The organism is Massilia suwonensis (assembly GCF_042655665.1).
In the GTDB taxonomy this organism is placed as follows: Bacteria; Pseudomonadota; Gammaproteobacteria; order Burkholderiales; family Burkholderiaceae_D; genus Telluria; species Telluria suwonensis.
The window spans coordinates 170,711-225,908 of record NZ_JBHSMR010000001.1; the positions used below are offsets into that span (position 1 = coordinate 170,711).

Annotated in this window: 58 protein-coding genes (2 of these 58 cut by a window edge); 41 read left to right on the forward strand and 17 right to left on the reverse strand. The window is 64.9% G+C overall.

Features of this window, described 5'->3' with window-relative positions; all coding sequences use genetic code 11:
* Both dusA and ACFPQ5_RS00795 read right to left on the reverse strand, forming a co-directional pair.
* Positions 1 to 314 carry the beginning of a tRNA dihydrouridine(20/20a) synthase DusA gene (gene dusA, locus ACFPQ5_RS00790; protein WP_379750936.1) on the reverse strand. The gene continues 694 nt to the left of window position 1, outside the view, so only the first 314 of its 1,008 coding nucleotides appear in the window; it begins with the start codon at positions 312 to 314; the stop codon falls past the left edge of the window.
* A 60-nt stretch (positions 315 to 374) separates the two neighbouring features.
* Entirely contained in the window at positions 375 to 1,289 is a 915-nt protein-coding gene (locus ACFPQ5_RS00795; RefSeq protein WP_379750939.1) for an NAD-dependent epimerase/dehydratase family protein, read from the reverse strand.
* 194 nt (positions 1,290 to 1,483) lie between these two features.
* On the opposite strand from ACFPQ5_RS00795, the gene ACFPQ5_RS00800 reads away from it, so the two are divergent.
* The 9 genes from ACFPQ5_RS00800 to ACFPQ5_RS00840 all read left to right on the forward strand — a co-directional run bounded on the left by ACFPQ5_RS00800 (position 1,484) and on the right by ACFPQ5_RS00840 (position 9,659).
* Positions 1,484 to 2,680 carry a hypothetical protein gene (locus tag ACFPQ5_RS00800; protein WP_379750941.1) on the forward strand — a complete coding sequence of 399 codons (1,197 nt, stop codon included), beginning with the start codon at positions 1,484 to 1,486 and terminating at the stop codon, positions 2,678 to 2,680.
* Positions 2,681 to 2,805: 125 nt separating this feature from the next.
* A complete protein-coding gene (locus tag ACFPQ5_RS00805) occupies positions 2,806 to 3,546 on the forward strand; it encodes a class I SAM-dependent methyltransferase (protein ID WP_379750943.1) in 741 nt (246 codons plus the stop codon).
* Positions 3,547 to 3,580: 34 nt separating this feature from the next.
* On the forward strand, positions 3,581 to 4,255 hold the full coding sequence (locus tag ACFPQ5_RS00810) for an acetyltransferase (RefSeq protein ID WP_379750945.1): 675 nt from the start codon (positions 3,581 to 3,583) through the stop codon (positions 4,253 to 4,255).
* Positions 4,252 to 5,175 carry a glycoside hydrolase family protein gene (locus ACFPQ5_RS00815; RefSeq protein WP_379750947.1) on the forward strand — a complete coding sequence of 308 codons (924 nt, stop codon included), beginning with the start codon at positions 4,252 to 4,254 and terminating at the stop codon, positions 5,173 to 5,175. The genes ACFPQ5_RS00810 and ACFPQ5_RS00815 overlap by 4 nt, the downstream gene beginning before the upstream one ends.
* Entirely contained in the window at positions 5,172 to 6,146 is a 975-nt protein-coding gene (locus ACFPQ5_RS00820; RefSeq protein WP_379750949.1) for a GNAT family N-acetyltransferase, read from the forward strand. The genes ACFPQ5_RS00815 and ACFPQ5_RS00820 overlap by 4 nt, the downstream gene beginning before the upstream one ends.
* Positions 6,133 to 6,552: a sugar 3,4-ketoisomerase gene (locus tag ACFPQ5_RS00825; protein ID WP_379750951.1), complete on the forward strand. Its 420-nt coding sequence runs from the start codon at positions 6,133 to 6,135 to the stop codon at positions 6,550 to 6,552. Before ACFPQ5_RS00820 ends, ACFPQ5_RS00825 begins: the two co-directional genes overlap by 14 nt.
* A gap of 1 nt (position 6,553) precedes the next feature.
* Positions 6,554 to 7,648, forward strand: coding sequence for a DegT/DnrJ/EryC1/StrS family aminotransferase (locus tag ACFPQ5_RS00830; RefSeq protein ID WP_379750953.1), 1,095 nt, complete (start codon positions 6,554 to 6,556; stop codon positions 7,646 to 7,648).
* Between the two features lie 39 nt (positions 7,649 to 7,687).
* Positions 7,688 to 8,515 (forward strand): phytanoyl-CoA dioxygenase family protein, encoded by an 828-nt coding sequence (locus ACFPQ5_RS00835; RefSeq protein WP_379750954.1) that lies wholly within the window; start codon positions 7,688 to 7,690, stop codon positions 8,513 to 8,515.
* Positions 8,481 to 9,659 (forward strand): FkbM family methyltransferase, encoded by a 1,179-nt coding sequence (locus ACFPQ5_RS00840; protein ID WP_379750956.1) that lies wholly within the window; start codon positions 8,481 to 8,483, stop codon positions 9,657 to 9,659. The genes ACFPQ5_RS00835 and ACFPQ5_RS00840 overlap by 35 nt, the downstream gene beginning before the upstream one ends.
* A gap of 116 nt (positions 9,660 to 9,775) precedes the next feature.
* On the opposite strand, the gene ACFPQ5_RS00845 is transcribed toward ACFPQ5_RS00840, so the two are convergent.
* Entirely contained in the window at positions 9,776 to 12,013 is a 2,238-nt protein-coding gene (locus ACFPQ5_RS00845) for a tetratricopeptide repeat protein (protein ID WP_379750958.1), read from the reverse strand.
* A 274-nt stretch (positions 12,014 to 12,287) separates the two neighbouring features.
* Between ACFPQ5_RS00845 and ACFPQ5_RS00850 the strand changes: the two genes are divergently transcribed.
* From ACFPQ5_RS00850 to ACFPQ5_RS00860, 3 genes are all read left to right on the forward strand, one after another.
* Positions 12,288 to 13,187, forward strand: coding sequence for a flagellin N-terminal helical domain-containing protein (locus ACFPQ5_RS00850; protein WP_379750960.1), 900 nt, complete (start codon positions 12,288 to 12,290; stop codon positions 13,185 to 13,187).
* 212 nt (positions 13,188 to 13,399) lie between these two features.
* On the forward strand, positions 13,400 to 14,299 hold the full coding sequence (locus tag ACFPQ5_RS00855; protein ID WP_379750962.1) for a flagellin N-terminal helical domain-containing protein: 900 nt from the start codon (positions 13,400 to 13,402) through the stop codon (positions 14,297 to 14,299).
* A gap of 87 nt (positions 14,300 to 14,386) precedes the next feature.
* On the forward strand, positions 14,387 to 15,229 hold the full coding sequence (locus ACFPQ5_RS00860) for a hypothetical protein (protein ID WP_379750964.1): 843 nt from the start codon (positions 14,387 to 14,389) through the stop codon (positions 15,227 to 15,229).
* A gap of 166 nt (positions 15,230 to 15,395) precedes the next feature.
* On the opposite strand, the gene ACFPQ5_RS00865 is transcribed toward ACFPQ5_RS00860, so the two are convergent.
* From ACFPQ5_RS00865 to ACFPQ5_RS00895, 7 genes are read right to left on the reverse strand one after another with little or no spacing between them, the layout of a single operon-like run.
* A complete protein-coding gene (locus tag ACFPQ5_RS00865; protein ID WP_379750966.1) occupies positions 15,396 to 17,489 on the reverse strand; it encodes a flagellar biosynthesis protein FlhA in 2,094 nt (697 codons plus the stop codon).
* Positions 17,486 to 18,619 (reverse strand): flagellar type III secretion system protein FlhB, encoded by a 1,134-nt coding sequence (flhB, locus tag ACFPQ5_RS00870; protein WP_379750968.1) that lies wholly within the window; start codon positions 18,617 to 18,619, stop codon positions 17,486 to 17,488. Before flhB ends, ACFPQ5_RS00865 begins: the two co-directional genes overlap by 4 nt.
* Entirely contained in the window at positions 18,612 to 19,388 is a 777-nt protein-coding gene (gene fliR, locus ACFPQ5_RS00875; protein WP_379750970.1) for a flagellar biosynthetic protein FliR, read from the reverse strand. Before fliR ends, flhB begins: the two co-directional genes overlap by 8 nt.
* A 6-nt stretch (positions 19,389 to 19,394) precedes the next feature.
* Entirely contained in the window at positions 19,395 to 19,664 is a 270-nt protein-coding gene (gene fliQ / locus ACFPQ5_RS00880) for a flagellar biosynthesis protein FliQ (protein ID WP_379750972.1), read from the reverse strand.
* Positions 19,665 to 19,675: 11 nt separating this feature from the next.
* Entirely contained in the window at positions 19,676 to 20,446 is a 771-nt protein-coding gene (gene fliP, locus ACFPQ5_RS00885) for a flagellar type III secretion system pore protein FliP (protein ID WP_379750974.1), read from the reverse strand.
* Positions 20,443 to 20,781: a FliM/FliN family flagellar motor switch protein gene (locus ACFPQ5_RS00890; protein WP_210735959.1), complete on the reverse strand. Its 339-nt coding sequence runs from the start codon at positions 20,779 to 20,781 to the stop codon at positions 20,443 to 20,445. The genes fliP and ACFPQ5_RS00890 overlap by 4 nt, the downstream gene beginning before the upstream one ends.
* The gene (locus ACFPQ5_RS00895) at positions 20,782 to 21,582 is read right to left on the reverse strand and encodes a FliM/FliN family flagellar motor switch protein (protein WP_379750977.1); all 801 of its coding nucleotides are present in this window, start codon (positions 21,580 to 21,582) and stop codon (positions 20,782 to 20,784) included.
* 429 nt (positions 21,583 to 22,011) lie between these two features.
* On the opposite strand from ACFPQ5_RS00895, the gene ACFPQ5_RS00900 reads away from it, so the two are divergent.
* The 17 genes from ACFPQ5_RS00900 to flgJ are packed head-to-tail and all read left to right on the forward strand — an operon-like array spanning position 22,012 to position 35,402.
* On the forward strand, positions 22,012 to 22,347 hold the full coding sequence (locus ACFPQ5_RS00900; protein WP_379750979.1) for a flagellar hook-basal body complex protein FliE: 336 nt from the start codon (positions 22,012 to 22,014) through the stop codon (positions 22,345 to 22,347).
* A 29-nt stretch (positions 22,348 to 22,376) separates the two neighbouring features.
* Positions 22,377 to 24,104, forward strand: a complete 1,728-nt coding sequence (gene fliF, locus ACFPQ5_RS00905) for a flagellar basal-body MS-ring/collar protein FliF (protein ID WP_379750981.1) — start codon at positions 22,377 to 22,379, stop codon at positions 24,102 to 24,104.
* Entirely contained in the window at positions 24,085 to 25,104 is a 1,020-nt protein-coding gene (locus ACFPQ5_RS00910; RefSeq protein ID WP_136220183.1) for a FliG C-terminal domain-containing protein, read from the forward strand. The genes fliF and ACFPQ5_RS00910 overlap by 20 nt, the downstream gene beginning before the upstream one ends.
* Complete coding sequence (fliH, locus tag ACFPQ5_RS00915; RefSeq protein WP_379750983.1) at positions 25,101 to 25,787, forward strand: flagellar assembly protein FliH; 687 nt, start codon at positions 25,101 to 25,103, stop codon at positions 25,785 to 25,787. The genes ACFPQ5_RS00910 and fliH overlap by 4 nt, the downstream gene beginning before the upstream one ends.
* Positions 25,784 to 27,100: a flagellar protein export ATPase FliI gene (gene fliI, locus ACFPQ5_RS00920; protein WP_379750985.1), complete on the forward strand. Its 1,317-nt coding sequence runs from the start codon at positions 25,784 to 25,786 to the stop codon at positions 27,098 to 27,100. Before fliH ends, fliI begins: the two co-directional genes overlap by 4 nt.
* Positions 27,101 to 27,110: 10 nt before the next feature.
* A complete protein-coding gene (locus tag ACFPQ5_RS00925) occupies positions 27,111 to 27,545 on the forward strand; it encodes a flagellar FliJ family protein (protein WP_379750987.1) in 435 nt (144 codons plus the stop codon).
* 21 nt (positions 27,546 to 27,566) lie between these two features.
* Complete coding sequence (gene fliD, locus ACFPQ5_RS00930; protein ID WP_379750990.1) at positions 27,567 to 28,919, forward strand: flagellar filament capping protein FliD; 1,353 nt, start codon at positions 27,567 to 27,569, stop codon at positions 28,917 to 28,919.
* Positions 28,920 to 28,929: 10 nt separating this feature from the next.
* A complete protein-coding gene (fliS, locus tag ACFPQ5_RS00935) occupies positions 28,930 to 29,319 on the forward strand; it encodes a flagellar export chaperone FliS (RefSeq protein ID WP_379750992.1) in 390 nt (129 codons plus the stop codon).
* Positions 29,312 to 29,629 (forward strand): hypothetical protein, encoded by a 318-nt coding sequence (locus tag ACFPQ5_RS00940; protein WP_379750994.1) that lies wholly within the window; start codon positions 29,312 to 29,314, stop codon positions 29,627 to 29,629. The genes fliS and ACFPQ5_RS00940 overlap by 8 nt, the downstream gene beginning before the upstream one ends.
* Positions 29,626 to 30,789, forward strand: a complete 1,164-nt coding sequence (locus ACFPQ5_RS00945; protein ID WP_379750996.1) for a flagellar hook-length control protein FliK — start codon at positions 29,626 to 29,628, stop codon at positions 30,787 to 30,789. The genes ACFPQ5_RS00940 and ACFPQ5_RS00945 overlap by 4 nt, the downstream gene beginning before the upstream one ends.
* Positions 30,790 to 30,817: 28 nt before the next feature.
* The gene (locus ACFPQ5_RS00950) at positions 30,818 to 31,294 is read left to right on the forward strand and encodes a flagellar basal body-associated FliL family protein (protein WP_379750998.1); all 477 of its coding nucleotides are present in this window, start codon (positions 30,818 to 30,820) and stop codon (positions 31,292 to 31,294) included.
* 14 nt (positions 31,295 to 31,308) lie between these two features.
* Positions 31,309 to 32,046 carry a FliA/WhiG family RNA polymerase sigma factor gene (locus ACFPQ5_RS00955; RefSeq protein ID WP_379751001.1) on the forward strand — a complete coding sequence of 246 codons (738 nt, stop codon included), beginning with the start codon at positions 31,309 to 31,311 and terminating at the stop codon, positions 32,044 to 32,046.
* A 42-nt stretch (positions 32,047 to 32,088) separates the two neighbouring features.
* A complete protein-coding gene (gene motA, locus ACFPQ5_RS00960; RefSeq protein ID WP_379751003.1) occupies positions 32,089 to 33,000 on the forward strand; it encodes a flagellar motor stator protein MotA in 912 nt (303 codons plus the stop codon).
* A gap of 3 nt (positions 33,001 to 33,003) precedes the next feature.
* Positions 33,004 to 33,957, forward strand: a complete 954-nt coding sequence (locus tag ACFPQ5_RS00965) for a flagellar motor protein MotB (protein WP_379751005.1) — start codon at positions 33,004 to 33,006, stop codon at positions 33,955 to 33,957.
* A 35-nt stretch (positions 33,958 to 33,992) separates the two neighbouring features.
* The gene (gene flgM / locus ACFPQ5_RS00970; protein ID WP_379751007.1) at positions 33,993 to 34,271 is read left to right on the forward strand and encodes a flagellar biosynthesis anti-sigma factor FlgM; all 279 of its coding nucleotides are present in this window, start codon (positions 33,993 to 33,995) and stop codon (positions 34,269 to 34,271) included.
* Positions 34,271 to 34,699, forward strand: a complete 429-nt coding sequence (locus tag ACFPQ5_RS00975; RefSeq protein WP_379751009.1) for a flagellar protein FlgN — start codon at positions 34,271 to 34,273, stop codon at positions 34,697 to 34,699. Before flgM ends, ACFPQ5_RS00975 begins: the two co-directional genes overlap by 1 nt.
* A complete protein-coding gene (gene flgJ, locus ACFPQ5_RS00980) occupies positions 34,686 to 35,402 on the forward strand; it encodes a flagellar assembly peptidoglycan hydrolase FlgJ (protein ID WP_379751011.1) in 717 nt (238 codons plus the stop codon). Before ACFPQ5_RS00975 ends, flgJ begins: the two co-directional genes overlap by 14 nt.
* Before the next feature lie 19 nt (positions 35,403 to 35,421).
* Here the strand turns inward: flgJ and flgA are convergent, their stop codons facing one another.
* Positions 35,422 to 36,132: a flagellar basal body P-ring formation chaperone FlgA gene (gene flgA, locus ACFPQ5_RS00985; RefSeq protein WP_379751013.1), complete on the reverse strand. Its 711-nt coding sequence runs from the start codon at positions 36,130 to 36,132 to the stop codon at positions 35,422 to 35,424.
* 74 nt (positions 36,133 to 36,206) lie between these two features.
* Here flgA and flgB point away from each other — a divergent pair, with 74 nt between their 5' ends.
* The 12 genes from flgB (at position 36,207) to ACFPQ5_RS01045 (ending at position 46,016) form a co-directional block, all read left to right on the forward strand.
* Complete coding sequence (gene flgB / locus ACFPQ5_RS00990) at positions 36,207 to 36,569, forward strand: flagellar basal body rod protein FlgB (protein ID WP_136220199.1); 363 nt, start codon at positions 36,207 to 36,209, stop codon at positions 36,567 to 36,569.
* 17 nt (positions 36,570 to 36,586) lie between these two features.
* Positions 36,587 to 36,991: a flagellar basal body rod protein FlgC gene (gene flgC / locus ACFPQ5_RS00995; protein ID WP_379751015.1), complete on the forward strand. Its 405-nt coding sequence runs from the start codon at positions 36,587 to 36,589 to the stop codon at positions 36,989 to 36,991.
* A 4-nt stretch (positions 36,992 to 36,995) separates the two neighbouring features.
* Complete coding sequence (locus ACFPQ5_RS01000; protein WP_379751017.1) at positions 36,996 to 37,673, forward strand: flagellar hook capping FlgD N-terminal domain-containing protein; 678 nt, start codon at positions 36,996 to 36,998, stop codon at positions 37,671 to 37,673.
* A 16-nt stretch (positions 37,674 to 37,689) separates the two neighbouring features.
* A complete protein-coding gene (locus ACFPQ5_RS01005) occupies positions 37,690 to 38,874 on the forward strand; it encodes a flagellar hook protein FlgE (protein ID WP_379751019.1) in 1,185 nt (394 codons plus the stop codon).
* Between the two features lie 18 nt (positions 38,875 to 38,892).
* Positions 38,893 to 39,627, forward strand: a complete 735-nt coding sequence (locus ACFPQ5_RS01010) for a flagellar basal body rod protein FlgF (RefSeq protein ID WP_379751021.1) — start codon at positions 38,893 to 38,895, stop codon at positions 39,625 to 39,627.
* Between the two features lie 76 nt (positions 39,628 to 39,703).
* Positions 39,704 to 40,489 carry a flagellar basal-body rod protein FlgG gene (flgG, locus tag ACFPQ5_RS01015; protein ID WP_379751023.1) on the forward strand — a complete coding sequence of 262 codons (786 nt, stop codon included), beginning with the start codon at positions 39,704 to 39,706 and terminating at the stop codon, positions 40,487 to 40,489.
* On the forward strand, positions 40,489 to 41,142 hold the full coding sequence (gene flgH, locus ACFPQ5_RS01020) for a flagellar basal body L-ring protein FlgH (RefSeq protein WP_379751025.1): 654 nt from the start codon (positions 40,489 to 40,491) through the stop codon (positions 41,140 to 41,142). The genes flgG and flgH overlap by 1 nt, the downstream gene beginning before the upstream one ends.
* Positions 41,143 to 41,154: 12 nt before the next feature.
* Positions 41,155 to 42,282, forward strand: a complete 1,128-nt coding sequence (locus tag ACFPQ5_RS01025; RefSeq protein ID WP_379751027.1) for a flagellar basal body P-ring protein FlgI — start codon at positions 41,155 to 41,157, stop codon at positions 42,280 to 42,282.
* Positions 42,282 to 42,626 (forward strand): rod-binding protein, encoded by a 345-nt coding sequence (locus ACFPQ5_RS01030; protein WP_379751029.1) that lies wholly within the window; start codon positions 42,282 to 42,284, stop codon positions 42,624 to 42,626. The genes ACFPQ5_RS01025 and ACFPQ5_RS01030 overlap by 1 nt, the downstream gene beginning before the upstream one ends.
* A 60-nt stretch (positions 42,627 to 42,686) precedes the next feature.
* The gene (gene flgK, locus ACFPQ5_RS01035) at positions 42,687 to 44,057 is read left to right on the forward strand and encodes a flagellar hook-associated protein FlgK (protein WP_379751031.1); all 1,371 of its coding nucleotides are present in this window, start codon (positions 42,687 to 42,689) and stop codon (positions 44,055 to 44,057) included.
* A 9-nt stretch (positions 44,058 to 44,066) separates the two neighbouring features.
* Positions 44,067 to 44,978 carry a flagellar hook-associated protein FlgL gene (gene flgL, locus ACFPQ5_RS01040; RefSeq protein WP_379751033.1) on the forward strand — a complete coding sequence of 304 codons (912 nt, stop codon included), beginning with the start codon at positions 44,067 to 44,069 and terminating at the stop codon, positions 44,976 to 44,978.
* A gap of 3 nt (positions 44,979 to 44,981) precedes the next feature.
* On the forward strand, positions 44,982 to 46,016 hold the full coding sequence (locus ACFPQ5_RS01045) for a hypothetical protein (protein ID WP_379751035.1): 1,035 nt from the start codon (positions 44,982 to 44,984) through the stop codon (positions 46,014 to 46,016).
* Positions 46,017 to 46,078: 62 nt separating this feature from the next.
* Here the strand turns inward: ACFPQ5_RS01045 and ACFPQ5_RS01050 are convergent, their stop codons facing one another.
* The 6 genes from ACFPQ5_RS01050 to nusA form a co-directional block, all read right to left on the reverse strand.
* Entirely contained in the window at positions 46,079 to 47,899 is a 1,821-nt protein-coding gene (locus tag ACFPQ5_RS01050) for an ABC transporter ATP-binding protein (protein WP_379751037.1), read from the reverse strand.
* Positions 47,900 to 48,043: 144 nt separating this feature from the next.
* Positions 48,044 to 49,876: a translational GTPase TypA gene (gene typA / locus ACFPQ5_RS01055; RefSeq protein WP_379751039.1), complete on the reverse strand. Its 1,833-nt coding sequence runs from the start codon at positions 49,874 to 49,876 to the stop codon at positions 48,044 to 48,046.
* Between the two features lie 295 nt (positions 49,877 to 50,171).
* The gene (gene truB / locus ACFPQ5_RS01060) at positions 50,172 to 51,089 is read right to left on the reverse strand and encodes a tRNA pseudouridine(55) synthase TruB (RefSeq protein WP_379751041.1); all 918 of its coding nucleotides are present in this window, start codon (positions 51,087 to 51,089) and stop codon (positions 50,172 to 50,174) included.
* The gene (gene rbfA / locus ACFPQ5_RS01065) at positions 51,086 to 51,502 is read right to left on the reverse strand and encodes a 30S ribosome-binding factor RbfA (protein ID WP_379751043.1); all 417 of its coding nucleotides are present in this window, start codon (positions 51,500 to 51,502) and stop codon (positions 51,086 to 51,088) included. Before rbfA ends, truB begins: the two co-directional genes overlap by 4 nt.
* 192 nt (positions 51,503 to 51,694) lie before the next feature.
* Positions 51,695 to 54,520, reverse strand: coding sequence for a translation initiation factor IF-2 (gene infB, locus ACFPQ5_RS01070; RefSeq protein WP_379751045.1), 2,826 nt, complete (start codon positions 54,518 to 54,520; stop codon positions 51,695 to 51,697).
* A 46-nt stretch (positions 54,521 to 54,566) separates the two neighbouring features.
* Positions 54,567 to 55,198 carry the 3' end of a transcription termination factor NusA gene (nusA, locus tag ACFPQ5_RS01075; RefSeq protein WP_379751047.1) on the reverse strand. Its footprint extends 934 nt past the window's final position, so only the last 632 of its 1,566 coding nucleotides appear in the window; its start codon lies off the right edge, out of view; its stop codon occupies positions 54,567 to 54,569.

Genomic DNA, 55,198 nt, shown 5'->3' on the forward strand with positions numbered 1-55,198 from the left:
TCCGAAGGGCAGCCGCAATTCAGGTTGATCTCGTCGTAGCCCCACTCCTGCCCCAGCTTCGCGCTCTTCGCCAGGTCGGCCGGCTCGCTGCCGCCCAGCTGCAGCGCGACCGGGTGCTCGATCTCGTCGTAGCGCAGGTGGCGCTCGACGTCGCCGTAGACGAGCGCGCCGGTGGTCACCATCTCGGTGTAGAGCCAGGTGTGGCGGGTGATCTGGCGGTGGAAGACGCGGCAGTGGCGGTCGGTCCAGTCCATCATCGGGGCGACCGACAGGCGGCGTCCCGGCACCTGCGGGGGAGTCGTTTCGAGAGTCATGTGGGAGAAAATATCGGAGACGGCGAGGATGCCGGCGTCAGGGTCCGATATTGTACACAGCTATGCGCTTGCATGCTGCGCCGGGAATCCGGGCGGCGCGCTGCGGCGCAGTCCTTCGGCCAAGGGCATGCGCGCCCGCCAGCCGGGCGGCGCCTCGACATCCGTCCAGGCCCGCATGGTCTCGCGCGGGCGGTCGGGACGTTCGCCCCAGCCGGCCTCGAGGCGTACGCCGAGCGCGGCTTCGAAGGCGGCGACCAATTCCTTCAGGCGCAGCGGCGCGCCGGAAGACACGCCGTAGTGCAGCTGCACCGGGCCGGCGCCCCGCAGCGCGCGTTCGGCCGCGAGATAGGCGTCGACCACGTCGTCGATGTAGACCATGTCGAGCAGCTGCTCGCCGCCCGACATCGACAGGGCCTGGCCACTTGCCGCCGCCTTGTACAGGGCGCTCATCAGCTTCGGACGCGGATCGCCGGGACCATAGGTGTCGAACAGCGCCAGCGTCGCCGCCGAGAAGCCGAGCGCATTCACGTAATAGGCCAGCAGCGCCTCGAATGCCTGCTTGGTAGCGGCGTACAGGTTCACCGGGTCGTAGGCGCGGTTCTCGAAGTGCTGCCAGGCGGTGCCGGTGTTGACGAGGATGCGCACGCCATTGGCGGCCATCGCTTCCAGCAGCCGGGTCGGGAACAGGATGTTCGCCTCGATCAGCGTTCCGACGTCTTCGGGCTTGTGCTGGGCCAGGAAGACGGCGGCCAGGTGAAACACGGCGTCGGGTGCGGCCGCCTTTACGATGTCGATCAGTTCGCCGTCGTCGAGGCGGTGTACGGTGAGCCGGTCGAGGACGGGTGCGAGGGCATCCAGGCGGGAGTCCGGGCGCAGCAGCACGTGCACGTCCCAGCCCTCTTCCACCAGACGGCGCGCCAGGTGCGAGCCGACGAAGCCGCTGGCGCCGGTGACGAGGGCGCGGCGCTTATGCATGGTGGGAAGCCTTATCGACATGCGAGGAGATGGAAATGGTGGCGGCTGTTTGCACTCGCAGTCTCCTTCCATCTAAAATAGCCACAGCGAAAGTTCGCGGTCGATGCCTTGCGGTACACGCGGATTATACCGGCCTAACCGTTTTCGCAAGTCAACGGCATGCCATCGGTTCCCCCACTTCATCCCGCACAACTATGAGCATCGTAATACTTAACTGGCAAGGGGGGGAGAACGATCCCTTCACCTATTTCAGCGCATGCATGAAGCACGCGTTCGAACGGATGGGCCGCCCGACGCACATCGTCAACATCGACGATTCGATGATGGAGAAGCTCATCGATCTCGACAGCAAGGGCATCGACTTTGTCATCTGCTGGCAGGGCGTGGGCATGCAGCTTGGCGCGACCGACACCGATCCCACGACTGTCTGGGACCAGCTGCAGGTGCCGGTGCTGTGCTATCACGGCGACCATCCATGCCACATGCCGATCAACCACAAGGCCTCGTCGCCATGGGCGCAGCATATCTACGGCACGGGTTCCTTCGCCAGGTTCGCGAATACCTACCTTCCACGCAAGCACAGCGCAACCTACTTCCCGACGCCTAACTGGTTCACCGACGGCGTCAAGGGCCAGTTCGACGGAGACTTTTTCGTCTTCCCCAAGAATCTCGACGATGTCGACGAGACGCTGGGCCTGTGGCGTGCGCAACCGGATCGCTTCGTCACCCGCTTCCTGCTCGAGGCCGCGGACGCAATCATCGGCGAATTCAGGAACGGCAATCGAACCAGTCACCACGACATCGCCGATCGCATGATGAACGAGGAGGTGATGGCGGCACTGCGTGCGGACCTGAACAGTTCGGAAATGTCGGTGCGTTTCCACATCCATACGCAGCTCGACAAGATTCATCGCAATGTCGTCTCCGAGCATGTCGTCAACGATCTCAAGGATGTGCCGCTCAAAATCTACGGACGCGGCTGGGAGCGTTTCCAGCGCAGGGAGAATCCCCATCACGAGTTTCTCCCGTTTGACGCGATGTCGGACAATGCTTTCCAGTTCGCGTCCCAATACGGCATCATCGATGCGGCGCCCATTCACGACGCACTGCACGACCGCACCCTGCGTGCGATGAGCAACGGCTCGGGCTTCCTGATGGGGTCCAACTGGTCGTACGAGACTTTCCTCGGTGGCGACTACGCCGAGCTGTTCTTCGACGGCGCCCCCGGCGCCTTGCGTGAACGCGCCGAGCGTGTCATGCAATCGCCCGAGGCCCATCGGGCGCAGTGCCGCGATTTCGCGCGGCATTATCAGCAGCAGTTCTCGCTCTTCGGTTTCGTCAAGCACCTCGAACAGTTGAGCGACATGGTCAGGGCGCGAGCCAGGGTGTGAGCCGGCGCCGCGAATCGCTGAATTGAGCGTGAATCGAGTGTGTGTTCCCCGCCTGTCCGGTCTGCGCCGGCACATATACTCTTTCATTATTTGAAGCCGGCTCGGACAATTGGAAAGGTGGGACAATGGCTGTTTTCGACGACATCGGCTACGAGGATTTTCGCCGGATGGCAATGGATGAAAGCCTGAGCGCCCATGAGAAGATCGGCTTTCCGGACGCTTACCGGGATGCGCATGAAGCGGCCATCTTCGCCGATATCGCATCGAAGCTGAGCAACCTGTCGCGCCCGGGCCAGAACGTGCTCGACATCGGCCCCGGCTGCGCCGGCCTGCCACGCCTCCTGATCGACGCATGCCAACAACGCGCGCATTCGCTCGTCCTGGTCGACTCGCCCGAAATGCTGGCGCACCTGCCCGATGCATCCGGGGTGATCAAGCTGCCGGGCTTCTATCCGGATTGCGATACTGAACTGCAGCCCTGGCTCGGCCGTTTCGACGCCATCCTGTGCTACAGCGTCTTCCAGTACATCTTCGTCGAAGCCAGTTTCTGGAAATTCCTGGACCTGTCGATCCAGCTGCTTGCACCGGGTGGCCAGATGCTGATCGGGGACATTCCGAATGTCTCCAAGCGCAAGCGCTTCTTCGCAAGCGAAACGGGTATCCGGTTCCATCAGGAGTTCATGCAGACGACCGAGGTGCCCGACGTGGATTTCCTCGCAGTAGAGTCAGGCAAAATCGACGATGCCGTCATCCTCGGCGTGATCATGCGCGCCCGTGCGCAAGGCTGCGACGCCTACTGGCTGCCCCAGGGAGCCGCGCTGCCGATGGCAAACCGGCGTGAAGATGTGCTCATCGTGAAGCCATAGCGTGAACCAAGCGGGATACGTCCGGAAAGCGAGTATGAATAAGAGAAAGCTTGTCATTGTCGGCGACTCGGCATTTGCCGAAATCGCGCGCGAATACTTCGACGTCGATACGGACTACCAGGTGGTCGCATTCGCGGTCGAAGCGGCCTACCTGAAGCAGGAGGCCTTGCATGGCCTGCCTGTGGTGGCCTTCGAACAGTTGACTGCGCTGTATCCGCCGCAGGAGCACGACGTGTTCGTCGCCGTCGTCTATACCCAGCTGAACCGCCTGAGAGCGCGGCTTGCGGGCGCGGCGAAAGACATGGGTTACCGGCTCGCGTCCTATGTCAGCCCACGCGCCTTCGTCTGGCGCAACGTCAAGCTGGGCGAGCACGTGTTCATCTTCGAAGACAATACGGTGCAGCCTTTCGTCGAGATCGGCAACAACGTCGTGCTGTGGAGCGGGAACCATATCGGCCATCACAGCAAACTGCGCGACAATATCTTCGTGTCATCCCATGTCGTGATTTCCGGCTTCTGCGATATCGGCGAGAACGCTTTCCTCGGCGTAAACGCAAGCATTGCCAACAACGTGACGGTCGGCAGGGATAACTGGGTCGGACCCGGCGTCACCCTGATGAAGGATACCGTGCCGGACAGCCTGTTCAAGGCGGAGCACGCCGAGCCTGCAAAAGTGACGGCAACGCGTTTCTTCAGGGTGGACCGATGAAGTGGCTCAAGCATGGCGTCGTGTGGACGCCGTCGGGAACGCGGTGGTGGGCGCGCACCCATGCCACCTGCCCCACCCCGATCCGGCTCGACGAGCGAACGCTGCGGGTGTACGTGCAATGCCGCGACGAGCACAACATCGGGCGCATCGGTTTCGTCGACCTCGATCCGCTCGATCCGCGCAAGGTGATCCGCGAGAGCCGGGAGCCCGTGCTCGACATCGGCTCGCCCGGCTCCTTCGACGACAATGGGGTGTTTCAAACCTCGGTCATTCGCGTTCCGGATGGCCGCCTGTTCATGTATTACGTCGGGTTCGAGCTCGGCCACCGGATTCGCTACCGTCTCCTGACGGGACTTGCCGTCAGCACGGACAACGGCGACAGCTTCCAGCGCATCCAGGCCACGCCGGTGCTGGAGCGCAGCCCGGAGGAGCAGTTCTTCCGCTGTGGCCCTTGGGTCGAATGGAAAGACGACCGTTTCCGCATGTGGTACGTCGCCGGCAGCGAATGGGAGACGATCGACGGCAAGCAGATGCCGATCTACGACATCCGCTATGCGGAGTCCGCCGACGGCATCCACTGGCCGGCCAAGGGACAGCTTGTCATGCCGGTCGCGCTCGAGAACGAGCACGGCTTCGGCCGCCCGGTGGTGCGCGCAGGCCAGGACGGCTACCGGATGTTTTATTCGATACGCAAGCGCGACCCCGCCCGCTATCGGCTCGGGTATGCGCAATCGCGCGACGGACTGGCCTGGCAGCGGCTCGATGCCGAGCTGGGACTCGGCGTCACCGAGGGCGCATGGGATGGCGATGCCGTCTCCTACGCCATCGACGTCGAAGCCGGCGGCAGAACCTGGCTGCTTTATAACGGCAATGATTTCGGCGGTACCGGGTTCGGCATCGCGGAGCGTGTGCAGCCATGATGCAGGCGCGCTTTTTCGATGCCGGCGACGCGAGCGCCTGGGACGATTTCTGTCGCGGCGCGCATGGCGCCACCTTCCTGCATTCGCGCGCCTTCCTGTCCTATCACGGCGCACGCTTCATCGACCGCTCCGTCGTGATCGAACGCGATGGCGCGTGGCTGGGCGTCATCCCGGCTGCGCAGCGTCCCGCCGACCCATCGGTCGTCGCGTCGCACCCGGGCGCAAGCTACGGCGGGATCGTGCATCAGGGACGCCTGCGGGGTATGCACATGCTGCATGCACTCGATGCAGCGCGTGCATTATGGGCGTCGGCCGGCTACGAGCGGCTGCAGTACAAGGCGGTCCCGCACATCTACCATGCAGCGCCCGCGCAGGAAGACCTGTATGCGCTGTTTCGCGCGGGGGCGGTGCGCTATCGCGTCGACCTCTCCAGCTGCATCGACTTGCGCCATCGCCTGCCGGTCGGCGCACGCCGCACACGCGGCAAGAAGAAAGCACAGCGGGCAGGCGTGCAGGTTGCCCAGGGAAGCGCGCAGCTTGCCGCGCTGTGGCCGGTGCTTGCCGATAACCTGATGCGCAACCACGGCGTGGTCCCGGTACATACGCTGGAGGAAATCGGCTTGCTCGCGGACCGCTTTCCCGAGCATATCCAGGTCATGACCGCGCTGCTGGACGGCGTTGTCGAGGCGGGCATCGTCCTGTTTATCGGGCCCACCGTGATGCACGCGCAGTACATCGCGTCGAGCGAAACCGGCTATGCGCTGAACGCGCTCGATCTCCTGTTCGAGGAGGCGATCGCGCATGGCGCCCGGTCCGGCAAACGCTATTTCGACTTCGGCATCAGCACCGAAGACCAGGGACGGGTCCTGAACGAGGGTCTTGTCCAGTTCAAGAACGAGTTCGGCGCCGGCGGCGTCGTCCATGAATTTTACGAGTTGGACCTGAAAGGAGCCGGGAATGCCTCTCAATGATTGCCGCCTGATCGAATTACCGAAGATTACCGATCCCCGCGGGAACCTGACCTTCATCGAAGGCGGGAACCACATCCCTTTCGACATCAAACGGGTCTACTATCTGTATGACGTTCCGGGCGGCTCCGACCGCGGCGCGCACGCCCACAAGAACCTGCATCAGTTCGTCGTGGCCATGTCGGGCAGTTTCGATATCGTGCTCGACGACGGCGAGCGCCAGCGGCGTTTCCAATTGAACCGGTCCTATTATGGACTGTATATCTGTCCGATGATGTGGCGTAAGCTGGATAACTTCTCGTCGGGCGGCGTCTGCATGGTGCTCGCGTCGGCACCCTACAGCGAGGACGACTATATTCGCGACCATGACGAATTTATCGCTCGCGTCCGGGGCAATGGTGGCCAATAAGATGTCGATCGACTTTCTCAATCTCGGCCGCGTGAATGCCCCCTACGAACCGGCGATCCGGGACGCGATCGACCGCGTGCTGCGCTCGGGCTACTACATCCTGGGCCAGGAAACCGCCGCATTCGAACAGGAGTTCGCGCACTACTGCGGAGTCAGGCATTGCATCGGCGTGGCCAATGGCCTGGACGCGCTGCACCTGATCCTGCGCGGCTACGACATCGGCGCGGGCGACGAAGTCATCGTGCCCGCCAATACCTTCATCGCCACCTGGCTTGCCGTCAGCCTGGTCGGCGCACGCATCGTACCGGTCGAACCCGACGAATCGACCTGGAACATCGACCCGCAACGGATCGAGGAAGCGATCACGCCACGCACGCGCGCGATCATGCCGGTGCACCTGTACGGCGCGCCGGCGCAGATGGATGCAATCCGCGAAATCGCGCAGCGACACCGTCTTTGCGTCATCGAGGATGCGGCGCAGGCCCATGGCGCGCGTTACGGAGGGCGGCGTGCGGGTGGCCTGGGCGACGCGGCAGGCTTCAGTTTCTATCCCGGCAAAAACCTGGGTGCGCTCGGTGACGGCGGCGCGATCACGACCAACGACGACGAACTGGCCGAGCGTCTGCGCAAGTTGCGCAATTACGGCTCGTCGATCAAATACCAGCACGATGTCGCAGGCGTCAATTCGCGCCTGGACGAGATCCAGTCCGCCGTGCTGCGCGTGAAGTTGCAGCACCTGGATGCGGACAATGCGCGGCGCGCGGCGGTCGCGCAGGCTTATCGTGAAGCGCTGGCCGATACGCCGGTCGAGCTGATGCGCGTCCCTGGCGGAACCGAATCCGTCTGGCACCTGTTCGTCGTGCGTACGCCGGAGCGCGATGCCCTGCGCGATTACCTGACAGCGCATGGGATCGGCACGCAGATTCACTATCCCCTGCCCTGCCACCGCCAGGAAGCGTTTGCCGGCCAGGACTGGCCGGCGCTGCCTGTCACCGAGCGCCTGCAAGCGCAGATCCTGAGCTTGCCAATGGCGCCCTACCTGAGCGTGGACGATGTGGCGCAGGTTGCGGCGCAGGTCAAGGCCTTTTTTGGCTGAGCACGTGAATATCTTCCAACTGGCATCGACAAATCCGCTATGAATACCAATCCCCATCACTATGGAATTCAGAATGTCAATCAATCGACTGACATGATGGATCATCACATCGAAGAAATTCGCAATCAAGGCTATACGATTGTCGACGGTGGTTTTTCCGATGAAGAATTAAAGCTTTATTCCCGCAAGCTGGATCTGGTCTACGAAGCGCAAAAGGAAGAAGTGGGCGGGGAGGAAAATCTAACCAGCATCAACGATGACAACGTTGTACGTTGCCCGCTCGCGTACGACGACGCTTTCCTGAACCTGGCAACGCACTCATCGGTAATGACGATATGCGAACGTATCCTGGGAAGTAACTTTGTTTTGCTCATGCAAAATGGCGTGATCAATGACCCGGATAAAGAGCACTATCAAACAAGATGGCACAGGGACTTGAATTACCAGCACTGGGTGTCGTCGCAGCCTCTGGCCCTCAGTGCCTTGCTATGCATGGATACCTTCTCCGAGCTGACTGGAGGCACGCGTGTCCTGCCGGGCTCGCATTTGAAAGAGACCTTCCCATCCGATGCGTATGTCACAAAACATGAGCAAACCATCGAAGCGCCGGCCGGCTCGATACTGGTGATGGATGCGATGTTGTTCCATTGCGCCGGCAGAAACCTGTCCAACGCGCTTCGCCGGGCTTTGAATCATGTCGTTGGGGTGCCGATCCTGTCGCAACAGCTTAGCATCCCTGACATGCTTCAAGGAAAACACAAGAATGACCCCTTCCTGGAAAAATACCTGGGTTACCGCTGGCAACCGAAATCGAGCGTCAAGGAATGGCGGCTTGAAAAACTGGCTGGGGCACGCAAACATGCCTGACAAGACCAATGCCACTCTCGACGAGATTTTTGGCGGCAATCCGGAGTCGAGGATTGCAGACACTGGAAACGCCATCAGGAAAACCTTGAGCGATTCCAGGGGCGTGCTTGTTTTCGGTGCCGGCAATAATGGCCGGCGCATCGCCAGCCTGCTGCCGTCCCAAGGGTGTCCGGTACTTGGATTCATCGATGAGGTTGCGGAAAACCAAGGCAAGCTGATTGCAGATCTGCCGGTCCATTCGCTTGAAGCAGCGTCGCAATTGTATGGACCCGATGTCGCAATTGTCGTGTCCATCTTCAATCCCGCTCATTCCTTCGTAAAAACGAGGAAAAAACTGGGATTGCATGGCTGGACTTCCTTGTCCATTTTCCACCTGTGCCTGCTCTACCCCGATACATTTCTTCCTTTTTATTCCGCGGGTGTCTCCGACGCCATTTTGCAGAACCGGCAGACATACGAAACACTCTATCGCTCGCTCGTCGACGATCGTTCAAAAGACGAATTGATCGCGCATCTGAAGTTTCGCCTGTTCGCAGATTTTGATGCCTTACCCGATCCGATCGGCCTGGATTTCGCACATATCAAGGACAGACTGGCCGATGACATTGCATTCATCGATGGGGGAGCGTTCGATGGGGACTCGATCCAGGCTTTCCTGAAGGTAGCCGGCGATCGTTTTGCCAGCATAGTGGCGTATGAACCGGATAGCCGCAATTTCAGTAAACTGTCCGCTTTCTGCCAATCCCTGCCGCCATCCGTACGAGATCGGATCGGCATCAGGAACAAAGGCGTCTGGTCGCACGGCGGACGTATCGGCTTTAATGAAACGTCCACGCCAGGGTCGTCGTTCCATCCCGAGGCGGTCAATACAGTGGAAGTGGTGTCGCTGGACGAGGATATTCAGCTGGAATCAGCCGCCTTCATCAAACTGGATGTCGAAGGCGCGGAGATGGCAAGCTTGCACGGCGCAAGAAACATCATACAGCGCGGAGAGGCGATTTTCAGTATCGCGGTTTATCATGAGCCGGATGATCTGTGGAAAATACCGCAGCTGATCGAGCAATATAATGAACATTACAGGTTCGGCTTGCGGTCTCATGGCTATGATGGTGCCGATCTGATGCTGTATGCCTTTCCGGCATGAATGACATTGCGTCTACGTCGTTCTGCATGGAGCGACCGCAGGCCGTTCCACTCCCGATGTGCATCACGCCGGGAGTCTGCAGGACAAGCTGACCTGCTGGAGCACTGGACGGCTTTTCAGGCCTGCGCGGCCGCCCCTCCCTGGAGATCGGCGCGCACGCGCGCCAGCACCGGGCCCCACTCGCCCAGCTTTTCCTGGCGATACAGGCGCGCGCTGGCATACCAGGGGCTGTCGCTGCGCCCGAGCTGCCAGCGCCAGTCGGGCACGGCGCCGCCCGGCAGCAGGATCCAGACCGGCTTGCCCAGGGCGCCGGCCAGGTGGGCGACGCTGGTGTCGACGGTGACGACCAGGTCCACCTGGGCGATCAGGGCCGCCGTCTCTTCGAAATCCGTCAGGCGCTCGCTGAACTGGCGCACTTTCCTGTTCGTCTGCAGCAGCACGCGGTCGATCGGGCGCACGTCCTTTTGCAGGGCGACCAGCTCGACGCCCTCCGATGCCAGGCCGGCCATCGCCGTGAACGGCAGGCTGCGGAAACGGTCCAGGCGGTGGTGCGGGTTGCCGCTCCAGACCACGCCGACGCGCGGCCCGGTCTTCTCTCCCAGCACCTCGCCCCAGGCCGCCACGCGCTGCGGGTCCGCCGTCAGGTAGGCGCCTGATGATGGAATATTGTCGTTGCGGGTGCCGAAGGCAAGCGGCAAGCTCAGCAACGGGCACTGCAGGTCGACAGGCGGCAGCGCGGCGCCTTTCGGCAGCACCTGCTCCACGCCCGGCAGGCGCGACAGCAGGCTCACCAGCGCCGGCTGCACTTCCAGGATCACGCGGGCGCCGCGCGCGGCCAGCAGCGGCGCGTAGCGGCAGAATTGCAGGGTATCGCCCAGGCCCTGCTCGGCGTGCAGCAGGATGGTCTTGCCTTCGACCGGTTCTTCGCCCAGCCACAGCGGCGCCGTAAAATCGCGCTTCTCGTGGAAGGTGCCGAGTTCCTCCACGCTCCAGCGCGCTTCGTAATCCGGCAGGCCGCGTTCGAAGTCGCCCAGCAGCAGGTTCATCAGCCCGCGGTTCCAGCGCGCCGATGCGAGCCCGGGCATCAGCTCCAGCGCGTAGTCGAGGCTGGCGCGGGCTTCGTCGAAGCGGCCGAGGTCGCCCAGCACCATGCCGCGGTTGGCGTGCGCCGCCCCGCCCTGCGGACGCTGCTCGAGCGCGCGCTCGAAGCTGGCCAGCGCCTCGTCGTAGCGCAGCAGCGTACGCAGCAAGGCGCCACGCATCAAGAGGTAGTCGTAATTGTCCGGCGCCAGCGCCAGGGCGCGCTCGATGCTGGCCAGGGCGGCGTCGATCTGCCCCAGTTCGCGCAGGGTCTGCGAACGCAGGTGCAGGGTCTTCGGGTCGTCCGGCCGCTGCGCGCCGAGCTGATCCAGGCTGTCGAGCGCGGCGGCGTGCATGTTCAGCTGGGTCAGCAGGCGGCCGCGGTGGCGCAGGATTTCCGGGTTGTCCGGCTGCAGGATCAGCGCGTTCTCGCAGCTGGCCAGCGCTTCGGGATAGCGCCTGAGCATCTGCAGGACCAGCGCACGGTTGTGCCAGCCGGCGGCCGACTGCGGATTCGGCTGCAGCGCATTGTCGTAGCTGGCCAGGGCATCTTCCGGCCGGCCCAGCACCTGCAGGACGATGCCGCGGTTGTACCAGGCGTCGCTGAATTGCGGGATCAGGCTCAGGGCCGCTTCGTAGCTGTCGAGCGCTTCCTCGGCGCGGCCCAGGTCGCGCAAGACGTTGCCGCGATTGTTATGGGCATGCGCGAATTGCGGCTGCAGGGCAAGCACCCGGTCCAGGCTGGCGAGCGCTGCCTCGTTGCGGCGCAGCTCGTGCAGGACGACGGCCTGGTTGTTCAGGGCATCGAGGTCGTTCGGGTTCAGGGCCAGCGCGCGCGCGAAGCCGGCCAGCGCCTCGTCGTAGCGGCCCAGGGCCTGGAGCGCGGTGGCGCGGTTGTAATGGGTGTCGGCGTCGTCGCCCGCCAGCTCCAGCGCGCGCTCGTAGCTGGCCAGCGCTTCCTCGAAACGGCCCAGCTCCTTCAAGGCATTGCCGAGATTGCCATGCGCCGGCCCCATGTTCGGGCTGAGCGCCAGCGCCGAGCGGATGAAAGTGGCCGCGATCTGGTATTTGCCGCCCTGGAAGGCGGCGATGCCGGTGTGGTGCAGCGCCTCGACATGTTTCGGCACCAGGCGCAGCACCTGCTCGTAGGCGGCCAGTGCGCGGTCGAGCTGGCCGTTCTGGTGGAACTCCACGCCTTCGGCAAACAGGGCCGCCGCTTTCGCCGCAGTCGGGTTGGCGGGCGCAAACGCTGCGCCTTTGCTGTGTTTTCGCATGCTGGAGAACCTTTGGTGATGAGAGGGAGCGGGACTGCGGGGAGACGCACTATATAGAGGCACAGGCCGTGGCTCATTATAGGTGGAGGTGTTTACGTACGGCAAGAATAGCGGCGCCCCCATGTCACAATCGTCGTGATCTACGCCACAGTTCGGTCAAAAAAAATAATTCAAAAAAATTCCGTGTGGCATTTAATGGATCTGTGGAAACGGTCGTCTTGTACTTGTGAGAGCAGATGAGCTGCTCCTTCAAACCAACCAACTGGAGCCCAACATGCTGAGCCTTCACACCAACGCCGCCTCGCTGTCGGCACAAAATTCCGTCTCGTCGACCCAGAACAAGCTGTCGACCTCGATGACCCGCCTGAGCACCGGCTTCCGCATCAACTCGGCAATGGACGACGCAGCCGGTCTGCAGATCGCCACCCGCCTGAAAGCCCAGACCAGCGGCATGTCGGTCGCCATGCGCAACACCCAGAATTCGATCTCGATGCTCCAGACCGCCGAAGGCGCCCTGGACGAAACCGGCAACATCCTGCTGCGCATGAAGGACCTGGCAACCCAGGCCGCCGACGGTTCCTCGTCGAAGGACGACCAGACCGCGATGCAGGCAGAGTACGACTCGCTGGCAGACGAACTGACCAACATCATGAAGAACACCAAGTTCGGTGGTACTTCCCTGCTGAACCAGAACACCGGCAAGCTGTCGACCTCGATCACCTTCCAGATCGGCGCCGACAAGGCCGAGACGATGGCCGGTAACTTCACGACCGAACTGACCGACGTGCACACCAAGCTGGGCGCCACCAGCACCCGTTACGCCGGCGGCACCGCAGCAGCAGCAACCGCTGCCGGTACCGACGTCAGCGGCACGACCGACGCCGTCGGCGCATCGAACGCCAACGTCACCATCGACGACCTGTCGAAGGCGATCGACTCGGTCAGCGCCCTGCGCTCGAAGATCGGCGCCGTGTCGAACCGTCTGGACCACGTCTACAACAACCTGTCGAACATCAGCACCAACACCGCGAACGCGACCGGCCGCATCATGGACGTGGACTTCGCAACCGAAAGCGCGAAGATGACTTCGAGCCAGATGCTGATGCAGGCGGGTACCGCGATGCTGAAGCAGACGAACCAGATGTCGTCGATGGTCATGTCGCTCCTGCAGTAATCATGAAGTCTCCGGCTGAACATCGCCGGGCTTTCGAAAGGCCAGCCGCATTCCGGTTGGCCTTTTTTATTGTCGAGTGTGTTGTTAAAGCGGCAAACGAAAATAATTTAAAAAAAATTTCCGCGTGGCACTTAATGGATCTGTGGAAACGGTCGTCTTGTACTTGTGAGAGCAGATGAGCTGCTCCTTCAACCAACCAACTGGAGCCCAACATGCTGAGCCTTCACACCAACGCCGCCTCGCTGTCGGCACAAAATTCCGTCTCGTCGACCCAGAACAAGCTGTCGACCTCGATGACCCGCCTGAGCACCGGCTTCCGCATCAACTCGGCAATGGACGACGCAGCCGGCCTGCAGATCGCCACCCGCCTGAAAGCCCAGACCAGCGGCATGTCGGTCGCCATGCGCAACACCCAGAATTCGATCTCGATGCTCCAGACCGCCGAAGGCGCCCTGGACGAAACCGGCAACATCCTGCTGCGCATGAAGGACCTGGCAACCCAGGCCGCCGACGGTTCGTCGTCGAAGGACGACCAGACCGCGATGCAGGCAGAGTACGACTCGCTGGCGGACGAACTGACCAACATCATGAAGAACACCAAGTTCGGCGGCACCTCGCTGCTGAACCAGAACACCGGCAAGCTGTCGACCTCGATCACCTTCCAGATCGGCGCCGACAAGGCCGAAACCATGTCCGGTAACTTCACGACCGAACTGACCGCCGTGCACACCAAGCTGACCGCCACCAGCGCCCGCTACGCCGGCGGCACCGCGGCTGCCGGTTCGGCCGTCGGTACCGACATCAGCGGCACGACCGACGCGGTCGGCGCATCGAACGCCAACGTCACCATCGACGACCTGTCGCAGGCGATCGACTCGGTCAGCGCCCTGCGCTCGAAGATCGGTGCCGTCTCGAACCGTCTCGACCACGTCTACAACAACCTGTCGAACATCAGCACCAACACCCAGAACGCGACCGGCCGCATCATGGACGTCGACTTCGCATCGGAAAGCGCGAAGATGACCTCGAGCCAGATGCTGATGCAGGCGGGTACCGCAATGCTGAAGCAGACCAACCAGATGTCGTCGATGGTCATGTCGCTCCTGCAGTAATCGCGGCGACCTCCGGCTGAACCCAGCCGGGCGACTCATCAGGCCAGCCGTCGATCGGCTGGCCTTTTTTTTATCCAGGACCGCGCCATGAATCCTCTCTCGCTTTCCGCTCCCCTGCTGCCTCCGACCGTCCCTCCGCTGCAGGTTGGCGCGGTCATGCCGGTTGGTGCCGCTGCCGCGGTTGCCTACGCCGCCGCCGAGGCCGAACTGCCGCTGCCGGTGTCGCAGCCCCTCCCCGCTTCCCAGCCCACGCCCGGCGCCGCTCAGCACACGGACGGCGCGGCGATGCGTCCGGACCAGGTATTCATGTCGCGCCAGATGGTGTTCGGTCCGCAGGACGCCCGCAGCCTGGCCGGCAACTGGCGCGCGATGGTCGGCAACTACGGCGCGGGCCTGATCGAGCGCGCGCTGCGCGAGCGCACGGGCGCGCTGGCGCCGGCCCTGCTCCTCGCGGGCCAGGAAGGCCGCACGCAGGGCCGTGCTCCGGAGGGCCAGTTGCCGGCCGACGCCTGGCGTTTCACGGTGCATGCGGGCAGCGCCCAGGCCCAGCATCTGCAGGTACTGCGCCAGGGTCCCGATGGCGGCAGCGGACGCCGGCGCCAGCCGCGCGCGGCGCTGCGCCTGGAACTCGAACTGGCGGACGGGACCCACGTCGCGCTGCAGGTGGAGCCGATGCCGGGCGGCGTCGCGATCGAAGTGGCGGCGCCGGACGCCGCGGCGCTGGCGCGGCTGCGCGCGCTGCAGCCGCAGCTCGACGCGGCGGTGGAGCGCGCGGGGCTGATCGTGGTGCGCTGGAGTTTCAGGGCGGGGATCGTGCCGGCCGGGTCGGCGCATGCGCTGCTGGCGGCGGAGGATGTGGGGGATGTGTTGACGCTGCCGGTGTTTCGGGCAGTGGCGGAGCTGGCGTTGATGTTGCCGGCGCAGGGGTGAAATATTATTTCAAGGGGCGGCTTGGGGTGAAAGGATATTTCACTTTCTGTGGCTACGCTTGATGGTCGTGGTATGCGGCGGTAACGCGTGGAGTCGGGACTCAACCCTACGAATGGTGGCGAATCGTAGGGTGGAGTCCTGACTCCACGCGTTTACGTCGTGTGATCTACCCCACCGTCCCCACGATCGACACTTCCCGGTTCTCGGGAATCTCGTTATACGACAGCACATTGAGACCAGGCGCAAACAGCTTGGCATAACGCGCCAGCAGCGGCCGCACCTGCGGCAGCACCAGCAGCAGCGGCGGCGTGTGCTGCCCCTTCATCTGCTCGCGCGCGACCGGCATGTTGATCTGCAGTTGCGACAGCAGCTGTGGATCGATCGGGTAGTTATCGAGCGCGACCTTGCCGCCGCCGCTCTGGCGCGCCTGGTTCAGGGAACCGAGCAGCATGTTCTCGAGTTCCGCCGACAGGTTAAAGGCCGGCATGTCCTTCTTCTTCCCGAACAGGTTCGAGACGATCTGGCGCCGCAGCGCGCAGCGCACTTCGGCCGCCAGCAGGATCGGATCCTTGGTCGTCTCCGACGCGTCCAGCAGTGTGGTGCCGATGACGACGATGTCCTTCAGCGAGACGCCCTCCGCCAATAACACGCGGAACACGCGCAGCAGCTGGGTGTGATTCAGGGCCTTGCCCAACGCGTCGGCCAGCTTCGGCGACAGCGCGGTCAGGCGCTCCATCAGGGCCGGCACGTCCTCGTGGCGGAACAGTTCGTGCAGGTGGTCGCGCACCACCTTCGAGCAGTGGGTCGCGATCACGCTCGGCACCTCGACCACCTGGTAGCCCAGGCCCAGCGCGTGGCCCTTCTGGTCCGGCGTGATCCAGGTCACGGCCATGCCGAAGGCCGGTTCCAGGCCCGGGATGCCATCGAGTTCGCCATACACGTTGGGCGACGGGATCGCCATCAGGTGCTCGGGATGGACCTCGCCCTCGGCCACGACCACGCCCGACAGGCTGACCGAATACTGCGCCGGGCGCAATGCGAGATCGTCGCGCACGCCGATGCTTGGTAACACCACGCCCATCGATTCGGACAGGCTCTGGCGGATGCCCTTGATGCGCTTGGTGAGCTGTTCGCCCTGCGCCTTGTCGACCATGTTCACGAGTTTATAACCGACCGCCACCGAGATCGGCTGCACCACCGGCAGCTGTTCCCAGTCGAGGTCCGGCGCGCGGTCGTCGCGCAGGGCCGCTTCGATCGCGGCCACGCCGGCATTGTCGGCCGGTACCACGCGGTTGTGCAGGCGCCAGCCGGCATAGCCCAGGGCCGCGGCGAAGATGAAGAAGACCAGCTTCGGCATGCCCGGCACCAGGGCCAGGATCACCATCACGCCGGCGGCGGCGAACAGGGTCGTCGGCTGGGCCAGCAGCTGGCTGCCGACCTGCTTGTCGAGGTCCCCGGCTTCGCCGATGCGGGTCACCAGGATCGCCGCGGCGGCCGACAGCAGCAGCGCCGGGATTTGCGCGACCAGGCCGTCGCCGATGGTCAGCAGCGCATACACGCGGAAGGCTTCGGCGAGCGGCAGGTCGTACATCAGCGCGCCGATCGCGATACCGCCGATCAGGTTGATGATCAGGATCAGGATCGACGCGATGGCGTCGCCGCGCACGAACTTGGAGGCACCGTCCATCGCGCCGTAGAAATCCGCTTCGGCGGCGACGTCTTTCCTGCGCTGGGTCGCCTTTTCCTGGTTGATCAGGCCCGCGTTCAGGTCGGCGTCGATCGCCATCTGCTTGCCCGGCAGCGCGTCGAGGGTGAAGCGCGCAGAGACTTCCGAGATACGTTCCGAACCCTTCGTCACGACGACGAAGTTAATGATCATCAGGATGATGAACACCACCAGGCCGACCACGAAGTTCCCGCCGATGACGACGTTACCGAAGGATTCGATGACGTTACCGGCGGCGTGCGTGCCCTCGTGGCCATGCAGCAGGACCACACGCGTGGAGGCCACGTTCAGCGCCAGGCGCATCAGCGTGGTCCCAAGGATCACGGTCGGGAAGACCGAGAAATCCAGCGGCCGCTTGGCGCTCACCGCGACCAGGATCACGATCAGCGCCAGCACGATGTTGAAGGTGAACAGGACGTCGAGCAGCACCGGCGGCAGCGGCAGCATGATCATCCCCAGCAGCATCAGGAGGAAGACCGGGGCGGCGTACTTCTGGCGCCGCAGCTCGGCGACGAAGGCGTTCATCGAATTCATGAAGGTGTTACCTCGCTTAGGTGGGCTGGCACAGCCACGTCAACTGGAAACCGTGGGGGCGCCTGGCGCCGGCCGTCACGGAAAGCATTCAATTGCAGCACATAGTTCAGCACCTGCGACACGGCCTGGTAAAGCTGGGCCGGAATCTGCTGCTGCACCTGGCTGGTGTTGTAGATCGCGCGCGCCAGCGGCGGCAGCGTCACGGTCTCGATCTTGTGTTTCGCGGCGACGCTCTTGATGTAGAGCGCCATCTCGTCCACTCCCTTGGCCACGACAAACGGGGCTTCGGCGCGGTCCGTATCGTACTTCAAGGCCACCGCATAGTGCTCGGGATTGACGATCACGACGTCGGCGGTCGGCACCGTCTTGTTGACGTTGCGCTGGGCCAGCTGGCGCTGCAGCTGGCGAATGCGGCCCTTGATTTCCGGGCTGCCTTCGCTGCTCTTGTGCTCTTCCTTCTGGTCCTGCTTGCTCATCCGCTGGTTCTTCGCGAACTGGAAGGCCTGGATCGGCACGTCGAGCACGGCGAAGATCACGAACACGGCCACCAGCGCGAACAGCGCGTCGAACATCATCGAGCCGCCATGCACGATGGCGTCGCCCAGCGGCAGGCGCTGCAGGTCGACGTAGCCGGAGATGCCGGAGCGCGTCACGTGCACCAGCACGAAGCCCAGCACCACGGCCTTGGCCACCGAGGTCGCAAAACCCACCAGGTGCTTCTGGCTGACCAGGTTGCCCAGGTTTTTCATCGGGCTGAGACGGTCGAACTTCGGCGTCAGGTTTTTGCCCGACATGATCCAGCCGCCCGGCACCAGGCCGCCGATCACGATCGCCGCCGGCACCACCGCCAGCGGCAGCACCATTTTCACGAACAGCATGGCGGCAGCCATGAAAACCACCGACATCGCATTTTCCATCGCCCCCGCCTCTCCCAAAGGCACGAACACCAGCCGAAAAATGGCTCTGAACGACTCAAGGTAGGTCGGCAGCAGCAGCGAGAACATCTTGAGGCTGGCCAGGATGCCGATCGCGGTCGCCAGGTCGCGCGAGCGGACGACCTGCCCTTCCTCGCGCGCTTTTTTCAGCTTTTGGGCTGAGGCCTTTTCGGTTTTGTCGCCGTTGTCAGCCATGGGCCGCCCTCATCTGCTGCTGCAGCATCTCGAGTACCGCGTTGGTAATCTGGATATAGTGTTCCGGGATGAAGCGCACCAGCTGCACCAGCATCAACAGGCCGAACACCGTCACCAGCGAAAAGCCCAGCGAGAACAGGTTCAGCGAAGGCGCCACGCGGTTCAGGAAGCCGAAGCCGATCTGCACCACCATGGTCGAGAACACGATCGGGATCGCCAGCAGCATCGCCGCGGCGAACACCCATCCCACGTTCAGGGCCACCGTCTGCAGCACGATCGAACCGAGACCGGTGCCCACCGGCCAGGCGCGGAAGCTCTGGCCCAGGATGGTCATCAGGACCAGATGGCCGTCGATGGCGAAGAACACGAAGATCGCCACCAGCGCCAGCAGGCTCGAAATCACGTCGGACTGCTGGCCGTTGACCGGGTCGTTCATCTGCGCCATCGAGAAGCCGATCTGGCTCGAGGCGAGAAAACCGAGCATCGAGATGGCCGAGGTGGCGAACTGCAGCGCGAAGCCCATCACGCCGCCGATCACGGCCTGCTCGAACATGGCGACCACGCCGGCCAGCGAGAAGGGATCGGGCATCGTCATCCCTTTCGTCATCGGCAGCATCAGGAAGGCGAGCACCAGCGACAGCAGCGCGCGCACGGGAATCGGCACCATGCCGTCGCCGATCGCCGGCGCGGCGGACAGCATTGCCATGATGCGGCAGAAGGGCCACCACAGCGCGCCGATCAGCGGCAGCAGATAGCTGACGAAATCCATCGTGCCTTAACTGGCGATGGTCGCCGCGCGCTGGAACACCGACACGCAGTAATCCATCAGATAGCTGGTCATCCAGTGGCCGGCCAGGATCAGCGCCACCAGCGTCACCAGCAGGCGCGGCAGGAAGCTCAGGGTTTGTTCGTTGATCTGGGTGGCCGCCTGCACCAGCGCCACCACCAGGCCCATGATCAGGCCCGGCACCACCAGCACCAGCACCAGCAGCATCACCACGCGCAGCGCTTCGGCGACCAGGTCGACCGCAATATCAGGACTCATCGAATACTCCGTTAATAGCCGTGGATACTGCCCACGAGCGTGTTGACGGTCAGCGTCCAGCCGTCGACCAGCACGAACAGCAGCAGCTTGAAGGGCAATGAGATGACGAGCGGAGACAGCATCATCATGCCCATCGCCATCAGCACCGAAGACACCACCAGGTCGATGATCAGGAAGGGAATGAAGAGCATGGCGCCGATCTGGAAGGCGGTCTTCAGCTCGGACAGGACAAAGGCGGCCAGCTTGACGGTGAAGGCGCGCTCCTCCGGCTTCATCGCCGCCGGCTCGCCGGCCAGGTGCGCCACTTGCGCCAGCGCGCTCTTGCTGGTCTGGGCCAGCATGAAACGCGACAGCGGCACTTCGGCGGTTTTCAGGGCCTGCTCCAGGCCGATCTTGTTCTGGTCGTAGGGCAGGAAGGCTTCGTTCCAGACCTGGACGCCGATCGGGCGCATCACCAGCAGCGTCAGGATCAGCGCGATGCCGGTGACGACGCGGCTCGGCAGGCCCTGCTGCAGGCCGAGGGCCTGGCGCAGCAGCGACAGCACGATCACGAAGCGGGTGAAGCTGGTCGTCATCATGACGAACACGGGCAGCAGCCCGAGCAGGGTCATGAGGACCAGGATCTGCGACTTGACGCTCATCCCGGTCTTGGCGCCGGGGATGACGCCGGCCATCAGGTCCTGGGCAGATGCGGGTGCAGTAAACAATAGGAGAGCGGCGCCCGCCAGCCCGAGGGCGGCGGCGCCGCGGCGCAGTGCGCCGCTCTTCTTAAATACGGTCATGCCTTGATCAGGTCCAGGTTCAGGCCGTCGAGATCGATTACTTTCAGGCCGTACTGTTCGCCCGCCACCACGACTTCGGCGCGGCCGATCGGGGCGCCGTTGACCTTGATGACCAGCGGCTCGCCGGCCACCGCGTCCAGCGGCAGCACGCTGGCCGGACCCAGGTCCATCAGGTCCTGCAGCGAGATGCGGGCCGAGCCGACTTCCAGCGTCAGCGTAACCGGGATGCGGCGCATCATCTGCGGCAGGCGCGGATTGCGTGCCGGGGCGCCGACTTCCACGTTCTCATCCAGGAGGACGTCGACAGACAGTTCATCGTTGAGGTTCATATCCATTTATTCAGCGTCTTCAAAAGAGGTTAAACACAGCTTGCCTTTGTGCTCGGCCACGGCGGCCGTGAACAGGCGCGCCTCGTCGAGCAGGACGTCGGCGCGGCCGACGGATACCGGAATGACGTCGCCCACCTTCAGTCCGAACAATGCTTCGAGCGTGATCTCGTGGCTGACCAGGCGCCCTTCCAGCTTGACCTTCAGGCCGGTGCCGATCGATTCGGCGTTGCGCGCGGCGCGTTGCGGGCGCTCGGGCTGCAGCGCCTGCAGGATCAGGCCCATCATGCGTGCGTCCGGCGCGATGAAGCAGCGCGCGGTACTGCCGCCCTGCGGCTCGCGCAGCGTGACGGCCAGCACCCAGGCGTTCTTGCCGGGTGTCGGCGCCGGGACCGGCGCGCTGGCGCCGGAGGCCGCAGCGCGGCGCTCGACTTCCACGCCGGCGGCGCTGGCGGCAACGCGCACGCGCATCGCCAGCACTTCGAACAACTGCTGCGTCAGCGTCAGGGCCAGGCGTTCTTCGGTGGCGGTCACGCGCTCGCCGGCGGGATCGCGCAGCGGCTTGGGAGCGCCCTTGCCGCTGTAGCGGGCTTCCAGCAGGCCCACCAGCAGCGCACGTTCGAAGGCGACGGCGGCGACGCCATGCGGGCCGCCCATCGACAGCCAGCGCAGTGCGCCGCTTTCGGGTGCGCGCTCGAACGCGACCTCGGCCAGCTCGAAGCTGCCCCAGTAGCGGCGCCAACCCGGAGCCGACAGCATCGCCGTCAGGTCTTCGGAAAAGGCGCCGGCAAAGGTCGGCAATAAATGCACAGGCCGGCCTAACAAGGTCGGATCGAGTACCTGATGCGGACGCGCCTGAGCGGTTGAATTGTTAAACGGCATAAATAACGAACCTGAGGTCGTATTAAGGATTTTGGAAAGGAAGTGTTTTTATTTCATTCCCTAAGGCAACAATTATACCTGCTTCGATGTTTCGGATCACTTGATATTCCTCTTTGAATTCCGCATTGCCCTACGGTAAGATCGTATCTTGATTTGCAGCGCTCCCTAGGACAACAAGCCGTCTCACGAGGGAAAACGTCAAATTCACGGGGTTTTGAATCACGTTTCCATGCAAGTCTTACATGCGCAAGATTTAACATTTGACCTTCGAATGACCCCGAATAGATCGTCAAATGTCGCAAAAAAGCGACTCAGCCTGTCACTCAAACGCCACAACGAACGCATAGGATTTAACAAATGGGAATTGAATTAGCCGGTCAAATTAAAGCTGACCTTGCCGCACTGACAAACGAAGCGCAGCGCCTGGCGATTGCACCATCTGTCGAACTGGCAACGCCAAGCGGTCACACCGACTTCTCTTTCGCCCAGACGATGAAGAATGCGATCCAGAGCGTCGACGCCCAGGACCAGGCGGCCAGCGCCAAGATGGCCGACGTCGACAGCGGCAAGAGCGACGATCTGGTCGGCGCCATGCTGGCCAGCCAGGAAGCCAGCCTCTCCTTCTCGATGCTGATGCAGGTACGAAACAAGGTCATGGGCGCGGTCGACGAACTGATCAAGCTGCCGGTTTGACGTCCTTGGAATAAACGGATACTCACAACGTGATTTCGAAACTCAAGAATGCTTTCGGTGCCGGCAAGCTCGGCGCCCTGCCCGGCCTGCCGCCGGCGCTGCGCAACAACCTGACTCCCCTGCTGGTGCTGGCGATCGTGATTACCGCCGCCGTCATGATGTTCATGTGGCAGGACCAGGCCAACTACAAGCCGGTCTTCGGCGCGCGCGAAAAAGTCGCCGCCAGCGATATGATGACCGTGCTGGAAGCCGAACACATCCCTTACCGCATCCACCCGGACAGCGGCCAGGTCATGGTGCCGTCGAACGAACTGGGCAAGGTGCGCATGCTGCTCGCCGCCAAGGGCGTGACCGCGCAGCTGCCGGCCGGCCTGGAACTGATGGACAAGAACGACCCGCTGGGCGTGTCGCAGTTCGTGCAGGACGTGCGCTTCCGCCGCGGCCTGGAAGGCGAGCTGGCGCAGAGCATCCTGACGCTGGACGCGATCGCGTCGGCGCGCGTGCACCTGGCGATCGCCAAGACCAATTCGTTTGTCGCCGGCGCCTCGGACCAGAGCTCGGCCTCGGTCGTAATCGCAACCAAGCCTGGCCGCACCCTGGGCAACGAGCAGATCGCCGCCATCGTGAATATGGTTTCGGGCAGCGTCGCCAGCCTGAGCCCAAGCCGCGTGTCGCTGGTCGACCAGAACGGTAACTACCTGTCCTCGCGCGTCGATCTGACCGAAGGCTTCGACGGCGCCGCCCAGGGCGACGCCGCCGCGCTGCGCGTGTCGAACGAAGTGCGCGCCAACGTCATGGAACTGCTTGGCCCGGTGCTGGGCGCGAACAACTTCAAGGTCAGCGTCACCGCCGACATCGACAACGACAAGATCGAAGAAACCCAGGAAAAATACGGCGAAGCGCCGAAGGTCACCAGCGAAGCGATGCGCGAAGAGCTGGAGAAGAGCCGCCTCGCGATGGGCGTGCCGGGTACGCTGTCGAACCGTCCGCCCGAGCAGGCCGCACCGGCCACGCCTGCGGCGCCAGGCGCCGATGGCGCCCCGGCTGCCGACAAGCCTGCCGACAACGCCAACTCGCGCAAGAACGCGACCACCCGCCAGTATGCGTACGACCGCGCGATCACCCAGATCAAGCGTTCGCGCGGCCGCCTGCGCAAGCTGTCCGTCGCCGTGGTGCTGAACAACGCCAGCGCGGCCAACGCCAAGGCTGGTTTTACCCCGGCCGAACTGGCGAACATCGACAAGATCCTGCGCGGCGGCCTGGGCATCGACCAGGCGCGCGGCGACGTGCTGGCAGTCTCCGCCCTCACCTTCCCGGCAGCCGCCCCGGTCGAGCCGTGGTACCAGGAGCGCGACACCATCGTCGACGCCACGCGCTACGGCCTGTGGATCCTCGGCGCCCTGTTCGGCTACCTGCTGCTGGCGCGTCCGATGCTGCGCACGATCACCGCCCGCATGGCACCGGCCCTGCCGGCACCAGGCGCGGCCGGTGCAGCCGCTGCAGCCGCCGCCCTGCCGAATGCAGCCGCGGCGCCTGCGCTGGCGAATGCCCCGGCTGCTGCTGCCGTCGCGGCGCCTGCCGGCAGCGGCGTCGCCGCCGTCGTGCCGCTGCTCGAAAACTATGATCTGCCGCCTGCGGGTTCCGCCGTGGATGTGATGGTCGATCACCTCAAAGTGCTTGCCGGTAAAGAGCCGGAGCGCGTTGCCGAAGTCGTCAAACAATGGGTGCAGAAAAAACATGGCCGAACTGAACAATAACGCCGAGGGCGTCGTGCTGACCCCGGTCGAGCAAGCTGCGATCGTCCTGCTGTCGATCGGCGAAGAGCCGGCGGCTGCCGTGCTGCGCTGCCTCGAGCGCGACGAACTGATCGAACTGACGCAAGTCATGTCGCGCATGAGCGGCATCAAGGTCGATTCCGTGAAATACGCGGTCCAGAATTTCTTCGACGACTACCGCGAGCAGAGTGGCCTGCACGGCGCTTCGCGTACCTACCTGAAGCGCTCGCTCGACCTGGCGCTGGGCAGCGACATCGCCAACAGCGTGCTGAACACGATCTACGGCGACGCGATCCGTCCGATGATGGCGCGCCTGCAGTACGCGTCGCCGAAGTGGCTGGCCGAATTCATCTCGCACGAACACGTGCAGATGCAGGCCGTGTTCCTCGCCTTCCTGGCCCCGGCGCTGGCCGGCCAGATCATCGAAGGCCTGCCGGAACAGAGCCGCGACCTGGTGTTGCTGAACCTGGCGCGCCTGGACGAGATCGACCGCGACCTGCTGCAGGAACTCGAAGACCTGGTCACGCGCTGCCTGTCCGCGCTCGACACCCAGAGTGCGAGCGTCGAAGGCGTGCGCCAGGTCGCCGAGATCCTGAACCGCCTGCCGAACAACCGCGCCGGCATGGTCGAACTGCTGCGCGCCCACGATCCGGAAGTGGTGTCGCAGATCGAGATGTCGATGTACGACTTCTTCATCCTGTCGCGCCAGACCGAACAGGTCATCACGCGCCTGCTCGACGACATTCCGCTCGAGCAGTGGGCCATCGCATTGAAGGGCGCCGAGCCGGCCCTGCGCGACGCCATCCTGTCGGCGATGCCGAAGCGCCAGGCGCAATCCTTCGAGGACCTGATGCGCCGTTCGGGTCCGGTGCCGATGTCGCGCATCGAGCAGACGCGCAAGGACATCATGGTTGCCGTGAAGGCGCTGGCCGACGCCGGCGAGATCGACGTGCAGCTGTTCGCCGAGGCTACTGCTGAATGAAGCAGTTCCGCCCCTATCACTTCCCGCCCCTGCACCAGGTCCGCGCTGCGAGCGGCACCCTGCCCGCCAGCGGCGAGGGCGCGCCCTCGCAGGAAGACTGGGACAGCGCGCTGGCCGCCGGCTACCGCCAGGGCCAGCAGGACGGCTATGACGCCGGCTACGAGGCCGCGCAGGCCGAAGGCTTCGCGCGCGGCCACGCCGAGGGACTCGAACGCGGCCTGGAAGAAGGCCGCGCCCAGGCGCTCGCCCATCTGGAGCAGATCGGCAAACCAGTCGACAACGCACTCAAGGCACTGAAAAAACTGAAGAGCGATTTCAAGGCCGCCCAGCGCAAGGAAGTCGTGGACCTGGTCGGCAAGATCGCGCGCCAGGTGATCCGCGCCGAACTGGCGCTGCAGCCGACCCAGCTGCTGGCCCTGGTCGACGAGGCGCTGGCCGCGATGCCGCCGGCGCGCGACGCGGTCGAAGTGCTGATGAATCCCGAAGAACTCAAGCGCGTCTCCGAGCTCGATCCGAAGCGCGTCAAGAAGTGGAGCCTGCTGGCCGATCCTTCGCTGGCGCCGGGCGAGATCCGCGTCAAGGCCGGCGACCATGAAGTCGACGCCGGCTGCCAGGGCCGCCTGGCCGCCTGCATGGACCAGGTGCGCGACGCCGTCGAGGCGACCGAAGGAGGCAAGGAATGACGGCCCTGCTCGACACCCTGCGCTCGCTCGACATCGATGCGGTGCCGGTCGCCACGCCGACCGGCCGCCTGGTCGGCGCCCAAGGCCTGCTGCTGGAGTCCGTCGGCTGCAAGCTGCACACGGGCCAGCGCTGCCGCGTCGAACTGAACGACGGCGGCTGGCTCGACGCCCAGGTCGTGGGCTTTCGCGACAAGGTCTCCTACCTGATGCCGTTCAAGAAGGCCAATGGCCTGGCGACCGGCGCACGCGTGCTGCCCGAGAAGAATGCGGCGAGCCTGATGGTCGGTCCGTCCTGGCTGGGCCGCATGGTCAACGGCCTGGGCGAAGAGATCGACGGCCTCGGAAAACTCGGCGGCGACCAGCCGCTGAATTTCACGCCGCCGAAGGTCAACCCGCTGCGCAAGACCCCGGTCGACGAGCCGCTCGACGTCGGCGTGCGCGCCATTAACTCGATGCTGACGCTGGGTAAAGGCCAGCGCGTCGGCCTGATGGCCGGTTCCGGCGTCGGTAAATCGGTGCTGCTCGGCCTGATCACGCGCCAGACCGTGGCCGACGTGATCGTGGTCGGCCTGATCGGCGAGCGTAACCGCGAGGTGCGCGAATTCGTCGAGAAGTCGCTGGGCCCCGAAGGCCTGAAGCGCGCGGTCTTGGTCCTGGCCCCGGCCGACGAATCGCCGATGATGCGCGTGATGGCGACTGAACTGTGCCACTCGATCGCGGCCCACTTCCGCGACCGCGGCCAGAACGTGCTGCTGCTGTGCGATTCGCTGACCCGCTATGCGATGGCGCTGCGCGAAGTCGCGCTCTCGCTGGGCGAACCGCCGGCCACGCGCGGCTATCCGCCCTCGGTGTTCTCGAACCTGCCGCAGCTGGTCGAATCGGCCGGCAACGGCGAAAACCCGAAGGGCAGCATGAGCGCGATCTATACCGTGCTGGCCGAGGGCGACGACCAGCAGGATCCGGTGGTCGACACGGCACGCGCGATCCTGGACGGCCACATCGTGCTGACGCGCGAACTGGCCGAGCGCGGCCACTATCCGGCAATCGACGTCGCCCAGTCGATCAGCCGCTGCATGGCGCAGGTGGTCACGCCCGAACATGCGAATGCGGCGCGCAAGCTCAAGGCGACGATGGCCAGGCATGCGCGCGTGCGCGACCTGATTCCGCTCGGCGCCTATACGCCGGGCGCGGATCCGGAGACCGACCGCGCGGTGAAACTGCATCCGCATATCGAAAACTTCCTGTGCCAGGGCACGCGCGAAGGCGCGCCGCTCGACACCTGCGTGACGCAGCTGCAGGGGATGATGCAATGAGGTTACGTAAATGAGCCGCCGCGACCAGATTCATAGTTTAGGCACGCTGGTCCAGCTGCGCAGCAGCGAAGTCGACAAGCTGCAGACGGAACTCGCGCGCCAGGAAGCGACGCGCGCCCGCTACGCCGCCAACCTCGAACGCCTGCATTCGCTGGCCGAAGGCAGCGGCGCATCCGGACGCCTGCCTCCTGCGCTGGCGCTCAACTGCGGCCAGTACAAGCAGGCCGTGTTCGCGCTGGCCGACACCCACCGCACCGACCTCCAGCTGCACGAGGCGAACATGGCGGTCTCGCAACGCAATCTGGCGCAGGCATGGACGCGCCGCGAACTGCTCGGCAAGGTGCTCGAGCAACAGCAGGACGCGCTGGCGCGCGAGCAGGATCGTGCCGCCCGCAAGCGCGAAGACGACATCGCCACCCAGTCATGGCTGGCGGGCCGGGCATAACCGGACCTCAAGGAGAACAATATGGCAGGCATTACCAACACCTACGATCCGACGACCACCGCGCAAGCCCTGGCCGAAGCCTTCACGTCCGGTCGCCAGACCATCCTGACGCGCCAGACCACGCAGGCCTCGGCTACCGAAAAAGGCCTGTCCACGCTGGGCACCGCGCTGAACACCTTCCAGAGCAGCCTGGCCAACCTGACGGGCCTGAACAAGACGATTTCCGCCAACAGCGCCGTCTTCAGCGACACGGGCATCGCCAGCGCCACCGCCTCGGCGACTGCTGCCGCCGGCACCTACAGCTTCTTCGTCGAGCAGGTCGCCAGCGCGCACAAGGTCTCGTACGGCGGCATGACCGACTTTGCCGGCGGCGGTTCGCTGACCCTGGGCGCGGGCACGAACTCGTTCAACATCGACCTGAGCGCCAAGGCCACCTGGACCACCCGCGACCTGGCCGCGGCCATCAATGGCGCGACCGGCAACACCAGCGTGTCGGCGGCCGTGGTCACCACCGGCTCCACCTCGGAACTGGTGCTGACTTCGAAGACGACCGGCCTGGCCAACAAGATCACCGTGAGCAGCACGGGCGCCGACGCCGGCCTGACGGCCAAGCTGGGCGCGGCGCCGACCGAACTGGCGCAGGCGCTCGACGCCGTCGTGCGCGTCGGCTCCAGCACCGGCACGGCCATCACCCAGCCGAGCAACACCTTCAACGTGATCGACGGCGTCACCATGACGGTCTCGAAAGCGCAGACCGCAGGCAGCGCCCCGGTCACGCTGACGGTGGCCTCGGACGCCTCGAAGACGAGCGCGAACGCCCAGGCCTTCGTCGATGCCTACAACAAGCTGAAGTCGGCGATCGACGGCCTGGTCAGCCCGGGCGACCCGGAAAGCGGCGGCGCGGCCGGCGCCTTCGCCGGCGACAGCGGCGTGCGCGCCCTGCGCGACCGCCTGGTCAACCTGCTGCGCAACACCGGCGCCACGACGCTGGCGAACTTCGGCATTACCGCCAACCGCCAGGGCACGCTGAGCCTGGACAGCACGCGCCTGACGAAGGCGCTGGCGGCCGATCCGACCGGCCTCGACACCCTGATCGGCAGCAGCGCGGCGACCGCGCCGAGCGGCATCGCCGGCCAGCTCGACAGCTACCTGAAGCTCTGGACCAACAGCGCCAACGGCCAGATCGGCACCCGCAAGGATGCCGTCAGCAAGCTGCAGGACGAGTTGGCGGATCGGCAAACCGCGCTCGACAAACAGTACGACGGCGCCTATGCGCGCTACCTGAAGCAGTTCACCCAACTGCAGTCCGTTCAAAGCAATATGTCCTATAACACCTCGCTGTTCGACGCTTTGTTCAGCAGCTCAAAAGACTAAACTCATAGCCATGTCCTATCAAGAAGCCTACGGCAATTATCACGCGGTCAACCTCGATTCCCAGACCTCGCGCGCGACCCCGGTCGAGCTGGTGCTGCTGCTGACCGACGGCCTGCTCGACGAGCTGGCGCGCGTGCGCGGCCACATCGTCGGCAAGCGTTACGAACAAAAAGCGGCCGGCATCGACAAATGCTGCGAAATCATCAACGGCCTGTCGAGCTCGCTCGACTTCGAGCAGGGCGGCGAAGTCGTCGCCAACCTGGCCAACCTGTACGACTTCTGCTCGTCGCGCCTGCAGGGCGCCGGCATCAAGATGGATCCGGCCATGGTCGACGAAGTGGTCGGCGTGCTGACCACGATCCGCCAGGGCTGGCAAGGCGTGCAGGAACGGAATGCCTAGGAGCGCGGCGATCGGCAAGCTGGCCGCCGCCATCAAGGATGCGGCCGCCGCGCGCGACTGGGAACGCCTCGGCGCCCTCGCCCGCGCGCTGGCACCGCAGTTGTCAAACCTGCGCGAGCGCGGTGCCTGGACCCGCGGCGAACTGGCTGCGCTGGCGCAGCTGCGCGCGGTCCACGACGGCGCCGCGGCCGCCTGCGGCGAAGCGCTCGACACGCTCGCCCTGCGCCTTGCCGACATGCGTAACAACAAGGATGGCTGGATGGCGTATGCGCTCGCCAGCGAGACGGAACCTGCCGGATACCAAGAATGAACCTGACCCTGACCCAACTGAACCAGCCGGCCGCGTCGGCCAGGAGCGCCGCGCCTGCCGCCGCCAGCGACGCCGCGGCGCCTGCCGCTGCGACCATCGACGCGGCAGGCGCGGCACCGGCGCCGGCGGACGGCACGCAGCCGGCCGCGGCCCAGCCTGCGCTCGGCTTCGCCCAATGGCTCGGACTGGACCCGCTGGCGGCGCCAATCGCCGAGGCGCCGGCTGCGCCTGTCGAAACCGCGCCGCTGGAAACCGACGCTCCGGCCGATGAGCAGGCTGCCGCCGACACGCCCCTGCTGGGCGCGATGGCCATGGCCATGCCGCTGATGCCGGTCGCACAAGCCACGCTGGCGGCCGTCGTCGCCGCACTGCCTGGCGTGCCGGCCCCTAAAGAATCGGCACCGGTTGCCGATACCGGAACTTCGCAGCAGGCCGCCCCGGCTGGCCAAGGCCGCGAAGGCAAGATCGAACTGGCCGCCCTGCCGGCTGCCATGCCCGTGGCGCGCGCTTCCGTCGAGGCGGCGGCAAGCGCCGCGGCGAAGCCTGCCGCAGCCGCCCTGCCGGCCGAAGCGCTGGCCGTCAATGCCAATGCCGACGCGGCGCAGGAACAAAGCGCTCCCGCACTCGACCGCACGGCGGCGAACAGCTTCGGCGTGGCCGCACCGGCGCCGGGCGCAGCCCAGCGCACGGGCGATACGGTCACGCTGTCGGGTCCCCCGACCGCGTGGCGCCAGACCCTGCAGGAAGCGCTCGGCGAGCGCCTCCAGCTACAAGTCGGCAAGAGCGCCGATCAGGCCGTGATCCGCCTCGAACCGCCGATGCTGGGCCGCGTCGAGATCGCGATCCGCCACAGCGCCGGTTCGCTCGAGGTGCACATCTCGGCGACGCACGGCGAAGTGCTGCGCCAGCTGCAGACCGTCAGCGAAGGCTTGCGCAACGACCTGGCCCAGCGCCAGTTCAGCGACGTCTCGGTCAACATCGCCCCGGCGCCACGCGGCGCGGCGGGTGCGAACAATACGCCGATGTTCGCAGGCGGCGATGGCCGCGGCCGCCAGCAGGATGGCCGCCAGCAGGAACAAGGTCCGGGCGAAGCCCTGGCCGAAGCGAATACCGGATCTTCCCCGTTCTCGCTGAACGGACGCGGCCACGGTTTTACTTAACCTGGCGCTTAACCATTTAGAACGAACAATGAACAGCAAGCTCAAGATGATTCTCGGCGTTTTCGCCGTCGTGCTCGTCGCTGCGGGTGCGGCAGGCGGCGCCATGATGTACATGAAGTCGCAGGAAGCCGTCGCCGGCACCGAGAAGACCGCCCACGCCGAGCCGAAGAAGGAAAAGTCGGACAAGCCGGTCAAGTACGTCACCCTCGACAAAGTGATCGTGATGCTCAAGCGCAGCCCGAACGAAACCGTCAACCACTACCTGTCGACCGACCTGGTGCTGGCCACCGACGACAAGGGTGAAAAGGAAACCAAGGCGCACCTGCCGCTGCTGCGCGCGGTGGCCGTGCGTACGCTGTCCTCCCACACGCTGGCCGAAGCCTCGAGCATGACCGTCGAGCAGTACGCCGCCCAGCTGAACAAGACCTTCGATGCCAGTTATGCCAGCGACGACCGGGAAAAGCCGTTCGGCGAAGTCATGATCGGCAAGCTGATCGTCGAATAAGGCCCGGGGACCGAATGGCCTATTCAGCCGACTACCTCGACGCTTCCTGCGCCAGCGAATACCAGGAGGCAGCCGCCGGCGCCGGCATGAGCCCGCGCGAGGAGCAGCAGCACCTGGTGGCCTACACGCCGCTGGTGAAGCGCATCGTGCGCCAGTTGAATTCGCAGGTGGGCGCGATGTCGCGCGAGGACATGGAGCAGATCGGCCTGATGGGCCTGCTCGAGGCGCTGCGCCGCTACGGCACGCCCGATACCGGCTTCGGCAGCTTCGCCTCGCTGCGCATCCGCGGCGCGATCCTCGACGAGCTGCGGCGCCAGGACTGGCGTCCGCGCGCCGTGCGCCAGGATGCGCACCGCCTGCGCGACGGCCTGCGCGCCCTCACCCGCACGCTGGGTCGCGAGCCGACGCCGCAGGAAGCGGCCGACTCGCTGGGCATCACCCAGGAGGCGTACTGGCAGCACCTGCTCGACGACGGCGCCGAAGAGATGCTGAGCTTCGACGAAGTGCTGCAGGAAGCGACCGAGCAGGCGCACAGCGCCCCTAGCCCGGAAGAATCGCTGCTGCTGCGGCGCAGCCTGGAACAGGCCCTGGCAGGCCTGAGCGAGCGCGAGCAGCGCGTGATCCAGATGATCTACGAGTTCGAGCTCAGCTACAAGGAAATCGCCGCCGTGCTCGACCTGTCCGACGCCCGCGTCTGCCAGCTCAACAAGAGCGCGCTGGCCAAGATGAAAGCCGCCATCGGCGCGCGTTAATAGAAAAGAAACAACCATGATCCTCATCCAGAAAGGCCTGTCATGCAGCAATTCCTAGGTATCTTCATCGTGCTCGGCTGCGTGTTCGGCGGTTTCGCGCTGATGGGCGGCACGGCCACCGCGATCTGGCATCCGGTCGAGATCCTGATCATCGTCGGCGCGGCCTTCGGCGCGCTGGTGATCGGCAACGAGAAGCACGTGCTGTCCGAAATGGCGCACCAGCTCAAGAAAATCGCGTCGCGCAAAAAGCACGACTCGGAATTCCAGCGCCAGCTGCTGCTGCTGATGTACGAACTGCTGCAGCTCGCCGCCGGTGGCCTGAAGGCCCTCGACGCCCACGTCGAGGCGCCGAAAGACAGCGCCATCTTCCAGCGCTACCCGCGCATCCTGGAAGAGCCGAAGCTGCTGGCGTTCATCGTCGATAACTTCCGTCTGATGGCGATGGGCAAGATCAACGCCCACGAACTGGAAGGCGTGCTCGAGCAGGAACTGGACGCAATCCACGAAGAGCTGACCCAGCCGTCGAAGTCGCTGCACAAGATCGCCGAAGGCATGCCGGGCTTCGGCATCCTGGCCGCCGTTCTCGGCATCGTGATGGCGATGTATTCGGTGGCCGAAGGCGCCGATTCGGGCGCGATCGCGGAAAAGGTCGGCGCGGCGATGGTCGGTACCTTCATCGGCATCTTCTTCTGCTACGGCCTGCTCGACCCGCTGTCGAACATGATGAAGCAGCTGGTCAACGGCGAAGCCTCGACCATGGAAACCGTGAAGGTCGTGCTGTGCACCCACGTGGCCGGCAAACCGGCCCTGCTGGCGATCGACGCCGGCCGCCGCCTGATCCAGCTGAACACGAAGCCGAGCTTCGCCCAGCTGGAACAGTGGATCAACGCGATGGGCGGCGACGACGAATCGCAGAACAAGCGGCGCCGCTCGAGCGACCGCATGACGGGGTAAGCTGTGTCCAAGCTGAACGACAAGCATCACGAGCAGACCATCATCAAGCGTGGTGGCGGCAAGCACGACCATGACGAGCACGGCGGCGCCTGGAAAGTCGCCTTCGCCGACTTCTGCCTGGCCCTGCTCTCGCTGTTTCTGGTGCTGTGGCTGATGGCCGCGCGCGAGAAGGAAGCGGTCCAGAACATGACCAAGGACGCCGCCGCCGGCCAGCTCGAGGGTCCCGGCAAGCGACCGGAAATCGCCAACGCGCCCAGCGGCAGCCTGATCGAACGCTTCCCGACCATGCACGACGGCACGGGCCCCGCCCAAAGCAATGGTGCGACTGCGGATGCGCGCGTGTCCTATGATTCCCCTGCGGACCTCAAAGCCTTGTCGAAGAAGCTGGAAAAGATGAGCGAAGACGCGGGCCTGGCGGCCAACCTGCAATCGGAAGTCACGCCCTACGGCTTGCGCGTGATGCTGCACGATACCGACCGCCAGGGCATGTTCATGCGCGGCAGCGCCCTGCCTACCGGCCGCTTCGCGCGCCTGCTGCAGAAAATGGGCCCGTTGTTCGCGCAGATGGAAAACCAGATGCTGATCGTCGGCCATACCGACTCGGTGCAGTACCAGTTCGCCGAGAAGACCGGCATGTCGAACTGGGCGCTGTCGTCGAACCGCGCGATGGCCGCGCGTGCCCAGCTGCTGCAGGGCGGCATGCGCACCGACAGCGTGCTGCAGGTGGTGGGCATGGCCGACCGCGCGCCGCTCGACGCCAGGCAGACCGACGCCGGCATCAACCGCCGCATCGAACTGATGATCCTGACCCGCGCCCAATCGCGCTCGGTCGCTGCGATGTTCGGCGCACCCGGCGCCACCGAGAAGCTGCTCGACGGCGTCTCGGTCAGCGCACCCGCACAGGCCGGCGACGCGAATGACAATACTGCGTCGCTGCGCGGCCAATTGGCGAAGTAAGCATGACTATTCAATCCAAATCCCGAGGTAACCGCATGAAAATCACTGGAACCGGCGCGCCGTCCATGGCGCCTGCAATCGGCGGCGCCACGAATGCGCCCGCTCCGGCGGCTGCGGCCCCGGCCCCGGCGGCGGAAACCGGCGCCGTCCTGCAATCGGAAGTTCTGAAACCGGCCGCCAAGGCGCTGGCCGCCCTGCCCGACTTCGACGCCGCGCGCGTGGCCGAACTGCGCGACGCGCTGGCCAAGGGCGAGCTGCCTTTCGATGCCTCGCGCCTGGCCGGCCTGATCCAGCGCTTCCACGGGGGGCGTTGATGAGCAAAATGACCCGCCAGCAGGCGGTCGCCGCCCTGGTCGACGGTGTCGAGCAGGACCTGCAGGCCACGCAATCGATTCACGCCCTGCTGGAGCGCCAGTTCCAGGCCGCGCTGCGCCACCAGGGCGCGGAACTGGGCGCGCTGGCCGCAGAGCTGACGCCGGCGCTGGACGCCATGGATGCGCGCCGCAAGCAGCGCGTGGCCCTGGTGCGCGCGCTGCACGGCGTCGACGGCACGATGAGCGGCTTCATCGCCGCCCAGCCGGAACCGGGCCGCGCCAAACTGGCCGCCGCCTGGAGCGAACTGGAACGCCTGGTCGTCGCCTGCAAGAGCGCGACCACGCGCAACGGCAACCTGCTGGCCGAGCAGTTCACGACCATGCAGCGCGTGCTGCACGATTCGGACGGTACCTATGCGCCACGCTGAGTTCTCGACCTCGTCGATCTCGGCCACCCTGCCGACCGCCCCGACCCGTCCAGCCGAAGCGCTCGGCGGCGGCGCCGGTTTCGGCAAGGCCTTCGCCGCCGTGCAGGGAGAAGTCGCGGAGTTCATCCAGAACGGCGGCGGCGCCTCGGCGCCGGAGCTGACGCCCGAGGGCAGCCTGTGGCGCAACCGCAGCGCCGCCTCGGTGCTGGCAGCCCCCGAAACCGATGAAGGCTCGACCAACGAAGACCAGCAGGCCTTCCTGGACAGCATCGCACCCTGGGCGAAGGAAGCGGCGGATCGACTCGGCGTCGCGCCGGAACTGGTGCAGGCCCACGCCGCCCTCGAATCGGGCTGGGGCCAGCGTCCCATCCGCAGCGGCGATGGCGCCAGCAGCCACAACCTGTTCGGCATCAAGGCCGGCGGCAAGTGGGACGGCGCCGTGGCCGAATCGGCCACTACCGAATACGTGGGCGGCGCGGCAGTGAAGACCAAAGAGCGCTTTCGCTCGTATCCGGACGGCGCCAGTGCCTTCCGCGACTACGCCAAAATGCTGCTCGATAACCCGCGCTACAAAGGCGCGATCGGCGCCGGCAACGACGCCCATGCGTTCGCGCAGGGCCTGGCGAAAGGCGGCTACGCCACCGATCCGGCCTACGCGGCCAAACTGGCGCGCCTGGCAGGCAAGCTGCAGGGCAACGGTTGATCGATCAGCGCTTGAGTTTTCAGCGGCTTGCGCGGGGCATGTCGATTGGTTCGACCGTCCCCGCGCCGGTCACCCGCATGCGCACCGTCTGCCCGCTGGTGCTGTTGCGCACCCGAACCGTCGCGCCGCGCGCCCCGGCATCGAGCGCCTCCCCCGCCGTACTGACTTCGATCCCTTCGACCCGCGCCACCATCACGACGGCGTCGCCGCGCTTGATCAACACCGGTGCGGATAGCGAATTGTTACGTAGAACGTCGCCCGCGCGCAACATTCTGCGGCTGGTTTGGCCTACAGCGTCATTTGGATCAATTACCGGGTCCGGAATGCTGGTAATCTCCCGTTGCTCTACGGTAACATGTGTATCCGTGAGAATTTCATTTGCGGCGACCGGCGCGGCCAGCACCACCACCGATGCCGAAATGCGGGCCCGCACGATGTATTCGAGACGAGTGGCGCCGGCTCCGGGGCAGCGCACCGCGAAGCGCATCCGGGTCGGCTGCCGGGTATCGACGGTTTCCACCTCGACCGGCCCGCTGCAGGTGGCGGCGACACGCGGCGGCACGACGGTCAGCTCGAAGCGGGCGTCGGGCAGGTTGGAAGCGGCGGCCTGCTTTTCCAGCTGGGCGCGGGCGGCTTCCTCGACCTGGGCGCTAACGGTAGGTGCAGCGAAGACAGGCGCGCCAGCAAGCGCCAGGGGCAGGACAAGAAGACGAGCGGTACGAAGAATCATTGCAACAACCCTGGCAATCAAAGATTTAACCATTCTAACGAAACACACTGCAGTTCACCGACGAAGGATCGACCATGACGATTAATTTTAAGGACGCACTGGGACTACACGCCGACGCGCTGCACGTGCGCGCCGAACGTACCAAGGTGCTGGCCGCGAACATCGCCAACGAAAGCACGCCCGGCTACACGGCGCGCGATGTCGATTTCGGCGCGGTGATGCAGGAGCGCGCGGCCGAGGAAGCGGGCGAGCTGTCGCTGGGCGACGGCGCCGAGGCACTGTACCGCGTGCCCTTCCACCCCAGCGCCGACGGCAACACGGTCGAAATCGGCGTCGAACAGGCGGCGTTCTCGCAGAACGCTTCGGACTTCCAGACCAGCCTCACCTTCATCAACATGAAGCTGCGCGGTCTGCAAAAAGCCATTAATGGTCAATAAAGCGGGACAGTAATCACATGGGTTTCAAGGACATCTCCAATATCGCCGGCTCCGCGATGGCCGCCCAGTCGGTGCGCCTGAACACGATCGCGTCGAACCTGGCCAACGCCGACACCGCCGCCCCTTCGGAAGCGGAAGCCTACCGCGCCCGCAAGCCGGTCTTCGCCGCCGTCATGGAAAACGACGCCGGCGGGCGCGTGCAGGTGCTCGACGTGGTGCAGAGCGCCGACCCGGTGCGCAAAGTGTATGAGCCGGGCAATCCGCTGGCCGACGCCGAAGGCATGGTCGTCTACTCGAACGTCAACTCGGTCGCCGAAATGGCCGACATGATGTCCGCCTCGCGCGCCTTCGAGACCAACGTCGAGGTGCTGGGCCGGATCAAGAACATGCAGCAGTCGCTGCTGAAACTGGGCGAAGGCTAAGACCATGCTGACCAATAATTCCCTCGCGGCCTCGAACAACACCGCCGCCGCCGGCACCGACGCCGTCGCCACCAGCGCCGACGTCTCCGCCAACAAGGACATGTTCACCAAGCTGCTCGTGGCCCAGATCCGCAACCAGGATCCGCTGGCGCCGTCGGACCCGAGCCAGTTCGTCAACCAGCTGTCGCAGCTGTCGCAAACCGAAGCCCTGCAAAACCTGAGCAAGACCACCAGCGCCAGCGCCAGCGTCCTGCAAAGCCTGCAGGTGCTGGCGATGGGCGGCCAGGTCGGTTCGCAAGTGTCGGTCGCGACCGACCGCGTGCGCGTCGACGGTTCCGCCATCAGCGGCAGCATCAGCCTGCCTTCGGCTTCCGGCGCCACCAACCTGGTGCTGACCGGCGTCGACGGCCAGCCACACACCATGACGCTGCCCTTCCATTCGGCCGGCAGCCAGGCATTCACGATCGACCCGAGCGCCCTGGGCCTCGCACCGGGCAGCTACTCGATCTCGGCCCAGACCGCCGACGGCGCCTCCGTGCCCGTCGAAATCGCCGGCACCGTGAACAGCGTGCGCTTATCCAGCACCGGCTCCGTCGTATTGCAGGTGGCTGGCGTCGGCGACGTCGACCCGTCCGCCATTACTGGTTTCAACGGCAAGGCCTCGCAGGTCGCCGCTAACTAATATCTAAGGATCAGCCATGAGCTTCAACATCGCCCTCTCCGGTATCCAGGCCATCAACGAACAGCTGGAAGCCGTCTCGAACAACATCGCCAACTCGAGCACCTACGGCTTCAAAAGCAGCCGCGCCAACTTCTCCGCCATGTACGCGGGCGAGCAGGCGAACGGCGTCTCGGTCGGCTCGCTGACCCAGAACATCGGCACCAACGGTTCGGTCGAATCGACCGGCCGCTCGCTCGACGCCGCCATCGAAGGCCGCGGCTTCTTCGTCACCCGCGATTCGCAGGGCACCATGTCGTACAGCCGCGTCGGCATCTTCGCGGCCGACAACGCCGGCAACCTGGTCGATGCCGCCGGCCGCAAGGTGCAGGGCTACGGCCCGGCCGTCAACGGCACGCTGGGCGTGATGGGCGACATCAAGATCCCGACCGGCCAGATCGCCGCCAAGGCTTCGACCGGCGTCAAGTACGTCGGCAACATGTCGGTCGACTGGCAAGTCCCGACCAACACGACCTTCAACGCCAACGACCCGTCGAGCTACAACATGGTCAAGCAGTCGGTCCTCTACGATTCGCTCGGCACCCAGCACACCGTGTCGCAGTACTTCGTCAAGACCGGCAGCAATGCCGTCACCGTGCACTATGGCTTCGACGGCGCCGCCCCGGCCACGACCAAGGCCCTCACCTTCGACGCGCAAGGCCAGCTGCCGGCAGCGACCAACAGCGGCAACCTGACCCTGACCCCGACCAACGGCGCAGCGCCGATCGCTTTCTCGATCGACTACACCGGCACCACCCAGTTCGCCGGCGAAGCGACCAGCACCACCAACAGCACCGACGGCTACGCCTCGGGCAACTACGTCGGCGTCGAGCTGGCGGCCGACGGCTCGGTCGTGGCGCGCTACAGCAACGAGCAGAAGCAGACCGTGGGCACCATCGCCCTGGCCACCTTCGGCAACGAAGGCGCGCTGACCGCGACCAGCGACACCAGCTGGCAAGCCAACGCCGCTTCGGGCCTGGCCCTGTACGGCACCCCGGGCGCAGGCCTGGCCGGCAAACTGAATACCGGTTCGCTGGAAGGCTCGAACGTCGACATCACCTCGGAACTGGTCGGCCTGATGACCTCGCAGCGCAACTACCAGGCGAACTCGAAGGTCATCACGACCGAGAACCAGATGATGCAAGCCCTGATGCAGGCCCTTTAATAAAGGGATTACCGCTCCATGGATAAACTGATCTTCACCGCCGTCTCCGGCGCCGAGCACACGCTGCGCGCCCAGCAGGTCCACGCCAACAACCTGGCCAACATGGACACGCCGGGCTTTCGCGCCAACCTGGAACTGGTGACCAGCCAGCAGCTGGGCGCAGGTGTGAACTACGGCTACGACGACGTCCACATGGCCCGCACCCAGGCCGACGCCATCTCGACCAGGCCGGGCACCGTGCGCGAAACCGGGCGCCCGCTCGACGTCGCCATCAACGGCAACGGCTACTTCGCGGTCGAATTCGGCGGCAACGAAGCCTATACCCGCGCCGGCGCGATCGACATCGGCGCCGACGGTGCCTTGTCCGTGGCCGGCCGTCCGCTGCTGGGCGAAGGCGGCGCCATCGTGCTGCCGCCGCACTCGGCGGTAGAGATCGGCACCGACGGCACGATCTCGGTGCTGGCCGAAGGCGCGACCACGATGCAGGTGATCGACAAGCTGCGCCTGGTGACCGGCGAAGGTCCGGAGCTGACCAAGAACGAAGCCGGCCTGATCGTGTCGCGCAATGGCGACCCGCTGCCGGCGGACGCCAACATCAGCGTGCGCTCGCGCGCCCTGGAAGGCAGCAACGTGTCGGCCGTCGAAGAGATGGTCGCGACCATGGCCCTGAACCGCAGCTTCGAAATGCAGATGAAGCTGTTCCAGGCCAGTGACAAGATGAACGAGGCGGGAAACCGTCTTCTCGGCGCTTAAAACCCGCGTCGCATCCGGCATGATTACGTCCGGAAACTTATAAGCGGCGCATTTCTGCCGCGCTCAAGGAGAATTCATGAATCCAGCAATGTGGATCAGCAAGACCGGCGTGCAGGCGCAGGACGCCAAGCTGCAGGCGATCGCCAACAACCTGGCCAACGTCAACACCGTCGGCTTCAAGCGCGACCGCGTCGTGTTCGAAGACCTGCACTACCAGGTCGACGCCCAGCCGGGCGCGCAAAGCGCCGACAACACCGTCTCGAACGGCGTCCAGCTCGGTAACGGTACGCGCCTGGTCGGCACGCAGAAAGTATTTACGAATGGTTCGATCCAGACCACCAGCCAGCAGCTCGACGTCGCCATCTCCGGCAACGGCTTCCTGCAGGTGCGCCGCCCGAACGGCGACGCGGCATTCACCCGCGCCGGCCAGTTGCAGGTCGACGCCAACGGCACCCTGGTGAACGCCCAGGGCCTGCCGCTGGTGCCGCAGATCACCGTGCCGAACAACGCCACCGCGATCACCATCGCAGAAAACGGCACCGTCTCGGCCACCGTGCCGGGCCAGTCGGCGCCGACCGAAATCGGCGCCCTCACCCTGACCGGCTTCGTCAACCCGGCCGGCCTCTTGGCCCTGGGCGAGAACCTGTTCTCCGAAACCGCCGCCAGCGGCGCGCCGACCGAAGGCCGTCCGGGCGACGGCGCACTGGGCAAGCTGAAGCAAGGCGCTTTGGAAGGTTCGAACGTGCAGGTCGTCGAAGAAATGGTCGACATGATCGCTGCACAACGGACTTATGAGATGAATACCAAAGTGTTGTCGGCTGCCGACAATATGCTGCAATACCTCGCGCAGGCAGCCCGATAATGATCCGTTCTAGCCTCACGGCAACTATCATCTTGTTGCTGGCCGGTTGTGCTTCCAAGGCGCCGATCGCGCAAGTTGCCGACGAAGCACCGGTTCCGGTCACGCGTGCAGCCGCACGCGGCGTCTCCGGCGGCGTCTTCAGCAGCGACGCGCTGTCGCTGACCTCGGATGCACGCGCCTACCGCGTCGGCGACGTGGTCACCGTGATCCTCCAGGAAACGACGCAGGCGAGCAAGCGCGCCGGCACCAGTTTCAACAAGGGTTCCTCGGTCGGCATCGCGCCGCTGGGCGCCCTTGGTAAAACCTTCGGCAAGACCGGCATCGACGTGACGGCCGACCGCAGCTTCGCCGGCGACTCGACCAGCACCCAGCAGAACGCCCTGTCCGGCGCGCTGACCGTGATCGTGCAGGAAGTGATGCCGAACGGCCTGCTGCGCGTGGCGGGCGAAAAGAACATGACCCTGAACCAGGGCGAGGAATTCGTCCGCCTGAAGGGTTATATCCGCGCCGCCGACGTCGACGCCGACAACCAGGTGTCTTCGCTGCGCGTGGCCAATGCCCGCATCGCCTACTCGGCGAAAGGCGTGCTGGCCGATGCCAATTCACCAGGCTGGCTCACGCGTTTCTTCACCGGACCGCTGATGCCCTTTTAATCTAGGACCAACATGATTCAGTTTCGCCGCATTGCCCTCGTAAACCGTATCATTTTTGCCGCCGCGCTCGCCCTTGGCGCGGTTGTGCCCGCGCAGGCCGCCCAGGCGCTGCGCAATCTGGTCAGTGTCGAGGGCGTGCGCGAAAACCCGCTGGTCGGCTACGGTCTCGTGGTCGGCCTGAACGGTTCCGGCGACTCGACCCAGGTCAAGTTCGCCAGCCAGTCGGTGCTGAACATGCTCAAGCAATTCGGCGTCAAGCTGCCCGAGGGCCAGGACGCCAAGAACAAGAACGTCGCCGCCGTCATGGTCTCGGCCGTGTTCCCGCCGGGTTACCGCCGCGGCCAGGCGATCGACGTTACCGTCTCCTCGCTGGGCGACGCCAAAAGCCTGCGCGGCGGCACCCTGCTGCTGACCCAGATGCGCGCGGCCGACAACGAAACCTATGCGCTGGCCCAGGGCAACCTGGTGGTCGGCGGCCTCTCGGCCTCCGGCAAGAGCGGCTCCTCGGTGACCGTCAACACCCCGACCACCGGCCGCATCCCCAACGGCGCCATGATCGAGCGCGAAATCGCCACCGACTTCGCCACCCGCCCGCAAGTGCTGCTGCGCCTGCGCCACCCGCATTTCGAGACCGCGACCAATGTCGTGGAAGCGATCAACCGCCGCTTCGGCCCGGTCGCGACCACCGCCGACGGCACCAGCGTCGAAGTCGTCGCCCCGTCCGACCCGACCGCGCGCGTCGCTTTTGTCGCCAAGCTGAACGCCCTGAACGTGGAAGCCGGCGTCGAAGTGCCGAAGGTCGTGTTCAATTCGCGCACCGGCACCGTGGTGATTGCCGAAGGCCTGCGCGTGAAATCGGCCGCCGTCACCCACGGTTCGCTGAAGGTCGTGATTTCCGAATCCTCGAACGTCAGCCAGCCCGGCCCGCTGTCGCGCGGCCAGACCGCGGTGACGCCGCAGTCGCAGCTGTCGGTCGACCAGGGCGGCGGCCGCCAGATGTTCAAGTGGCCGGCCGGCGCCAAGCTGCAAACCATCATCGACGTGGTCAACAGCCTGGGCGCATCCCCGGACGACATCATGGCAATCCTGCAGGCGCTCGACCAGGCCGGCGCCATCGAAGGCGAACTGGTGGTGATCTGATGGACCGCTCGATCGCCCTGAATCCCCTGCAGCCGCAGGCCAACGGCGCCAAGACCGATGCCGTGGCCCCTGCGTCGGAAGATGCCGCCTACCTGGCCAAGGCAACCAAGGCCGCCGTCGAGTTCGAAAGCTTCTTCATCTCGCAAATGCTGAAGGACATGCGCGCCACCACGCGCGAGATGGCCGACGAGGACAGCGTTTTCAAGGACAAGGTCAACCAGGACATGCAGGACATGGCCGACGGCATCCTGTCGAAGCAGATGGCCGGCCAGCGCGCCTTCGGCGTGGCCGATGCGATCCTGCGCCAGCTCGTGCCGACAAAAATTACTCCCGGCAATACTTAATATTCTCCAGCAACTGGTCGCCTATCTACGGTAGGCCCCTGTTTCTTCAGAAAGACCTCCATGACCATCATGACCAACGCCCTGTCGGGCGCGCTTGCTTCGCAGATGGCGCTGTCGGCATCCAGCCAGAACATCGCCAACCTGCAAACCAAAGGCTATACGCGCCAGGCGGCGCTGCTGTCGGCCGTCGGTGCGGATGCCAGCGGCAAGGCCGTCGGCAATGGCGTGCAGGTCAGCTCGCTGCTGCGCTTCTCGGATGGCTATAAAAGCCAGCAGATGTGGCGCGCAGCCAGCGAGACCGGCCAGTATTCGCAAACGCAACCCTACCTGACGCAGCTCGAGCGCGTGATGGGCGACGACACGGCCAGCCTGTCGGTCGCGGTCGACCAGTTCTTCGCGTCGCTCAACGCGGTCGCCGGCGACAACGCTACCTCGACCCCGCTGCGCCAGCAGGTGCTGACCGCCGGCGGCCTGCTGGCCCAGCGCTTCAACAGCCTGAACAACGTCTACAACGCCCAGCAGCAATCGGTCAGCCAGCAGCGCAGCGCGATCGTCGACGCGGCCAACGCCAACATCAGCAAGATCGCCGCCCTGAACGCGCGCATCACCCAGGCCAACGCCGTCGGCGCGCCGGCATCAAGCCTGATCGACGCCCGCGACCTCGCGATCGACGAGCTGGCCGGCCAGATGGCGCTGGAAGTGTCGGACCAGCCGGGCGGCGTGCGCGACGTCTCGCTCAGGACCGGCCAGGCGCTGGTGATCGGCAATGTCGCCGGCGAACTGAAGGCTGTCGGCGGCGTCGGCGCCCAGACCTTCAAACTCGAATTTGCCTCGACCACCTTCGGCCTCGATGCGGCCAAGCTCGGCGGCCAGCTGGGCGGCCTGACCGTGTACGAACAGGACACGCTGCGTCCGATGCAGCAGGGCGTGGCCGACATTGCGCGCCAGTTATCCGACAAGATCAATACCCAGCTGACGGCCGGCTACGCCATGGACGGCAGCCCGGGCAAGCCGCTGTTCGTCTACACGGCGGGCGCGACCAACATGCTCACCATCGCCCCCGGCATGGAGCCGACCGGCCTCGCCTTCTCCAGCGACGGCACCCAGGGCGACACCGGCAACCTGCTGAAACTCGTCGGCATCAACAGCCAGACCGTCAGCGTCACGGGCCTCGGCACGGTGCTGCTGAGCGACGCCGACACCCAGCTGGTCGGCAAGCTCGGCGTGCTGAGCCAGCAGAACCAGGCAGCGCTGGCCACCGCCGAGACCATGCGCACCCATGCGCTCGACGACTGGCAGGCCACGAGCGGCGTCAACCAGGACGAGGAAGCCGTCAACCTCGTCGAATACCAGAACATGTACCAGGCCAACATGAAAGTCATGTCGGTCGCCAATTCCCTGTTCGACGCCACGCTGGCGATGATGGGTTAAGGAATTATCATGCGCATCGCCACCGCCCAGTACCAATCGAACATGAACAAGTCGCTCCAGCTGAACCAGGAGCACATGAGCAACCTGACCCAGAAGATGGCGACGGGCAAGCGCATCTCCGTGCCCTCGGACGATCCGGTCGACAGCGTGCGCCTGTCGCGCCTGCAGCGCGAGGAAGCGGCCATCACCCAGTACCGCGACAACATCGCCTCGATCAAGATCCGGCTGTCGAAGAACGAGGGTTATCTCGGCAGCATGGTCAACGACATTTCGGCCGGCCGCGACCAGATCGTCTGGGCGCTCGACGGCAGCAACACGCCGGACGACCTGAAAGCCATGGTCAAGCCGCTCGAGGCCCTGCGCGACGGCCTGCTGTTCAGCGCCAATTCGGTCGACCAGGAAGGCCGCTACGTCTTCTCGGGCACCAACACGGCGACGGCGCCGATCGCCTACAACGCCGGTGCGGCTGCGGGCGCGCGCTATAGCTACGCGGGCAACGTCAACGAACAGCGCGTCGTGGTCGGCAACGGCCTGACCCAGGTCGCGAACGACAACGTCAAGGGCATGGAGAAGCTGCTGAACCGCCTGGATGCGACCATCGCCCTGCTCGGCGGCGCCAGCCTGAACGTCAACGACCCGGCCACCCGCTCCGTTCTGGAAGACAACCTGAGCGGCTTCGACGAAGCACTCGACCTGGTGTCCGGCAAGATCGCCGTGCTCGGCGGCAAGCAGAATATCCTCGACACGCTCGACGCCAACCATGGTAACGTCAGCCTGTCGAACCAGATGGCCATCACCGACATCGGCCAGCTCGACATGGGCGTCGCCGCCACCGAGCTGAACGGCTACTCGACCGCCCTGCAAGCGACCTACAAGGCGTATAGCCGGATCGGCACGCTGTCCCTGTTCTCTGCCCTGTAATCGATGGACACCACGCTTCGCACCGCTTCCACCACGCTTCCAGTCAATACCCCGGTCAACCCGGGTAACGGCGTCGGCCCGGCCAAGACCGTGCCGGCGCCGGTGCGCGTCGAGACGCCGCAAGACGCCGCGCCCGATGCCCGCGTCCCCGCGCGCCCGGCCCTGCAGGCGCCGCAGCGCCGCAGCCCGGCCAACTGGGACAGCCGCCTGCAGAGCGACGTCGCCAGCGCCCAGCAGGCGCGCGAATACCTCGACCGCGTCGCCGCCCAGCTCGAATCGGTGAAGGCCGCGCTGAGCGCGAAGATCGCCGGCATGAAGAGCGGCGCGCGCGACCTCGAAGCGCGCGCGCGCCAGCTCGGCGCATCGATCGCCGCCCGCAGCGCCCAGGCCGGCGGCTCGGTCGACGCCCAGCTCGAGTTCTCGGACGGCGCACCGGCCCAGCAGCGTTTCCGCATCCAGGGCCTGGACGTGGCCACGCTGCAGTCGGCCGCGCCGCTGTCGCTCGCCTTTTCGGTGGGCGGCGCCGGCGGCCCGCAGCTGGCGGCCAATTTCGAGCCCGGCATGACGGCCGAAGAGATCGCCGCGCGCCTGGACCGCACCCTGGCCCCGGTCGGCGTGCGCGCCGGCCTGGACAAGCAGAACCGCATCGAATTCGCCACCGCCGAAGCCAACTGGCCCGGCGTGCGCGACAACATCGCCATTTCCGGCCGCGGCCGCGCCGCGACGGAAGCGGTCGCCCCGGACCTGAAGCTGCAGGACATCGGCACCGGCAATGCCGAAGCCTTGCGCCAGAGCCTGCGCGAAGTGGTGCAGGCGCTGGAACGCGTGCGCCGCTCGCAGGATGCGGCCAGCGCGGCACTGAGCGCCGCTACCATGCGCGCCGCCCAGTCGGAACTGAGCGCTGCCGATCTCGCCATCTCGGCGCAGGATTTCGCCAGCACCGCGGCCAGCCACGATTACGAGTCGCTGCTGGCGATTACCTCGGCGCTGGTCGGGGTCAGCCGCGAGCGCGTGCTGGCGCTGCTCGGCCTGCGTTAAGGATTGCGATGGGCGGTACGGCTGATCGACGGCCGAACCCGCGTGGGCACGGAGTGCCCACCCTACGATCCGCCGTTACCCGTAGGGTGGGCACTCCGTGCCCACGCGGTATCGCCGCCCGCATTTGCTACGCCCTCGCTCACCGGTCCCGGCCGCTCCCCGATCTGCTGCCGCCACATCGCGTAATACAATCCCCGCGCCTCGAGCAGCTCGCCATGCGTACTGCTCTCGACAATCCTCCCCTTCTCCAGCACGAAGATCGTATCCGCATGCATCACCGTCGACAGCCGGTGCGCGATCAGGATCGTCATCTGCGCCGCGCGCCGCGAGATCTCGCGCACCGTATTCGTGATCTGCTCCTCGGTAATCGAATCGAGCGCCGAAGTCGCCTCGTCGAAAATCAGCAGCGCCGGCTGGCGCACCAGCGCCCGCGCGATCGACAATCGCTGCTTCTCGCCGCCCGACAGCTTCATGCCGCGCTCGCCGATCACGGTGTCCAGTCCCTCCGGCGAACGTTCCAGCAGGTAGGCGCAGGACGCCTGCTGCATCGCGGCCACGATCTCCTCGTCGGTCGCGTCGGTCTTCACGAAGCGGATGTTGTCGCGGATCGTCCCCGCGAACAGATAGGTTTCCTGCGTGACGAAACCGATCTGCCGGCGCACCCGGTTGTAGCGCAGGTCGGTGGTGCGCACGCCGTTATATGAGACCTCCCCGCCGGCCGGCGTGTACAGCCCGACCAGCAGTTTCACCAGCGTCGACTTGCCCGAGCCCGACGGCCCGACGAAGGCGACCGTCTGCCCCAGCGTTGCCGCGAACGAGACGCCGGCCAATGCATCTTCGGGCGCGCCCTTGTGGCGGAAGCGCACGGCGTCGAAACGCAGCTCGGTGAGCGGCCCGATCTCGACCGGATCGGACGGCCGGCGCTCGACCGGCTTGTCCATCAGGTTTTTAAAATTCAGCAGCGAGGCCTCGGCCTCGCGGTGCGCCAGGATGATGTTGCCCAGCTCCTGCAGCGGCGCGAAGATCGATACCGAGATGAACTGCATCGCGATCAGTTCGCCGGTCGAGAGAACGTCGCGGAAGATCAGCCACAGCAGCGCGAACAGGATCGCCAGTTTTAAAAGACTCAGCGTCGAGCCCTGCAAAAACGACAGCAGGCGGATCCGTTTCACCTTCTCCATCTCGAGCGCGAAGATCGCATCGGTCTGGCTGCGCAGGCGCCGTATTTCGGGAAAGGTCAGGCCCAGGCTTTTGATCAGTTCGATATTACGCAACGACTCCGTGATGAAGCCGGAATTGCGATTGGTCTCGCGCGTGATCGAGCGCTGCTGGGTCTTGATCTCGCGGGAGAGCAAACCCGTCAGCCCACCCAGCACCAGAACGCCGACCAGGAACACGGGCACCAGCAGCCAGTGCTTGGTCACCGCATACCACGCGAGGAAGCTGACACCGACCAGCGCTGCGAAAGCCGTGTTGATGAAAGTATTGATCAGGCGCTCGCTGTCCGCCCTCACCTTCTGCAGCAAGGAAAGCATTTCGCCGCTGCGCAAGTCCTCGAATTCCTGGAATCGCAAGCGCATCAGGTGGCGCAGGCCGTCGTTGAAAATCGCCACGCCCAGCTTCTGCACGACCAGGCGCGTCACGTATTCCTGCAAGGCCTTTGCCAGGCGCGACAGCACAGCGACCAGTACGGCCAGGCCCAGCAGGCGCATTACGTAAGGCATCGGGTTGGCATCGCCTGCATGACGCGTGGTGACGTGGTCGATGATGCGCCCGAAGATGATCGGGTCGACCAGGGCCAGCACCTGGGCGATGCCGGCGAAGACCAGGGCCAGCAGGCCGAGGCGCCAATGGGGTTGCAGGTAGGTCCAGAGGATGCGCATGGACCCATCTTAGCGACCCGGTCCGAAATCCGGCACACGGATGAGCCTGCCGCCGACCGCCGGAACGAAAAAAACCGCTGCCCCGCATTCGCATGCGGTGACAGCGGTTTTCGACAACGCGGGACTTAATATCCCGCGTTTATATTACGCTTCGCGCGACGCCTTCTTGCGCTCGTGCTCTTTCAGGTAACGCTTGCGCAGACGGATCGACTTCGGCGTGATCTCGACCAGTTCGTCGTCCTCGATGAACTCGACGGCGTATTCGAGCGACATCTGGATCGGCGGCACCAGGCGCACTGCTTCGTCGGTACCCGACGAACGCACGTTGGTCAGCTGCTTGCCCTTGATCGGGTTGACGACCAGGTCGTTGTCGCGCGAGTGGATGCCGATGATCATGCCTTCGTACACCGGGGTGTTGTGCTCGACGAACATGCGGCCGCGGTCCTGCAGTTTCCAGATCGCGTAGGCGACGGCGGCGCCGTCGTCCTGCGAGATCAGCACGCCGTTACGGCGGCCGGCGAGTTCGCCCTTGCTGTTGTCGACCGGTGCGTACTCGTGGAACACGTGGCTCATCAGGCCGGTGCCGCGGGTCAGGGTCATGAATTCGCCCTGGAAGCCGATCAGGCCACGTGCCGGGATCAGGTATTCCAGACGAACACGGCCCTTGCCGTCCGATTCCATGTTCTGCAGGTCGCCACGGCGGCGGCCCAGTTCTTCCATGACGCCGCCCTGGTTGGCTTCTTCGACGTCGACGGTCAGGTTTTCGTACGGCTCGTGGCGCACGCCATCGACCATCTTGTAGACCACGCGCGGACGCGACACGGCCAGCTCGAAGCCTTCACGGCGCATGTTTTCCAGCAGGATCGTCAGGTGCAGTTCGCCGCGGCCCGAGACTTCGAAGGTGGTGTCGTCGTCGGTCGGCGAGACGCGCAGTGCGACGTTGGCCTTCAGTTCGCGCTCGAGACGTTCGCGCAGCTGGCGGCTGGTGACGAACTTGCCTTCGCGGCCGGCCAGCGGCGAGTTGTTGACCATGAAGTTCATGGTCAGGGTCGGCTCGTCGACGGTCAGCATCGGCAGCGCTTCCGGCACGTCGGCCGCGCAGACGGTCGAACCGATGCCGATTTCTTCGATACCGTTGATCAGGCAGATGTCGCCGGCGACGGCTTCATCGACCAGCACGCGCTCCAGGCCCTTGAAGTTCAGCACCTGGTTGATGCGGCCGCGGATCGGGGTCGAATCAGGTCCGTTCAGGACGACGACGTCCTGGCCGGTCTTGACACGGCCACGGTTGACGCGGCCGATGCCGATCTTGCCGACGTACGACGAGTAGTCGAGCGAGGTGATCTGCATCTGCAGCGGGCCGTCCGGGTTGTCGTCGCGCACAGGCACGTACTTCAGGATGGCGTCGAACAGCGGCTTCATGTCGCCGCCGCGCACGCTTTCGTCCATGCCGGCGTAGCCGTTCAGGCCCGAGGCGTAGACGATCGGGAAGTCCAGCTGCTCGTCGGTGGCGCCGAGCTTGTCGAACAGTTCGAAGGTCTGGTTGATCGCCCAGTCGGCGCGCGCGCCCGGACGGTCGATCTTGTTGACGACGACGATCGGCTTGAGGCCCAGGGCCAGCGCCTTGCGGGTCACGAAGCGGGTCTGCGGCATCGGGCCTTCCTGCGCATCGACCAGCAGCAGCACCGAGTCGACCATCGACAGCACGCGTTCCACTTCGCCGCCGAAGTCGGCGTGGCCCGGGGTGTCGACGATGTTGATGTGGGTGCCTTCGTACTCGACAGCGCAGTTCTTCGACAGAATCGTAATGCCGCGTTCTTTTTCGAGGTCGTTCGAGTCCATCACGCGGGTGTCCACCGCCTGGTTTTCACGGAAGGTGCCGGACTGACGGAGCAGCTGGTCGACCAGGGTGGTCTTGCCGTGGTCAACGTGGGCGATGATTGCAATATTACGAATTGCGCGTTTGGTATTTGACATGTATTTTCAGCGTGATTTGCGTGATTTGCGGATGAACTCGCGGAGGTGTCCGATGCAGCCAATTTCGGAAACCGCGTAGTATAGCAGGTTTCATGTGACCGCCTTGTGAAAAGGCCCGTATTTTCAACGAGTTGCTGGGTTTCCAAGGCTTTTGCAGCCGTTTTGGCACGTTTTGACCGACTCCCGGAGATATGTAAGGTGGGCGGGTTTCCCGCCCACGCGTCCAAGCAGCGGGTGAAATATCGCCGCGTTGTTCTTGCTCTGGTCGAACGCGTGGGCGGGAGACCCGCCCACCTTACGTTGCAGCGATCAGCCGTTCGGGCGCCAGGATCGCGTACTCCTGGAGGTTTGCAGTCCCAAGCAGCTTGCCCTCGTGGTAGACGCGCACCCTGCCCAGCTCTTGCGGCACCATGACCGATTCCTTGCCCAGCGCCAGGCGCTGGCCGTTCAGGAAGCGCTTCGCCAGTTCCGGCGTCAGCTGGACCGACGGGAAGCTCGACAGCAGCGCATCGACCGGCGCCAGCATCGACAGCGGTTCGGCATGCGCCTGCAGGTCTTCCAGCGTGATCATCGCGTCTGCCGTCAACGCGCCGACCTGGATGCGGCGCAGCGCGTTCAGGTGGGCGCCGGTGCCGAGCGCGGCGCCGATGTCCTCGCCCAGCACGCGCACGTAGGTGCCCTTGCTGCAGGTGACCCGGATCTTCAGCATCGGCGCTTCGTAGCCGATCAGTTCCAGCCCGTGAATCGTCACCGGCCGCGCTTCGCGTTCCAGCGTGATGCCTTCGCGCGCATATTCGTACAGTGCCTTGCCGTCGCGTTTGAGGGCCGAATACATCGGCGGCACCTGCAGGATCGGGCCGCGGAAACGCGCCAGCGCCGCTTCGATCTGCTCGAGCGTGACGTCGACCTCGCGCGTCTCGATGGCCTCGCCTTCGGTGTCGCCGGTGTTCGTCATGATGCCGAGGTGGACCGTCGCCTCGTAGGTCTTGTCGGCTTCCAGCAGGTCTTGCGAGAACTTGGTCGCCTCGCCGAAGCACAGCGGCAGCAGGCCGGTGGCGAAGGGATCGAGGGTGCCGGTGTGGCCGGCCTTTTTCGCGTTCATCACGCGCTTGGCCTTGATCAGGGCGTCGTTCGAGGACAGGCCGACCGGCTTGTCGAGCAGCAGGACGCCGTCGACCAGGTCACGCGGCTTTTTTTGCGGGCGGGCGTTCACTGGGCGTCTTTGTCGGCGTCAGACTCGTCCTGGCCGAAGTCGGCGGCGCGCACGGCGTTGGCCTGGTCGATCAGGGCCGACATCTGCAGGCCGCGCGAGGTCGAGGTGTCGTGCATGAAGTGCAGTTGCGGCAGCGTATGGATGTGCAGGCGCTTGCCGAGCATGTTGCGCAGGTAGCCGGCCGCCTTGTTCAGGCCTTCCAGCGTCTGCTTCACTTCTTCCTTGCTGTCCTTCAGCACGGTGAAGTAGATCTTGGCGTGGGCGTAGTCGGGCGTGAGCTGCACTTCGGTCAGCGTGATCATGCCGACGCGCGGGTCCTTCAGCTCGAAGGCGATCAGTTCCGACAGGTCTTTCTGGATCTGGTCGGCGACGCGCAGGCCGCGCTGGGGGATGGTTTTGCTGTGTTTTGCCATGGTAATTACTTTGGTTTTTTCTGACGATGGTACATCTAAGTGTGCGGCGGGGGCGTACGGTGACGCGACGCAAGGTGCGCAAACGCGTGGACTCAGGAGTCCACCCTACGGTGCACCGCAGCTAACAGTAAAAAAGCGCCATCGGCTAGGCAATCATGCCCGGCGGATGGCGCTTTTTGGTCGCGCTTTAATTTACAGCGTACGAGCCACTTCCGTCACTTCGAACACTTCCAGAACGTCGCCGACCTGGATTTCGTTCATGTTCTTCAGCGACAGGCCGCACTCGAGGCCGGCGCGCACTTCTTTCGCATCGTCCTTGAAGCGCTTGAGCGAGTCGATCTCGCCGGTCCAGACGACGATGTTGTTGCGCAGCAGGCGGACCGACGAGGTACGCTTGACCACGCCATCGGTGACCAGGCAGCCCGCGATCGCGCCGACTTTCGAGACCAGGATGACCTGGCGAATCTCGACCTGACCCGTGATGGTCTCGCGCTTTTCCGGAGCCAGCATGCCCGACAGTGCCGTCTTGATTTCGTCGATCGCATCGTAAATGATGCTGTAGTAACGGATGTCGACGCCGTTCGCTTCGGCCAGCTTGCGCGCCTGGGCGTCGGCACGGGCGTTGAAGCCGATGATGACTGCCTTCGAGGCGACCGCCAGGTTGACGTCCGACTCGGTGATGCCGCCGACCGCCGCATGGACGACCTGCACGCGCACTTCCGAGGTCGACAGCTTCTGCAGCGAACCGACCAGCGCTTCCTGCGAACCCTGCACGTCCGTCTTGATGATCAGCGGCAGGTTCTTCACCTCGCCCTCGGCCATCTGGTCGAACATGTTTTCCAGCTTCGCCGCCTGCTGCTTGGCCAGCTTCACGTCGCGGAACTTACCTTGACGGAACAGACCGATTTCACGCGCCTTGCGCTCGTCGGCCATGACCATGACTTCTTCGCCGGCAGCCGGCACTTCGGTCAGGCCCTGGATCTCGACCGGGATCGATGGACCGGCTTCGGCGATCGCCTTGCCGTTCTCGTCCAGCATCGCACGGACACGGCCGTAAGCCGAACCGGCCAGCACCACGTCGCCGCGGCGCAGGGTACCCGATTGCACCAGGATCGTCGCGACCGGGCCGCGGCCCTTGTCCAGACGGGATTCGACCACCAGGCCACGGGCCGGCGAACCGACCGGCGCCTTCAGTTCCAGCACTTCGGCCTGCAGCAGCACTTGCTCGAGCAGGTCGTCGATACCGGTACCGACTTTTGCCGACACCGGCACGAACGGCGAATCGCCGCCGTATTCTTCCGGCACCACGCCTTCGGCCACCAGTTCCTGGGTGACGCGGTCGGTATTGGCACCCGGCTTGTCGATCTTGTTGATCGCGACGACGAGTGGCACGCCGGCAGCTTTTGCGTGAGCAATTGCTTCCTTCGTCTGCGGCATCACGCCGTCGTCCGCCGCCACCACCAGGATGACGATGTCGGTTGCCTTGGCACCACGGGCACGCATGGCGGTGAACGCCTCGTGGCCCGGGGTATCCAGGAAGGTGATCATGCCGCGCGGGGTATCAACGTGGTATGCACCGATGTGCTGGGTAATGCCGCCGGCTTCGCCAGCCGCCACTTTCGCACGGCGGATGTAGTCCAGCAGCGAGGTTTTACCGTGGTCGACGTGACCCATGACGGTCACGACCGGCGCGCGCGGGGTCGCTTCGAACTCGGCGTGCTCGCCCTGGTCGGCCAGGATCGCTTCCGGATCGTCCTCGGCGGCAGCGAAGGCTTTATGGCCCATCTCTTCCACCACGATCATCGCGGTTTCCTGGTCCAGCACCTGGTTGATGGTGCACATCTGGCCCAGCTTCATCAGCTGCTTGATGACTTCCGACGCCTTCACCGACATCTTGTGGGCGAGTTCGGCCACGGTGATCGTTTCAGGAACGTGGACGTCCTTGACGATCGCCTCGGTCGGCGCCTGGAAGTTGCTTTCGCGGTCCTCGTTATGCGAACCACGGCGGCCACCGCTGCGGCCACCCGCACGCCAGCCATCGCGACCGCTCGGCGCACTCGGGGCGCCACGGCCCTTGCCGCCGCCCGGCGCGCCACGCTTCTTGGCATCGTCCGACCAGGTCGAGGAGACATTCGCCGACTTGATCGACTTCTTGTCGCCCGGCTTCTTGTCGCCCGGCTTGGCAGCGGTACCGTCGGCCGGCTTCTTGTCGGCAGGCTTGTGCAGCGTGCCGGCGGGTGCGGCCGGCTTGGCGGCGACCGGCGCAGGAACAGGTTCCGGCGCCTTGATCACGCGGCGCGGCTGCGCCATCATCAGCTTGATCTGTGCCACTTCGTCGGCCACGGCCTTGCGCGCACGCTCGGTGGCGGCGGCGCGCTCCGCGGCTGCCTTGGCGGCTTCGTCGGCTTTCTGCTTGGCCTCGGCGGCTGCGGCCTGCTTGGCCTGCTCGCCCGCGGCCGAGTTGGCGGCAGCTGCGGCGGCGGCGTCGCGCTTGGCGGCTTCGGCGGCATCGCGCTTGGCCTGCTCTTCCTCGGCCTTGGCCTGCTCGGCGCGCTCGGCTTCGAGCTTGGCCAGGCGTTCCTGCTTTTCGCGCAGGTCCGCTTCCTGGCGGGCGACGAGCTCGGCGTGGCGGCGTGCCTCTTCCTCGCGGCGAGCGATTTCGGCGGCGTCGATGACCGGTTCGGTCGGCGCGACAGGGGCGGCCGGGGCCGGGTCGTCACGTTGGACGAAGGTGCGCTTCTTGCGCACTTCGACCTGGATCGTGCGCGACTTGCCCGAGGCGTCAGCCTGCTTGATCTCGCTGGTTTCCTTGCGGGTGACCGTGATCTTCTTCTTCTCGGTCGATTCGCCCGCACCGTGGGTACGGCGCAGGTGGTTCAGCAGCTTGTCCTTATCATCCTTTGACAAGGGATCTGACGTCGAACTTTTTTCGACGCCGGCAGAACGCAGCTGCGTCAGCAGCAAGTCTGCAGGCATCTTCAGTTCGGTGGCAAATTGGGCTACGTTGTTACTCGCCATTCAGTCCTCTTTTCTATGTGTCGCGGAGATGATAAAGATTTGCAAATTACGCCTTGGCCGTTTCTGCCAGGCTCCAGGCTTTCGCCTGCAGCGCTTTGGCGCGGTCATCATATTTGCTGTCGACCAGCTTCATCTCATCGTCGGTCACATCATTAAATTCACTCTTGATCAGTTCACGGGCGCGGTCCGACGACAGGGCCAGGATGGCGCCGAATTCGTCGTAGGCCAGGCCGGCGAAGGCTTCCACCGTCTTGATGCCTGCAAGACCAAGCTTGCCGGCAGTCGTGCGGTCCATGCCTTCGAGGTTGACCAGCTCCTCTTCCATGCCTTCCAGACCCTCTTCCGAAGCGATTGCTTCAGTTACCAGGGCGTCACGGGCACGGGTGCGCAGTTCGTTCACGGTCTCTTCGTCGAAGGATTCGATTTCCAGCATTTCCGAAATCGGCACGTAGGCGATTTCTTCCAGGCTCGAGAAACCTTCCTCGACGAGGATGTCGGCCACTTCCTGGTCGACGTCCAGCTTTTCCATGAACAGCGAACGGATTGCCGCCGTTTCCTGGGCCACCTTGTTGGCCGATTCCTCGGCCGTCATGATGTTGATCTTCCAGCCGGTCAGTTCCGAGGCCAGGCGCACGTTCTGGCCCGAACGGCCGATCGCGATCGCCAGGTTCTCTTCGT

Bases quoted from the DNA above. Each gene is read 5' to 3' on its own strand.
- ACFPQ5_RS00830 (WP_379750953.1), top strand. From the start codon at position 6,554: ATGTCGATCGACTTTCTCAATCTCGGCCGCGTGAATGCCCCCTACGAA.
- ACFPQ5_RS00835 (WP_379750954.1), top strand. From the start codon at position 7,688: ATGAATACCAATCCCCATCACTATGGAATTCAGAATGTCAATCAATCG.
- flhB (WP_379750968.1), bottom strand. From the start codon at position 18,619: ATGGCTGACAACGGCGACAAAACCGAAAAGGCCTCAGCCCAAAAGCTG.
- fliD (WP_379750990.1), top strand. From the start codon at position 27,567: ATGGCAGGCATTACCAACACCTACGATCCGACGACCACCGCGCAAGCC.
- ACFPQ5_RS00900 (WP_379750979.1), top strand. From the start codon at position 22,012: ATGGGAATTGAATTAGCCGGTCAAATTAAAGCTGACCTTGCCGCACTG.
- ACFPQ5_RS01045 (WP_379751035.1), top strand. From the start codon at position 44,982: ATGGACACCACGCTTCGCACCGCTTCCACCACGCTTCCAGTCAATACC.
- ACFPQ5_RS00855 (WP_379750962.1), top strand. From the start codon at position 13,400: ATGCTGAGCCTTCACACCAACGCCGCCTCGCTGTCGGCACAAAATTCC.
- rbfA (WP_379751043.1), bottom strand. From the start codon at position 51,502: ATGGCAAAACACAGCAAAACCATCCCCCAGCGCGGCCTGCGCGTCGCC.
- ACFPQ5_RS00795 (WP_379750939.1), bottom strand. From the start codon at position 1,289: ATGCATAAGCGCCGCGCCCTCGTCACCGGCGCCAGCGGCTTCGTCGGC.
- ACFPQ5_RS00945 (WP_379750996.1), top strand. From the start codon at position 29,626: ATGAACCTGACCCTGACCCAACTGAACCAGCCGGCCGCGTCGGCCAGG.
- flgK (WP_379751031.1), top strand. From the start codon at position 42,687: ATGACCATCATGACCAACGCCCTGTCGGGCGCGCTTGCTTCGCAGATG.
- fliQ (WP_379750972.1), bottom strand. From the start codon at position 19,664: ATGAGTCCTGATATTGCGGTCGACCTGGTCGCCGAAGCGCTGCGCGTG.
- ACFPQ5_RS00815 (WP_379750947.1), top strand. From the start codon at position 4,252: ATGAAGTGGCTCAAGCATGGCGTCGTGTGGACGCCGTCGGGAACGCGG.
- ACFPQ5_RS01005 (WP_379751019.1), top strand. From the start codon at position 37,690: ATGAGCTTCAACATCGCCCTCTCCGGTATCCAGGCCATCAACGAACAG.
- flgA (WP_379751013.1), bottom strand. From the start codon at position 36,132: ATGATTCTTCGTACCGCTCGTCTTCTTGTCCTGCCCCTGGCGCTTGCT.
- flgJ (WP_379751011.1), top strand. From the start codon at position 34,686: ATGCGCCACGCTGAGTTCTCGACCTCGTCGATCTCGGCCACCCTGCCG.
- fliP (WP_379750974.1), bottom strand. From the start codon at position 20,446: ATGACCGTATTTAAGAAGAGCGGCGCACTGCGCCGCGGCGCCGCCGCC.
- ACFPQ5_RS01000 (WP_379751017.1), top strand. From the start codon at position 36,996: ATGCTGACCAATAATTCCCTCGCGGCCTCGAACAACACCGCCGCCGCC.
- ACFPQ5_RS00845 (WP_379750958.1), bottom strand. From the start codon at position 12,013: ATGCGAAAACACAGCAAAGGCGCAGCGTTTGCGCCCGCCAACCCGACT.
- ACFPQ5_RS00820 (WP_379750949.1), top strand. From the start codon at position 5,172: ATGATGCAGGCGCGCTTTTTCGATGCCGGCGACGCGAGCGCCTGGGAC.
- ACFPQ5_RS01050 (WP_379751037.1), bottom strand. From the start codon at position 47,899: ATGCGCATCCTCTGGACCTACCTGCAACCCCATTGGCGCCTCGGCCTG.
- ACFPQ5_RS00850 (WP_379750960.1), top strand. From the start codon at position 12,288: ATGCTGAGCCTTCACACCAACGCCGCCTCGCTGTCGGCACAAAATTCC.
- flgC (WP_379751015.1), top strand. From the start codon at position 36,587: ATGGGTTTCAAGGACATCTCCAATATCGCCGGCTCCGCGATGGCCGCC.
- ACFPQ5_RS00865 (WP_379750966.1), bottom strand. From the start codon at position 17,489: ATGAATTCGATGAACGCCTTCGTCGCCGAGCTGCGGCGCCAGAAGTAC.
- flgH (WP_379751025.1), top strand. From the start codon at position 40,489: ATGATCCGTTCTAGCCTCACGGCAACTATCATCTTGTTGCTGGCCGGT.
- ACFPQ5_RS01030 (WP_379751029.1), top strand. From the start codon at position 42,282: ATGGACCGCTCGATCGCCCTGAATCCCCTGCAGCCGCAGGCCAACGGC.
- ACFPQ5_RS01010 (WP_379751021.1), top strand. From the start codon at position 38,893: ATGGATAAACTGATCTTCACCGCCGTCTCCGGCGCCGAGCACACGCTG.
- ACFPQ5_RS00975 (WP_379751009.1), top strand. From the start codon at position 34,271: ATGAGCAAAATGACCCGCCAGCAGGCGGTCGCCGCCCTGGTCGACGGT.
- ACFPQ5_RS00860 (WP_379750964.1), top strand. From the start codon at position 14,387: ATGAATCCTCTCTCGCTTTCCGCTCCCCTGCTGCCTCCGACCGTCCCT.
- ACFPQ5_RS00950 (WP_379750998.1), top strand. From the start codon at position 30,818: ATGAACAGCAAGCTCAAGATGATTCTCGGCGTTTTCGCCGTCGTGCTC.
- flgM (WP_379751007.1), top strand. From the start codon at position 33,993: ATGAAAATCACTGGAACCGGCGCGCCGTCCATGGCGCCTGCAATCGGC.
- ACFPQ5_RS00940 (WP_379750994.1), top strand. From the start codon at position 29,312: ATGCCTAGGAGCGCGGCGATCGGCAAGCTGGCCGCCGCCATCAAGGAT.
- flgG (WP_379751023.1), top strand. From the start codon at position 39,704: ATGAATCCAGCAATGTGGATCAGCAAGACCGGCGTGCAGGCGCAGGAC.
- ACFPQ5_RS01025 (WP_379751027.1), top strand. From the start codon at position 41,155: ATGATTCAGTTTCGCCGCATTGCCCTCGTAAACCGTATCATTTTTGCC.
- ACFPQ5_RS00810 (WP_379750945.1), top strand. From the start codon at position 3,581: ATGAATAAGAGAAAGCTTGTCATTGTCGGCGACTCGGCATTTGCCGAA.
- flgL (WP_379751033.1), top strand. From the start codon at position 44,067: ATGCGCATCGCCACCGCCCAGTACCAATCGAACATGAACAAGTCGCTC.
- typA (WP_379751039.1), bottom strand. From the start codon at position 49,876: ATGTCAAATACCAAACGCGCAATTCGTAATATTGCAATCATCGCCCAC.
- fliS (WP_379750992.1), top strand. From the start codon at position 28,930: ATGTCCTATCAAGAAGCCTACGGCAATTATCACGCGGTCAACCTCGAT.
- flgB (WP_136220199.1), top strand. From the start codon at position 36,207: ATGACGATTAATTTTAAGGACGCACTGGGACTACACGCCGACGCGCTG.
- motA (WP_379751003.1), top strand. From the start codon at position 32,089: ATGCAGCAATTCCTAGGTATCTTCATCGTGCTCGGCTGCGTGTTCGGC.
- ACFPQ5_RS00805 (WP_379750943.1), top strand. From the start codon at position 2,806: ATGGCTGTTTTCGACGACATCGGCTACGAGGATTTTCGCCGGATGGCA.
- ACFPQ5_RS00890 (WP_210735959.1), bottom strand. From the start codon at position 20,781: ATGGATATGAACCTCAACGATGAACTGTCTGTCGACGTCCTCCTGGAT.
- infB (WP_379751045.1), bottom strand. From the start codon at position 54,520: ATGGCGAGTAACAACGTAGCCCAATTTGCCACCGAACTGAAGATGCCT.
- fliR (WP_379750970.1), bottom strand. From the start codon at position 19,388: ATGGATTTCGTCAGCTATCTGCTGCCGCTGATCGGCGCGCTGTGGTGG.
- ACFPQ5_RS00910 (WP_136220183.1), top strand. From the start codon at position 24,085: ATGGCCGAACTGAACAATAACGCCGAGGGCGTCGTGCTGACCCCGGTC.
- fliI (WP_379750985.1), top strand. From the start codon at position 25,784: ATGACGGCCCTGCTCGACACCCTGCGCTCGCTCGACATCGATGCGGTG.
- ACFPQ5_RS00955 (WP_379751001.1), top strand. From the start codon at position 31,309: ATGGCCTATTCAGCCGACTACCTCGACGCTTCCTGCGCCAGCGAATAC.
- ACFPQ5_RS00925 (WP_379750987.1), top strand. From the start codon at position 27,111: ATGAGCCGCCGCGACCAGATTCATAGTTTAGGCACGCTGGTCCAGCTG.
- ACFPQ5_RS00825 (WP_379750951.1), top strand. From the start codon at position 6,133: ATGCCTCTCAATGATTGCCGCCTGATCGAATTACCGAAGATTACCGAT.
- fliH (WP_379750983.1), top strand. From the start codon at position 25,101: ATGAAGCAGTTCCGCCCCTATCACTTCCCGCCCCTGCACCAGGTCCGC.
- ACFPQ5_RS00800 (WP_379750941.1), top strand. From the start codon at position 1,484: ATGAGCATCGTAATACTTAACTGGCAAGGGGGGGAGAACGATCCCTTC.